The following is a 57671-nucleotide window of genomic DNA, read 5'->3' as shown; positions in this document are numbered from 1 at the left end:
GATATATTTTTTGTTTAATAATTGTTCAAAATCACCAAAAACTTCGCGCAATCTTTCGATTTGTTTTGTTGCATTCCAAACAATTGAAAATCGTTTTAGCACTACAGGATTAAAAATTCCAGCAGCAATCGCCGATGCTTTGTGAAAATGATTATCAATCACCACAAAAGATTTCTTTTCCTTCAACAATTTCATCGCCATACAACTCCCTGCAACACCTTGACCAACGATGATATATTCTACTTTTTTCAATTTCTAAAATTTGCTTACAAAGGTAAATAATGTTTCGGTTTTACTTATCTTTATTCTTAAAATCAACCATTTTATGCAAATATTCTATACCATAATTTCTTGCCTCATTATCCTTTCCGTCATTATTCCTTTCATCAAGCATACACATTGGACGGTTAGAGTTTTTGATTATCCGCGATTTCAAAAATTTGCTTTGGTAATTGCAACTTGTATTTTATTCATTTTTGTACCTAAAACTTCAGTCACAATAAGTTTATTTATTTGTTTGATTTTTACTGCGATTTATTTGCTTTGGGTCATTATTCCTTATTCACCTTTTGGTAAAAAAATGATTGAACAAGTATCCTTAAAACCAAATGAAAAACCGCTTGATTTACTTGTTTATAATGTTTTGCAAGACAATACGAAATATCAAAATTTGGTTGAATTAATTAAGAAAAGAAATCCTGATATCGTTTTTTTATTGGAAACAAACAACGAATGGATGGAACAAATAAAAGAAGCTACAAACGATTTTGAGTACAAAATAGAAGTTCCGTTAGAAAACACTTATGGATTATTGTTTTACTCTAAATTACCTATAAAATACCAAGAAATTAATTATTTAATCAGCACAGAAATCCCTTCAATTATTGCTGATATCGAATATAATAATCAAATTGTGCGTTTGTATGGTTTACATCCAACTCCGCCAGTTCCGCAAGAAAATGAAGAAAGTGCTGAACGCGATGCTGAGATTTTGATTATAGGAAAACAAGCGAAAGAATATAGAAAAGCGTGCATTGTTTTTGGAGATTTGAATGATGTTGCGTGGAGCAGAACAACACGTTTATTTTTGAAAACTTCGCAACTTTTAGATCCTCGTCGTGGTCGTGGAATGTTCAATACTTTTCATGCGCATCATTGGTTCTTACGTTGGCCTTTGGATCATTATTTTTTGAGTTCGCAGTTTCGATTAATTGATATGATACGAGAGCCAAATATTGGTTCGGATCATTTTCCTATCAGTATTCAAGTTGTTTTACGTAGTGATGATGATTCGGGAGAAATGAAATTGGACCATGAAGAGAAGATAGAAGTTGAAGAAAAAATAGAGGAAGGAATTGAAAAAGGAGATGTGAATTAGATTTTAGATTTTAGATTTTAGATTTTAGATTTTAGATTTTAGATTTTAGATTTTAGAAAGTTAAATTCTTATAAATACATAAACAAGAAAATCCAGTCGATGACTGGATTTTTTCTATTTTAATTCTATCATAACCATTCCAAATAATTCGCCTCTTCTTCCGTAAAGAGCTTCGATTGTTTTATCTTTTTTATACTCAAAAGATTTTAGTTGATCTACAGAAATATCATTCAAATCTTTCAATTTCATCGATTCAAATTTACCTGAGTTTCTTTTCACTTGTACACTAAGTTCATCAGTGTTTATCAATAGTTTCTCTCCTTCAAAAGTATTTAATGAATTAATGTAAATGCTCTCTACAAACTCTTTTAAAGTTTTTCCATCTGAGCTTTCATCTAATTTTGTTGTTATTTTTTTAATAGAGTTCCTTAAAACTTTTTGTTGTCCAAAACTATTAATTGATATTATAAATAATGATAATAATAAAATATTTTTCATGGTTTTTATTTAATTTGAACTAAAGTTATAACAAAAAATCCAGTCAAATGACTGGATTTTTTGTATTGTATTCTGATTAGTAATTCCACATATCAGCTTCTGACTGAATGATAGAATTTCTAATTTTGTGATGTTCTTCTAATTGACCTTTCGCATCATTTGGAATGTAATCATCAATCATTTTCGTTCCATACATTGTTTGAGCTTTATAAATAACAGAACTAAATCTGCGTGCATTTAACATCTCATCGTATGTAATTGCCGAATTTGAATTACTTGGATTAAATACTGTTGCATTCACCAAAACATTACGAGCATCAGGATACCAAATCCAAAATAAATCTACGTAAGCTCCGTCAGCAAATTCTGTTCCTAACGATTGCGCATCAGGCCCCATAATTGCTAAACCTAACAAACGATATTTTAATTCTCCTAAACGACGGTCGATATACCAAAGACCTTTCGTTTTTACCATTTTGATATCGTCAGATTTAATTTTATAATTAAAAATAGCAGCTTCGTCAGGAGTTTCTCCAGCAGCTTTCATATCGTAGTAATACTGCTGTGTATCTTTCTTCTCATTACGAGCCATAATTTGCTCATAACTCATTTTAGTTTGAAAGTACTCATCATCGTAAACTTCTCTAATCTTTTTGCTACGAACTCCGTCAACCAATACATCGTATAATGATTTAGAATTTTGCACTAACTCATCACCAGATCTATAATAAGGTTGATTTAGACGCTCATTCAAATCAATTACTTCCCATACAACTTTCGACCATAAAACATCTTTATCTTCGATAAAACCATATTTCATAGGATCTTGAGCCGTACTTACTGTATCTCCAGCTTCATCAACTCTTGTTTTATTTTCGCGGTCTTTTCTTAACTGTTCTGGCGAAACAGCGTTAAGAACATTTTGCGCCATTGTAAGAGTTGAGAAAAAACTCATTAAACCAAACAAAAGATACTTCATATTTTAAATTTTTACTTTTTAAATTATTGTACTTGAATTGCGATAGATGATGCTTCTCCAGTTGCTCCTGAATTTGTACGATATTTAATATCGAAAACACCAATAATATCACCTTTTTTCGCTTTCGAAATAACTCCAGCTGCTCCTGACATTTTATTTCCAGAAACACGAGCCGTTGCCTGACCAGGAACTTTAACATTGAAAGATGTTACTTCACCTGAAATTGGGAATAAGAAATCTGGCCAATCTACACGAATTGTTTGCGCTGCAATTCCATTATCTGGAATAGCTGGACTTGTATTTCCAAAAATAACACCACGTGCTGGTGGAACTGGTTTGATACGGAATGTTTCACGAACTGATAATGTTTTACCAGAACTTGCTCTTGCAGATGCCGTAAACACCACTTCGTTTCCTCCTCCAGGCGTATAATTCCATTTGTTAGCTCCCGCTCCAGAAGGACTTCCAGAAGAAGCACTTAAACTAACAGGTCCGTTTGCACCGTTAATTGTTGCTGAAATTGGATTAGATACTCCACGATAAACTACACGTAAATTATCTGCAACAATAGAACCTCCTGTTGGATCTTTTTCAATAATCTCAGCAGCTTTTTTATCTAATGTTTGTGCAACAACTTGATAAGTTGAAGGTGCTATGGCTACCGTTTTCGTTTTTCCATTCGATACGTATGTAATGTTACCTGTTAATTGATGCATACCAACTGCAGATGTATTCAGCTTAATAGATGCTTTACCATCAACAACAGTAGCAGAACCAACACTTGTAGAAACAGAACCTTTGATTGAATTATCGTAAGCTCCTAAAACTACATTAAGAACAGCTTCATCTCCGACTTTAACAACACCTGGAGATAAGAATAAACCTTGGAAAGCATCCAATTCGATTTTTTCTTCTAATTTACCAGATAATAATGCTCTCACTAAGTTACCTTCTTCTGTACGAGCATCCATTTGCATTTTCGATAAATTCGTTAAAGAAGCAACCATTGGTTGATCATAGAATTTTTCTTGCATCCAACTTTGTTTCTTCGATTTTGGAGTTGTTCCAAAAAATTCGTTGATACGAGCTTCCGCATTTTTAGCATCAGGACTTTGTTTTGCAAAAGTCATTAAGAAATTTCTGAAACCATCAATTTTGTTTGTAAACTCTTGTGCTTTCTCATTTCCTTTGTCACCTCCTTTTCCTTTAAAGAATAAAGATACAACAGGCTCTGTATTAGACAATGCATTGTAATCTGTATCTTCTGATCCAGAAATAAAATCAGCACCAGCTAATTCTTTTTTCAATCCATCGATATAAGCAACAAAATCATTTGTTTGCTTTTTAACTTCTGCAGCCTCAGCTTGAGTTTTTGCATAAGTTGGATCATCCTTCGCTTTTAGATCAATTTGACCATAGAAGGTATCGTTATTTGTTTTCGTTAAAGTCGTTGTTGACTCTAAAGAAGTATTTATCGTTTCGAAAGATCTCAACACCTCACGATCCACGTTCAAAGCCATCATTGCAATGAACACGAGATACATCAGGTTGATCATCTTCTGACGTCCGGTTAGTCTACCACCTCCTGCCATAATAATTTATAGAATTAATGAATAATTAGTTTAATTTATCGTACAATGATTAGTTGTTTTTCATTGCAGAAAGCATACCTCCGTATACTTTGTTTAATGCATTAATGTTAGCAGAAAGCTCTTGCATTTCTTTCAAGAATTGCTCTGAACTACCTGAAGATTTTTGCATTTCTTCGATAAATTGTTTATTTAATTCTACTTGTTTTTGGCTATTTACGATTTGCTCAGCATATACAGCGTTTAATTGGCTGATGTTTGTTGATGCTTTTGCAATTTCGTTACTATATTGTTCTGTTGAAGCGACAGCAGATGTTGTTGTGTTTAATTCGTTAACAGCTGAACCAAATTTGTCTAAAGAACCACGTAATCTTTCGAAAACTTCTTTGTCTAATTTAGCATCTGCTAATACTTTGTCTAATTCTGCAGTTAAATTGTTTCCTGCAGTTGCAACAGCAGCAGTTTTTCTTTGTACTGGCTCTCCACTTAATAATTCTGGATAAGCTTTTTCCCATTCGTAGCTTCCTTCTGGTTTATCGAAGAATGCTGAATATAAGAAGACGATTGCTTCAGCTACTAAACCTACTGTTAAGATTAAATTGGCTGATATTGGTCCTATATTCGTATGTGTAATTTTACATAATGCCCCGATAATTACTACTGCGGCAAAGAAATTATACAAAAAATTTGTAAGACGTTCTTGTTTTGAAGCTTGTACTGCCATAAGAGTGCTTTTTATTAAATTGTTTTATTAATTAGGTTATTTGGTTTTTCTAAAATTTACTTTTGATCCTTCTGGGAAAGATTGAACTGTACGGAATCCGATGAAACTTCTTGCAGAATCTTTGTGTTCCCAATCTCTTGCTGAAGTCATTAATAAATATCCAACATCTTTCCAAGATCCTCCTCTTACACTTCTATTTACTTCTCCAGACATTGTAATTGACGGATTAAGTGATGAAGACATTGTATAAGATGATCTGTTATACGGAGAACTTGTCCATTCAGCTACGTTACCAGCCATGTCATAAAGACCATATCCATTCGCACGGAATGTTTTTATAGGAGCCGTATACATGTAACCAGTTTTCTTGCCATCGTTGATTTCTAAATAATCTCCACGTTTTGGTTTGAAGTTCGCTAGATAACAACCTCTATCATCTGTTAAATAAGGACCTCCCCAAGGATAAGGTGCATTTTCTAAACCACCTTTCGCTGCGTATTCCCACTCAATTTCTGTTGGTAAACGGTAACTAATAACTTTTACTTGACTTCCTCTTTTCTTTTTATTATTCAATGCTGTGTTATGATATCTTGTGCGGAAATCACAAAAAGCTGTTGCTTGATTCCAGTTAACACCTACAACAGGATAATTTGCATAAGCTTTATGCCAAAAATAGTCTTGGTGCATTGGATCATTGTACGAATAGTTGAAATCTCTTACCCAAACTGTTGTATCAGGATAAATGTTTAAACTAAATTCTTTACGAAAATCTACACGGAAAGTACCACGTTTTTTTGCTGCAGCAGTTTGATCAACTGTCACATAAGAATAGTTTAATTTACGCGTATCAATACGTCTTTCTCCATTCATACGCTCTTCTGGAGGATAATATAATCCTTCCATAACCTCAGCATAATCTACATCTGGATATTTGTATTTATCCCACTCCAAACGCTGTTTCCAATTTAATTTCTTACCATCTAAAGATTGACCATCACGACCTGTATTACTGTTTTTAATATATTCATCATATGGCGTCCCTTGTCCATCTTGTGAACCAGAAATATATGCATAATCACCAATACCTCCTGCTCCATTATTTGGATTCATAGGGTCAAAACCTAAAGTTTCTGCCTTGTTTGCCAAAGCAGTACGAGCGATAGAATCTTTTACATAATTTACAAAATACTGATACTCAGAGTTTGTAATCTCTGTATCATCCATAAAGAAACCTGTAACAGTAACCGTTTTTACTGGAGCATCATTTGTTTTTGTAAAATCGTAATCGGTTTGTCCTAAAACAAACGATCCACTCGGAATCGGAACCATTCCTTTTGGACGAACTGGCGTCCAAGCCGAAGATGTTTTCGAAACTATTTGTCCATCATTTCTATCACTACTCCCTCTGTTCTTCAACATTTTACATGATGATAAAGAAAGAGATAGCAACAATGCACTTACCAAAATTCTATTCATTCTGTTATAGATTTATTTTTATACAGGTTTTATACTTTTAGTTCTCAATTAATAAGGCTACAAATTAAGGCAATTTATTAATTGATTTTTAAAATTGTTCTTTATTTTTTAATAAAATTTTTTGAAATATTTCCACCACCTATTCGGTATTTCTCCATTCAAGGCTTGCTCATAATCTTTTTCTGAACACGGAATAATTTCAAATTTTCGCTCTCCATCAACAGTGTTATCAACTTCTATCCACAATTGATTGGTTAATATATTTCGGTAAAAAATATAATTGTATCCTTCTGTAGGAACAAAAATTTTCTCAAAATATTGTGTATCCTCAAAACTTTTTATCTCTGGACGGTGATTTTTTCCATCAATAAAATACCAAATCATCTGCGAAATTAATAGATGATCTAATTTTTTATAATTTTCGATATAATCACAAACGTAAAGTGAAGTCAATTTATTGCTGAAACCTAAATATCTTGTTAACGCACAAATTTCTCGTGAAGTAAATCCATTTGGCGTCATATTTTTTGAAGAAGAGAAATCCGAACCTTGTAAACTCGATAAATTAAGCAAAGCCGCATTTGCATCTCTCGAATAAGGTTCTATTTCTTTTACATTTTCAGAAATCACACCCAAACGAACAGCATCAAAATTTAACTGATCTAACAAATCTAATTTTTCTTGAGCAACAAAATACGTTTGAAAACCGATATTCGTATAATCCAATAAATTGAAAGGCTCATTCGAAATAATTTTTGTTAAATAATTATTTTCTGTTGTTTGTGCTTCATCTTTTCCTAATCGTAATTTATGATCGATTGTTAAGTAATAAACTTTATCAACAATTTCGTCATAAGCACGATATTGTTGATAACCTAAACTTGGGTTTCCACCCAAAATAACAACAACATATCCATCACGAATTAATCCGTTGGTAACTTCTCTAAAAACTTTTTCGGTTTCGGCTTTATCATCATAATAAACAACATCGCCAAAATCGTACAAATCTATCGACCAATTTCCCATTTGCAATTCGTACAATTGTGTACGAACAAGGCTAAAATCTACATCTTCGATCAAATCTTTTTGTTTCGAACGAGATTCTGTCACACCAATAATCGCAATTTTATCGTTCGATTTTTCATCGCTTTCGATAACATCTTCGCGAAATTTTATAGCTTGTCCTAACGCAAAAGAATTACAAGATTTAGCAAAATCTTGTAATTCTTCAGAAACGGGTTTTAAAAAGTCGTTGTACATTATTACTTTTTAGTCGTTGTTTTTTTAGTTGTCGTTTTCTTCGCAGTTGTCTTTTTTGCGGGCGCTTTTTTAGTCACTGCTTTCTTTTTAGGTTTCGCAGCTTCTATTAATTTTTCAACCTCAGCCAAAGTCAACGCTTCTGGATTCGTCTCTTTCGATAACTCAACTTTTATTTTTCCTTGAATCAAATTATAACGTCCCCAACGCGCTTTCTCTAATCGAATTTCCTGTTCTGACCATTCGCGAACAACACGTTCAGATTCTTTACGTTTTTTATCTTCAATCAATTCGATAATATCAGCTTGAGATAAATGATCGAAATCGTATTTTTTCGGAACATTAATAAACCATTCATTCCATTTGATAAATGGTCCAAAACGTCCTTTTCCTTTTGTTACATCATACCCTTCGTATTGTGCAATCGGTGCATCAGCTTTTAATTTTTCTTCGATTAATTCTACTGCACGATCAAATGATAAATCCATTGGATCTTCCTCTTTCGGAATCGAAATATATTTATCATCAAATTTCACATAAGGTCCAAAACGTCCAATATTCACTTCTACTTCGTGCGCTTTATACTCACCTAAAGTTTTTGGTAATTCGAACAATTTCATTGCCTCTTCTAAGGTAATATTATGAATAGATTGATGTTTTTGAAGACTTGCAAAGCGAGGTTTTTCTTCATCTTCTGCTTCACCAATCTGAATCATTGGCCCAAAACGTCCAATACGTGCATGCACTTTTTTACCCGATACAGGATCAATTCCTAATTCGCGTTCTCCAGTTGCACGATCAGCATTTTCTTGAACATCTTCTACAACATGATGAAATTTCGTATAAAATTCATCAATCATTTTTGTCCAATTCAATTTACCTTCCGCAATATCATCAAAACTATTTTCGACACGCGCTGTAAAATCGTAATCCATCACATTCGTAAAATAATCAACCAAGAAATCATTTACCACAATTCCGATATCAGTTGGCATTAATTTGCGACGATCAGCTCCAAAAATTTCTTTTTGTTGAACTTTTTTGATTTGATTATCGATTAGCGTTAAGGTATTATATTTTCGTTCTTGACCATCCAATTCCCCAACTTCCACATAGCCTCTATTCTGGATTGTAGAAATCGTTGGTGCATAAGTTGATGGACGACCTATTCCTAATTCTTCTAATTTTTTTACCAAAGATGCTTCTGTATAACGAGCCGAAGGACGAGAAAAACGTTCAGTACCGTTTATTTCATCTGCTTTCAATTGCTCATTTACTTTTACACTTGGTAATAATACTTTATCATCATCAGCATCTTCGTCGTCAAACGATTCTTGATATACTTTTAAGAAACCATCAAACACAATTACTTCTCCTTTCGCTTGGAAAATAAAGTTGTTTTTGTTGTTATCAATATCAATAATAGTTCGTTCCAATTCTGCATTTGCCATTTGAGAAGCAACTGTACGTTTCCAAATTAATTCGTACAATTTTCGCATAGAATCGTCTGCATTTATTGAATGATTTTCGAAATGCGTTGGACGAATCGCTTCGTGCGCTTCTTGTGCAGATGAATTTTTGTTTTTATATTTTCTTATCTCAACATATTTGTTTCCGTAAGCAGATTCTATCTCAGCTTTTACTGCTGTTAATGCATCATCAGACAAATTCACACTATCTGTTCTCATATATGTGATATGTCCAGATTCGTATAATTGTTGTGCGACACGCATCGTTCTTGAAACTGAAAAACCTAATTTACGAGATGCTTCTTGTTGCAAAGTTGATGTTGTAAATGGTGCTGAAGGTGTACGCTTTGCTGGTTTCTTTTGTAAATCATTTACTTTAAAATCTGCTCCAACACATGTTTCTAAGAAATCTTCGGCTTCTTTTAACGTAGAAAATTCTTTTGTTAAAACTGCTTTTAATGTTCTTCCCTCATTTGTTTCGAAAATTGCAATGAATTTATATGACGAAACTGGAACAAAATTTTGAATTTCTTTTTCACGTTCAACAATTAATCGAACAGAAACTGATTGAACACGACCTGCAGATAAGCCTGGTTTGATTTTTTTCCATAAAATTGGCGACATTTCGAAACCAACTAATCTGTCCAAAACACGACGAGCTTGTTGTGCATCAACCAAATTCTCATCAATTTGACGTGGATTTTCTACCGCACGTTGAATCGCTTTTTTTGTAATTTCATTAAAAACAATACGTTTTGTATCTTTCTTTTCTAATCCAAGAACGTGATACAAATGCCAAGAAATTGCTTCTCCTTCGCGGTCCTCATCGGATGCTAACCAAATTGTTTGGGCTTTCGAAGACAATTTTTTCAGTTTACTTACAACCTCCTTTTTATCAGGTGTTACTTCGTATATTGGCTTATAATGATTCTCGATTTCGATTCCCATTCCTTTCTTTGGTAAATCGACCACGTGACCAAAACTTGATTCCACGATAAAATCATCACCTAAAAAACCTTGAATGGTTTTAGCTTTTGCTGGGGACTCAACAATAACGAGATTTTTAGACATATTGTTTTCTTAAAAAATTTCTGCAAAATTAATAACAAAAAAATGAAGCAGCCAAAAATGATTTTCAACTGCTTCATAATTTTGTCTATTTCATGTAAGGATTATCCTTGTAAATATCTGTTCCTATTTGGTCTATTTCTGATTGTTCATTGTCTTCTGTTCCTATAACTGTTTCATATAAAACATATGTAGCAATATAAATTAGAGGCATTGCTACTAATAATCCAACTCCACAAGCAAGTACGCCTAAAATTGCAACTCCAAAACAAGCCAAACAAAAAACAAATGCTGATCCGAAGTTTTTAAATAAAATACTTACACTTGATTTTATAGCTTCCGTTGTAGTAAAACTTGTAAACAATACAAAAGGAATTGCTAGTATTGATGTAACATAGAAAATAAATCCAGGTACAATACATAATAAAATACCTATGAATCCTAAAAATTGAACAGCTAAATATGTTGTAAAAATCACACCAAATTTTCCATCTTTATAATGAACAAACAAATCTGAAAAATCAGGATTTTGATGTTTATTAAATTTTTTAGCCATTGTCAAAATACTTACTGTAATCGGTGCTAAAGCTGCTGCAACTACAATACTAACAATATTACTCACCCACGCTAAAGGAGATGATGCTTCTGCAAACACTTCATTTAAATCAGATGGATCATTAATAACCATAGTTGGTGCTGAAATGATTAATCCTAAGAAGAAATTAATCATGAAACTAATTGCGAATGTTATTACAATTGCAAGAATTGCATATAAAGCGATTCCTGAAAAAATTTCCCATGATTTTGAAAAAATATCGCCAACGTTTATATTTACTCCTCGTTGTTTAATTTCTTCTATTCTTTGTCTAATTCTATCATCCATAGTTTTATATTTTTTTAGATTTCCTCAAATCTACAAAATGTTAATAAAATGCAAAAGAAAATTTTACTGCCAATATGTCACATAGATTTATTATTTTTGCACGATAAAATATCCATTTTAGAATGCATACAGAAGAAAAACATATAGATGAAGCAAGACAAGGAGAGGCTTTGATGACTGCTCCTACTCGTAATGCAACAAAGAAATTATTCTTAGAAAGTTACGGATGTCAAATGAATTTCTCGGATAGTGAAATTGTTGCATCTATTCTAAATAACGAAGGTTATCAAACCACTCAAAAAGTTGACGAAGCAGATTTAATTCTTTTAAACACTTGTTCTATTCGTGAAAAAGCGGAACAAACAGTTCGTAAACGTTTAGGAACTTTAAACGCAATCAAAAAACAAAATCCAAGTCTTAAAATTGGCGTTTTAGGTTGTATGGCGGAACGTTTGAAACATAAATTCTTAGAAGAAGAACATTTAGTAGATATCGTTGTAGGACCAGATGCTTACCGCGATTTACCAAACTTAATCAACGATGTAGAAGATGGTCGTGATGCGGTAAACGTACAATTATCAAAAGAAGAAACATATGCCGAAATTTCTCCTGTTCGTTTAGGTGGAAATGGCGTTACAGCCTTTGTTACGATTACTCGTGGCTGTGATAACATGTGTACATTCTGTGTTGTTCCTTTTACGCGTGGTCGTGAGCGTTCTCGTGATCCACATTCTATCTTGAATGAGTGTAAAGAATTAGCAGAATCTGGTTACAAAGAAATTACACTTTTAGGTCAAAATGTCGATTCATATTTATGGTATGGTGGAGGACCAAAAAAAGATTTCAAAAATGCAACTGATATTCAGAAAGCGACTGCTGTAGATTTTGCTCAATTATTAGACATGGTTGCTACGCAGTTTCCTAACATTCGTTTACGTTTTTCAACTTCTAATCCACAAGATATGGAAGAAGGCGTATTGCAAATGATGGCGAAACACAAAAATATTTGTAAATACATTCACTTACCTGTTCAATCGGGTTCTACCACTGTCTTAGCACGTATGAATCGTCAACATACTCGTGAAGAATATTTCGAATTAATTGATAAAATTCGTCGTATCGTTCCAGATTGTGCTTTATCTCACGATATGATTGCAGGTTTCTGTGGCGAAACAGAAGAAGAACATCAAGATACATTATCGTTAATGGAATATGTGAAATATGATTTCGGTTATATGTTCGCTTATTCTGAGCGTCCAGGAACGCCAGCGCACAAAAAAATGCCTGATGATGTTTTACCAGAAGATAAAAAACGTCGTTTACAAGAAATCATCGAAATGCAACAAAAACACTCTGCAGAGCGTATGAATAGTTATGTTGGAAAAACTCATGAAGTTTTGATTGAAGGAAACTCTAAACGTGACGAAAATTTCTGGTACGGACGTAATACACAAAACGCGGTTTTAGTTTTCCCTAAAGTAGAAGGAACTAAAATAGGAGATTTTGTAAACGTAAAAGCAAATAGCTGTACAACGGCTACTTTGATTGGTGAAATGATAGAAGGATAAACAATCAATCCGTCAATTGTATACTAAAAATAAAATTCGTCAATTCGATTGATTTTTATAAATGAAATGATTAAAAATTGTATCGAGAATAGAATTTTAATAGTTTAAAACCTTATTTTCGATACAAACTCTAAAAAATTTTACTCGAAATGACGGTTTTAATAAGACAATAATTGAAATTTGATAGATCATTTTTCAAAAACCTAAAAAATAAAAAAATGGATTCTTTACAAACTATCAAACAACGTTTTGGAATCATTGGAAATAATATAGCCTTGAATCGTGCTTTAGAAAAGGCGATTCAGGTTGCACCTACAGACATTTCTGTTCTTGTTATCGGAGAAAGTGGTGTAGGTAAAGAATTTATTCCGAAAATTATTCACAATCAATCTGCACGCAAACACAACAATTATATTGCAGTGAACTGTGGTGCGATTCCAGAAGGAACAATCGATTCTGAATTATTTGGACACGAAAAAGGTGCTTTTACAGGCGCTACACAAACACGTAAAGGTTATTTTGAAGTAGCAGATGGTGGAACTATTTTCTTAGATGAAGTTGGTGAATTGCCTTTAGCTACACAAGTGCGTTTATTGCGTATTTTAGAGTCGGGTGAATTTATGAAAGTTGGTTCTTCGGAACTTCAAAAAACAAATGTTCGTGTTGTTGCTGCAACGAATGTAAAATTGAAAGAAGCTGTTGAAAAAGGTAAATTTCGTGAAGATTTATATTATCGATTAAATACAGTTCAAATTGATATTCCTGCTTTGCGCGAGCGTAAGGAAGATATTAATTTATTGTTCCGAAAATTTGCTTCAGATTTTGCAAATAAATACAGAATGCCGCATATTGAGCTTTCTCCAGAAGCCCAAAATTATATTGCGAATTATCCTTGGCCGGGAAATGTGCGTCAATTAAGAAATTTTGCTGAACAAGTTTCTGTTGTGGAAAAAGACCGTGTGATTTCGTTAGAAAAAATCATGGAATTATTACCCAATAATTCAACAATGTTGACGGTAACAAATAAATCGAAAGATGGAAGTTCTTCTGATTTTATGGAACGTGAATTATTGTTCAAAGTTTTATTGGACATGAAAAAAGATTTGAACGATTTACGTGCTTTAACATTAGATTTAATCAAACACAAAGATGTTGAAGATTTTAATGGCAATACACAAGAATTGATTCAGCGCGTTTATCAAGATCAAAACGAACCAGAAGAAGATTTTGTGCCAAGTCAATATAATTTGGTTCCAACGAAATCTGCTCCAATTACACCAAATTATCAACAATCGCAATACGATTATTCGAACGATGTATATGATGTAAGTCCAATCGAAGAACCAGAATCTCTTTCGTTGCAAGATAATGAAAAGGAAATGATAAAATTGGCGTTGGAAAAACACAAAGGAAAACGTAAAATGGCGGCTGACGAATTGGGAATTTCTGAGCGAACATTGTACCGAAAAATCAAACAATATCATTTGTAATATGAACAAAATAAAACTATTCATCCTTAGTATTTTTGCTATTTTTAGTTTAACAGGATGTATAAAATATTCACTTTCGGGAGCTGCAATTCAACCAGATTGGAACACAATTTATGTGGCAACTTTCCCGAATTACGCACCTCAACAAAATCCTACTTTGAGTCAAGATTTAACGATTGCCATTCAAGATATTTTTAGAAGTAGAACGAAGTTGAAGTTAAACTCAAACGAAAATTCTGACTTAATTATCGAAGGTGAAATTACGGGATACGATGTTGTTCCAGAAGCAATTCAATCGAATGATATTGCAGCAAAAAACCGTTTGACAATTTATGTAAAAGTTCGATATATCAACAATAAAGACGAATCAAAAAGTTATGACAGAACATTTTCTGCTTTCCAATTATATGACGGAAATGCGATGTTAAGCGCTGTAGAATCGTCAATTGTTCCTTTAATTATTGATGATATTCGCGACCAAGTTTTTGCGTCTATTGCGATGGATTGGTAAAAAAATAACCTTATATTTGAGCAATGACCAGAATTGAATATTTAGTAGCACATCCGTACGAAGTCGAGAAATCGGACATTCCACTTCTTAAAAAAGAGGTAGAAAAATACCCGTATTTCTACACATTGCGCGCTTTGTTACTTTATGGTTTAAAAAAGGAAAATCATCCTTCTTTTGAGGATTATTTGAACAAAACTTCAATTCACAGCAGCAATCGTGTCGATTTGTATCATTACATCAATTCGGAAACAATTCAGAAAGAAATTCAAACAAAAACTGAAACTATTTCTCCTGAAATGGTAGAAGAAAAAGTGGAAGAATTAGCTGAAAACAAAATTATTTCTGAACCTATTTTAGAAAATTCTACTTCTGAAATCATCGAAAACAATAACGAAACAATTGAAGTTATTGATGAGATAATAGAAGAAGAATTAAACCAAGAAATTGAAGTTATTTCTGAAACTAATTCAGAAGAAATCAATGGAGATATTGTAGACGGAATGATCGAAAATGATACAGAAGAATCTGAATTGAGAACGGATCATGTTGTTGATATTATTTCGGATGAAGAATTGAACGAAGTTGCTAAAATCACGAATAAAGTTGTGGTAGAAAATAATTCGAAAGAAGAAAATTTAACTTCTGAGAATGATATCGAAAATGCTGTTCAACAAACTTCTGGAATTGAAATTATTGAATCTGAACCTCAGCAGGTAATTGAAACAATTGAAGATAATCAGGAAGAAGAAATTATAGAAGGATTGTCTGAAAATGCGGAGGTAATTGAAGAATCTGAACCTGAAACGATTGAAGAAAAAGTAGAAATCATTGAAAATAATTCGGATGATTCGACGTTCTCTTTTTCGGATTGGTTGAAGAAAGTTCCTTCTCAATCAAAAACTCAACAAGAGATTGAGGAAGAGCAAGAAACTGCAGAAAGAGAAATAAAATATAAGTTGATTGATGACTTTTTGGAAAAAAATCCGAAAATCGTTCCGATGAAAAAAACGGATATTACACCAGTCAGCACACCTTCAAATTTCGTTCAGAATACGGAAGAATATTCGGATTTGATGACCGAAACTTTGGCTCAGATTTATACTGAGCAAAAAAAATATGATAAGGCAATTAAAGCTTATAAGATATTAATTTTGAAATATCCAGAAAAAAATAGTTTATTTGCAAATCGAATTAAAGAAATTGAAAATTTAAAAAACTCTAAATAATAAAATGGGACTATTTCAGTTTTTCATGATTATTATCATGATTTTATGTGTATTATTAGTACTAATCGTATTATCTCAAAACCCTAAAGGAGGAGGATTATCTTCTACTTTTGGAGGTGGCGGAGGAAGCCAAATGTTTGGAGTTCAAAGAACGAATAAATTCTTAGACAACACAACTTGGGGATTATTTATCGCTGTAATCGTATTGATTATTGGAGCAAGTGCTTCGCATGAAAATCCAAATGCGATAAAACCAATTAAGCCAAATGTTACGGCACCGGCTAATAATTTACCAACGCAACCTGCTGCAAACGGAGCAAGTCAAAATCAATTACCAGCTCAACCAGCGAAGTAATTTTGATAAGAAAATATACAAGCCTCACAAATTGTGAGGCTTTTTTTGTTCATTGATTAATATAATCTTTAAATTTATCAAAACCTAAATTATGAAAACATTCGTTTCATTTATAATCATCCTACTTACTTTTATAAGCTGTGTTGGTCAAAAAGTGTATCAGAAAATTCCAAAAGAAAATTATCAATTGCTCACAACTTTTTCTGCGCAATATGAATTATCAGGAACACATTTCTTCAAAAATGAAACTGAATTAAATAACATGTATGCTACGTTACCAAAAGATTACAAGAAATCATTACCTCGTTTCGTTATCGATTATGAACAAAATCAAATAATTTTGATTCCTCACAAACATATTAATTCATATAATATTGAATCTATTACTGGTAATGAAAAGATTTATAATTTACATTTAACACCTATAAAAGGAATTAATCAAATACAAGACTCTTCAAATTTATTGATGATGATTGTACCTAAATCAGTGAAGAAAATTTTAGTAAAAACTAAATAAAAATGGAAAAATCTATATCTAAATATTTACTTTTTTGTCTTGCATTTAGCACAAACTTATTTGCTCAACAAAACTTTTGGAAAACTACCAATGCGAAAGGAACTATTTCTAAAGAGCAATTAAATACAAGAGCGCATATACCAACTAAATCAGTTAAATTAGACTTAGCTTATGATAATTTGGTCAACTATTTAAACAATACGAATCAACAAAATTTTTTATTAAAATTTCCAACTGAAAACGGAAAGTTTAATACATATCGTATTGTAGAAACCTCAAATTTATCTCCTGAATTACAAACTAAATACCCAGATATAAAATCTTTTTCTGGATACAATACAAATGATTTGACAGAGAAAATCAATTTTAGTTTATCTCCTCAATTTGGTTTGTATGGTTTAGTTTCAAACGGCAATAAAACAGTGTTAATAGACGCTTACACCAAAAATAAAGCGTCATATATTGTGTATGATAAAAAAGATTTAGTTAATACAAATTCTTTCAAATGTGCTACAGAACCTTCTGAAAGTGCTCTTGGGATAGATAATTTGAATTTTGAAACTATTAAACAATCTTCTCGAACAGCAACTCAAAATGGAAGTTTAAGAAAATTTAGATTAGCCATTACAACAACGACTGAGTATTCAGATTTTGTAATCAAACAAGCTAATTTATCATCTGGTACAGAAGCTCAAAAGAAAGCGTCAATATTAGCTGCAGTCAATTTATCACTCACACGAATTAATGGCGTTTTAAAAAATGATGTTGGTGTTTTTTTAGAATTAATTCCAAATACTGATCAATTATTTTTTATTGATTCTGATTCTTTCCAAGACCCTAATATTAATTCTAATTCTGCAGCAAATTACAATCTTGAGGAAAATATTACTGTTACAAATAATGTTATTGGAGTTGCTAACTACGATATTGGTCATTTATTTTTTCAAGTGAATGATGATAATAATTCAAATGGATTAGCCAATACGCCAGCAGTTTGTAATGATAGAGCAAAAGCAGGAGGAGTGACTGGTACAATAGTTCCTATTGGGGATGCTTTTGATATTGATTATACTGCCCACGAAATTGGTCATCAATTAGGTGCCTACCATACACAAAACAACAATTGTAATCGTACACTTAACAGTTCTGTTGAACCTGGAAGTGGTTCTACAATTATGGCTTACACTGGTATCTGTTCACCAAACGTACAAAATCAAAGTGATGCATATTTCCATACAAAAAGTTTAGAAGAAATGGCAAAAGTGCTAAATTATGTGAATTGTGGACAATTCGTTACAACAACTAATGCTGCACCTATTATAGCTTCTAACTTGAAAACAAAATATAACATTCCAATTTCAACTGCATTTGCTTTAGAAACATTAGCCACTGACTCAAATAATGATCAATTAACATATTCTTGGGAGCAGATGAATCCTGAAGTTTCTGAAACTTCTATTAAATCACTTCCTCCTATTTCCTCTAATTCTCAAGGCCCAAATTTCAGATCATTCTCTCCACAAAAAGTTGGAATTCGCTATTTTCCTCGTTTAGAAAAAATTATTTCAAATGAATTAGTATTTCAAACAAATCTATATCTGTCAAACGTTTCAAATTACGATAAAAACAATTGGGAAGTCATTCCTTCAGTTCCTCGTACAATGAATTTCTCTGTAACAGTTCGTGACAATAATTCTGAAGTTGGATTAACCGCTCGACAAAATGTTCAGTTAAACTTTCTAAATTTTGGTCCATTCAAAGTGACTTCGCAATCAATTGCAGAAAATTGGAAACAAGATAACACTGCTACAATTACTTGGAATGTTGCAGGAACTGATGCAAACGGTATTGACACACAAAATGTAAAAATTTTATTATCGGTTGATGGAGGAAAAACATTTGATTATGTTTTAGCTGAATCAGTTCCGAACAACGGTTCTTATACATTCACAGTTCCTGCAGGATTAGGAATTACTAATAAAGCGAGAATTATGATTAAAGCTATTGATAACGTTTTCTTAGCTGTTAACTCTACTGATTTTTCTATAGAAAGTTCTTTAACTACAAATGATATAAAAGGAAAAGATTTAGGTACGATTTCTCCAAATCCTTCAAATGGAATAATCAATTTAGATTTTACAAACTCATTTACAACAGGTAAAATTACGGTGACAGATTTAGCAGGAAGAACAGTTTACTCAAACAAATTGAATTCTTCGAAATCTCAACAAGTTAATTTATCTAGTTTATCAAATGGTGTTTACATTGTTTCGGTTGAAGCAGGTAACGAACAATTCACGAAAAAAGTGATTATCAAAAAATAATTATTCATAAAAATCACTTTAAATGCCAAGTTGTCATACAACTTGGCATTTTTGTTTTAAGGAGTGAAATTAACTTATCCATAATGGCAGAAATTGTGTGTTGGCACGTTTTTCGTTTATTTAAAACCATCAATTATTAAAATAAAAATACAAATATGTCACAATTAAACATTAAACCATTAGCAGATCGAGTGGTTATTGAGCCTGCTCCTGCAGAAACTAAAACAGCATCAGGAATTATTATCCCAGATTCAGCAAAAGAGAAACCTCAAGAAGGAATCGTTGTAGCAGTTGGTAATGGTAAAAAAGATGAACCAATAACTGTTGCAATTGGAGACAAAGTTCTTTACGGAAAATATTCAGGAACTGAATTAAAATTAGAAGGAAAGGACTATTTAATCATGCGTGAAGCTGATATTTTGGCAATCATCTAAATTTAGTTGTAATTAGTAAAATGTATTAAGTACAAAGTAACTTATTTTTTTATTTTTAATTATATTCGACTTAAGACTTAAGACAACAAAACTTATAAAAAAAATGGCAAAAGATATTAAATTCGACATTGAATCAAGAGACGCTTTAAAAAGAGGTGTTGATGCATTAGCAAATGCAGTTAAAGTAACATTAGGACCAAAAGGTCGTAACGTAGTTTTAGAAAAATCTTTCGGTGCTCCACATGTAACAAAAGACGGAGTTTCTGTAGCAAAAGAAATCGAATTGGAAGATCCAATCGAAAACTTAGGTGCTCAAATGGTAAAAGAAGTTGCTTCTAAAACAAACGACGTTGCAGGTGATGGTACTACAACTGCTACAGTTTTAGCTCAAGCTATCGTTCGCGAAGGTTTGAAAAACGTTGCTGCAGGTGCGAACCCAATGGACTTAAAACGTGGTATTGATAAAGCTGTTTCTGGAATCGTTGCTAACTTAAGAGAGCAATCTCAAGAAGTTGGTGATTCATCAGAAAAAATTAAACAAGTTGCTTCTATCTCTGCAAATAACGATGATACTATTGGATCATTAATCGCAGAAGCTTTTTCTAAAGTTGGAAAAGAAGGAGTAATTACTGTTGAAGAAGCAAAAGGAACAGAAACTTACGTTGACGTTGTAGAGGGAATGCAATTCGATCGTGGATATCAATCTCCTTACTTCGTTACAAACGCAGATAAAATGATTGCTGAATTAGAGAATCCTTACATCTTATTATGTGAGAAAAAAATCTCTAACTTACAAGAAATCTTACCTTTATTAGAACCAGTTGCTCAATCAGGACGTCCATTCTTAATTATTTCTGAAGAAGTTGAAGGTCAAGCTTTAGCTACTTTAGTAGTGAACCGTTTAAGAGGTTCTTTAAAAATTGCTGCTGTTAAAGCACCAGGATTTGGAGATCGTAGAAAAGCGATGTTACAAGATATAGCAATCTTAACAGGAGGTACAGTTATTTCTGAAGAGCAAGGAATTACGTTAGAAACTGCTACTTTAGAAATGTTAGGTACTGCTGAAAGAGTAGTTATCGACAAAGACAATACAACTATTGTTAATGGTGCTGGTGATGCAGAGCAAATCAAATCTCGTGTTAACCAAATTAAAGCACAAGTAGAAACAACTACTTCTGACTATGACCGCGAAAAATTACAAGAGCGTTTAGCTAAATTAGCTGGAGGTGTTGCTGTATTATACGTTGGTGCTGCTTCAGAGGTTGAAATGAAAGAAATTAAAGACCGTGTTGATGATGCTTTACACGCAACTCGTGCTGCTGTAGAAGAAGGTATCGTTGCTGGTGGTGGTGTTGCTTTTGTTAGAGCTTTATCTAACTTAACAATCGATACTACAAATGCTGACGAAGCTACAGGTGTTAAAATAGTAACGCGTGCAGTTGAAGAACCATTACGCCAAATCGTTCACAACGCTGGTGGTGAAGGTTCTGTAGTTGTTGCAAAAGTAAAAGAAGGAAATGGAGATTTCGGATACAATGCAAAAACTGACGAATATGTAAACATGATCGAGGCTGGAGTTATTGATCCAACTAAAGTCGCTCGTGTTGCATTAGAAAACGCTGCTTCTGTTGCAGGTATGTTAATTACTACTGAGGCGGTTGTTACAGAAATTAAAAAAGATGAGCCAGCTATGCCACCAATGGGAGGTGGAATGCCAGGAATGATGTAATCATCAACTCATAAAAATATACAATAGAAAAAGCCATTCAGAACTCTGAATGGCTTTTTCATTAAGTCATAAATAATAAAAACTATATAATCGTCGATTTCCCCATCAATACATTTTCAAAATTAAAATATGAATGATGATCATGATCGCTCAATAATATCTTCGCAATATAATTTGCTACAACAGACGTCGAATAATCGCTCGTTTCATCTAAATCTGAAGTTACAATCAAATTATTAATCGCATTTCCCACCGCATTTTCTATTGCTTTTGCTCCTTCTTCCAATCCCAAATAACGCAACATCATTGCGGCACTCAAAATAGAAGCCATCGGATTTGCAATTCCTTTTCCTTTTGCTTGTGGATACGAACCATGAATAGGCTCGAACAATGCATTTTCTGTACCAATAGAAGCCGAAGGCAACAAACCTATACTTCCTCCAATTACACTTCCTTCGTCCGAAATAATATCACCAAACATATTCTCTGTCAAAATCACATCAAATTGTTTTGGATTGATAATTAATTGCATCGCTGCGTTATCAACAAACAAGAAATCTAATTCAACTTCAGGATATTTTTGGCTAATATCCATCGCAACTTTTCGCCATAAACGAGAGGTATCCAACACATTTGCCTTGTCTACCAACGTTACTTTTTTGCGACGCTTCATTGCTTCCTGAAAAGCTAAATGTGTAATTTGCTCAATGTCTTTTCTGTTGTACGAACACGTATCATACGCATGAGAACCATCTTGTGCTGTAAATTTTTCTCCGAAATAAATTCCATTAATCAATTCACGAAAAATAACCATATCTGTTCCTTCGATGTGCGAACGTTTCAATGGACTTTTCCCCAACAAAGATTCGTAAGCCTTGATTGGACGGATATTTGCAAATAAACCAAGTTCCTTTCTTAGCTTTAACAAACCTTGTTCGGGACGAACTTTAGCGTTCGGATTATTGTCATATTTTGGATCACCAATAGAACCAAACAAAACCGCATCTGCATCTTTACATAATTGCAATGTCGCATCAGGCAAAGGATTTCCCGTTTCGTCAATCGCAATTGCACCAATCAAAGCTTCCTCAAATTCGAAATTATATTTAAAAATTTGTTCAACGACTTTCAGAACTTTTATTGTTTCCGAAACGACTTCTGGTCCTATTCCATCGCCAGAAAGTACTGCAATTTTATGCGTTTTCATGTTGTAAAGATTTATGGTTTTGTTCGTAAGTTTCTATTTTATCTTTTTGACTGATTAAAAAATCAATGTCATCATATCCATTTAATAAACAGATTTTTTTATAAGAATCAACATCAAAGTTGATGGTTTGATCTTGAATTTTTAAGGTTTGATTTTCTAAATTAACTTCAAATTCTGTTGAAGGATTTTGATCGATGATCTCAAAGATTTGATTTAAAATTTCATCTGAAACAACGATTGGTAAAATTCCGTTATTCAATGCATTTCCTTTGAAAATATCTGCAAAATAACTACTAATTACCACATCAAATCCGTAATCTTTGATTGCCCAAGCAGCGTGTTCTCGGCTACTTCCACAACCAAAATTTTTACCTGCAACTAATATTTTTCCAGCATATTTTGAATCATTCAGCGGGAAATTATCAATTGATTGATTATCTTGATTAAATCGCCAATCTCTGAATAAATTATCTCCAAAACCTTCTCTACTAATCGCTTTCAAAAAACGAGCTGGAATAATTTGATCGGTATCTATATTTTCTATTTTAATCGGAACAGCCGATGATTTTAATTGATTGATTGAATCCATTTTGAGTAAATTTTAATTGATATCAACAATTTTTCCGTGAATTGCAGCAGCAGCAGCAATCAAAGGACTTGCTAATAATGTACGAGAATTTGGACCTTGACGTCCTTCAAAATTTCTATTCGAAGTCGAAACACAATATTTTCCTTCTGGAACTTTATCGTCGTTCATCGCCAAACAAGCCGAACAACCTGGTTCGCGCAATCTGAATCCAGAGGCTTCAAAAATTTTGTCCAAACCTTCTTCTATCGCTTGCTTTTCTACTTGTTTCGATCCCGGAACAATCCACGCAGTTACATTTTCATTGCGCTGTTTTCCTTTCACATAATTTGCTACTTCACGCAAATCTTCGATTCTTGCATTTGTACAACTTCCGATAAACACATAATCAATTGGATGATTGATGATTGATTGATTATCTTGGAATCCCATATATTTCAACGCTTTTTCAAACGATTCTTTTTCATTATCGCTTAACGAATCTTTAGAAGGAATACTGTCTTTCACCGAAATTCCCATTCCTGGATTCGTACCAAACGTAATCATTGGATAAATATCCGCAGCGTCAAATTCTATTTCTTCATCAAAAATTGCATCAGCATCACTTGGTAAAGTTTTCCAATATGCTACTTTTTGCTCCCAATCTTCTCCTTTCGGTGCAAATGGTTTATCTTTTAAATAAGCAAAAGTTGTTTCATCTGGTGCAATCATTCCGCCACGAGCGCCCATTTCTATCGACATATTACAAACTGTCATTCGACCTTCCATCGACATATTCTCGAAAACATCTCCTGCATATTCACAGAAAAAACCTGTTCCTGCATTTGTTCCAACTTTAGAAATGATATACAAAATCACATCTTTTGGTTGAACATTTGGATTCAGTTTTCCATTAACTGTAATTCGCATCGATTTTGGTTTATTCATCAACAAACATTGACTAGCAAAAACCTGTGCAACTTGACTTGTTCCAATTCCGAAAGCAATTGCTCCAAAAGCTCCATGCGTAGATGTGTGACTATCGCCACAAACCATGCTCATTCCTGGTTGCGTAACACCCAATTCTGGCGCAATAATGTGAACAATTCCTTGATACGGATGACCTAAACCATAAAAAGTAATATTATTTTTTTCGCAATTAATCGCTAATTGCTCTAATTGTTGTTTTGATAATGGATCTCGAACTGGCTTATCTTGATTAATCGTTGGTACATTGTGATCCGCAGTTGCAACAATTTGATTTGGTCGAAAAATTGGAATATTTCTCGCTTCTAATTCTGCAAAAGCTTGTGGACTTGTTACTTCGTGAATTAAATGTTTATCAATATAAATCACTTGTGGTCCATTTTCTACTTGGCTGACAACATGGGCATCCCACACTTTATCGAATAATGTTCTCATGCGAATTTTCTCTGTGATGTTTGATTAAACTGATGCATTAATCCAAGTAAATCTTCACGAACAACTTCTTTCTTCAAATCTGCAATTTCTAAAAATTGTTCATATAAAATATCTAATTCATTTTTAGATGTATCGAAACCGATATCTTTTAGACGATAAGCTAACGCCGAACGCCCGCTACGAGCTGTCAAAATAATAGAGGATTCATTAACTCCAACATCTGCTGGATTGATAATTTCGTATGTTTCACAGTTTTTAATCACACCATCTTGATGAATTCCAGAACTGTGCGCAAAAGCATTCGATCCTACAATTGCTTTGTTTGGTTGAACCATCATTCCCATTGTTTCAGAAGTTAATTGACTTAATTCTGTTAACATTTGAGCATTGATATCTGTATAAAAATTCAATTCTTTGTGTTGTCTAAAAATCATCACGATTTCTTCCAAGGCCGTATTACCAGCACGCTCACCAATTCCATTAATTGTACATTCTATTTGGCGTGCTCCATTTATAGCTCCTGCAACTGCATTCGCTGTCGCTAAACCTAAATCGTTATGATTGTGGCAAGAAATAATCACATTATCAATTCCTTGAACATGATCTTTTAAATATTTAATTTTATTTCCATACTCAAAAGGCAAACAATAACCCGTTGTGTCTGGAATATTAAGAACCGTCGCACCAGCTTTTATCACTTCTTCACAAACTTGAGCAAGAAAAGCATTATCCGTTCTTCCTGCATCTTCAGCATAAAACTCAACATCATCTACAAATGTTTTTGCATATGCAACCGCTTCAACTGCACGTTCGATAATCGCTTCACGATTCGAATTAAATTTGTGAATAATATGAGAATCCGAAGTTCCAATTCCGGTATGAATTCTTGGTTTTACGGCATATTGTAAAGCTTTAGCTGCAGATTCTATATCTTTTTTGTTTGCACGAGTTAAACCACAAACTGTGGCATTTTTCACTAATTTTGAAATTGCATTTACGGCTTCGAAATCTCCAGGACTTGAAATTGGAAAACCAGCCTCGATAATATCAACGCCTAATTCGTCCAATCGAGCCGCAATTTCTAACTTCTGTTTTTTGTTTAACTTACACCCCGGCACTTGCTCTCCATCTCTCAGTGTCGTATCAAAAATTTGAATCTTCTCAGCACTCATTGCAATTAGTTTTGTTTGTTATTGTGATGTAAAATTAAAATTGTACTAACTTTAAATTTTCAAATTGAAAAGTGTTTTACAATTCTTAAAGCTAAAATATTTATCATAATCATTTTATTTTCAATACATTATATATAATTTAATTACAATGTCAAATCATAACAAAGACGCACTATTTAGTTTAATAAAGTCACTTAATCGTTCCGAAAAACGTCAATTCAAACTTTATGTAAATCGTCTGCAAATTAATGCAGATGCAAAATTTTTGTTATTATTTGAAGCATTGGATAAGTTGGAAGAATATGATGAAACGGCTATTTTGAAGAAAAAAATTACCACGAAACAACAATTATCTAATCTAAAAGCGCATTTGTACAAACAAATTTTGTTTAGCTTGAGAATGAATCCTTCGCAACAAAATTCGCGTATGCAAATACGTGAACAGTTTGATTTTGCTACGATTTTGTATCAAAAAGGCTTACACAAACAAAGTCTAAAAATGTTGGACAAAGCCAAAACTCAAGCCTTAGATTTTGACGAAAAAGCCATTGCTTATGATATTTTAGAACTCGAAAAAATTATCGAATCACAATTCATTACACGAAGTATTTCTGGTCGTGCAGATCAGTTGATTGAACAATCGGAGGAATTGAGTTTACAGAATTTACAAGCAAGTAAATTGTCTAATTTATCGCTAAAATTGTATAGTATTTTGCTCGAGAATGGATACGCAAAAGATGATGATGAAATTCAAAAAATTCAGAATTTCTTTGATTCGGAAACAAAAAATATCGATTTTAAGAAATTAAAATTCAAAGAGAAACTGTGGTTTTACAAAGCAAATGTTTGGTTGTCGATGTTAACGCAAAACCTACACTCTGCCTATGAATTTTCGAAAAAATGGGTTGAATTATTTTACGAGAAAAAAGAACGAATTCTTAGTCATCCAGTTTGGTTTATTAAAGGAAATAGCTATTTATTAAAGATCTTATACCTGAAAAAAAATTCTGAAGAATTTAAATTTTGGTTTGATAAATTAGAATCTGTTTACGAGATTTTGCCTCAAAATGATAATGTGGAAGCGCTTTGGTTTATCAATAAATTTAATAGCAAACTGAATTATTTTTTCATTAATCCGAAAGAAAATATTAGTCCATTTTTGATTAAAGATATTTTACGCGAAATTAAATCGCATCATCATAAAATCGATAATCATCATATTTTGGTGCTTTATCTAAAAATTGCTGCCTATTATTTCTTAAACAAAGATTGGGATAATTCGTTCGAGTATTGTCAAAAAATAATCAATAGTGAAGCGTCAATTCAAGAAGATTTACATTTTTACACCTTGGTTTTGATTATGATGAATTTGTATGATTCTGGGAATGATCAAGAATTGGATACATATTCGTACAAAACGCATCAATTCTGCAAAAAGATGAAAAATAGTAATATTATTACACGAAAAATTAGTTTATTTTTTATTGAATTGAATGATTTGTACCCACATGAAAAAGTAAAAGCTTTCAGAGAATTAGATGATTTTTTGAAAGATTCGGACAATCAAAATTTGTTGCGAAGAAATACCAATTACATTAATCTTAGACGTTGGATGGAGGATAAAATTTAGACTTAAATTATCTGCATAAAATAATTTTAAAAATTTAGTGTTTATCATATATTTACATCTAAATTAACACATAAACACTATGTACCAAGATTACAAAGTTGGCGAACATAAAGCGAACAAAGGATTGCGCTTTTTAAATTTTATTATAGATTATGTATCAATCATTTTATTGACGATGCTATTTTTCGGTTTTATAGCAATTGTTATTGTGATCATTAATCCAGAAAGCGACATTATTTATCAATTAGAAAATATAAATCCTTTGATTGATAGAGTTATCACAGCCTTTTTTTATGTTTTACTAATTTTTTTATCAGAGTTTTTAACCAAAGGACGTTCATTAGGTAAATTTATTACAGGAACAAAAGTTGTGATGATTGACGGTTCTACACCTACAACGAAAGATTATTTTACAAGAAGTATTTGTAGAATAATTCCATTTGATGTTCTTACTTTTTTAGGAGAAAATGGTTGGCACGATAAAATTTCAAAAACTACAATTGTGAACAAAAAAGCTTTTGAAGCAGATTTATCACAAGCAGACAACATCGAAAGTATTGGAAAAACTGAGTTTGAATAATTTTCTATAAAATAAAATCTATTCAAATTATCTCAAAACAATAATTTATGTAAAAAATCATTGTTTTTTCTGCGTATTATTTCGCAAAAAAGGCTATTTATTAATACCTTTGCAACGTAAATATATTTTTGAGAAATGGAAAAACAACCTCAAGAGGTAGTGTTAGTTGGTGCTGGTATCATGAGTGCTACTTTAAGCATACTTCTTAAAAAAATAAATCCGGCTATTAAGATTTCTGTTTTCGAAAAATTAGATAAGATTGGATTTGAAAGCTCTGATGCTTTCAATAATGCAGGTACTGGTCACTCTGCTTTTTGTGAATTGAATTATACACCAATGGACAAAAATGGAGTGGTTAATATTGATAAAGCAATTAATATTGCAAAACAATTTGAAACTTCGAAAGAGTTTTGGTCTTACTTAGTCGAAAATAATTACGTTTCTTCTCCAGAAAAATTCTTACGTCCTACTCCACATATGTCTTTTGTTTGGGGCGATGACGATGTAAATTTCTTGAAAAAACGTTACGAAAAATTATCTCAGCATCCTTTATTTAAGGATATGGAATATTCGGATGATGTTTCTAAAATCAGAGAATGGGCTCCATTAATTGTTGACGGTAGAAAAGGTAATGAAAAAGTTGCGGCAACGCATATGAACTTGGGAACTGATGTGAATTTTGGTGAATTAACGCGTCAAATTTTCAAAGGTTTACAAGACAAAAAAGAAATCACGTTAGAAACTGAACACGAAGTAAAAGACTTAACTCGTCTTAGCAACGGAAAATGGGCAGTTAAAGTAAAAGATTTAAAATCTGGAAATAACAAAGCACTTAATGCTGATTTCGTATTTATTGGTGCAGGTGGAGGAGCAATTTTATTGTTACAAAAATCTGGAATTCCAGAATCGAAAAAATTTGGTGGCTTCCCAGTTGGTGGACAATGGTTAATTTGTCAAAACGAAGAAGTAATCAAAAAACATCATGCAAAAGTATATGGAAAAGCAAAAATTGGTGCACCACCAATGTCTGTTCCTCACTTAGATACACGTGTTATTGATGGAAAACAATCTCTATTATTTGGTCCATTTGCAACATTCTCAACAAAATTCTTAAAATACGGATCTAATTGCGATTTATTCAAATCTGTAAACTTAGGAAACGTAGGATTTTTGATGAATTGTGGATTAAACAATATCGATTTAACAAAATACCTGGTAGAACAAGTGATGTTATCTAAAGCGAAAAAAGTAGAAGAATTACAAGAATATTTTCCTGAAGCTAAACTAGAAGATTGGTTCGAACAAACTGCAGGACAACGTGTTCAAGTAATCGAAAAACAAGATGGAAAAGGAGTTTTAAAATTTGGTACAGAAATCGTAACATCTCAAGATGGAACAATGTCTGCCTTATTAGGAGCTTCTCCAGGAGCATCTACATCTGTTAGTGCAATGTTGAACTTAATGAAACAATGTTTCCCAGACTTGATGAAAAACAACTGGAACGAAGCAATCAAAGAAATGATCCCTTCTTACGGTGAAGATTTAGCACAAGCTGAATTAGTTGAAGCATCAAGAGCCCGTACAACTAAAGTGCTTAAAATTTTAGATTAAGATTTTCTTACATCATATAATTATAAATCCTGATATTCATTTGTCAGGATTTTTTTTGCACGAAACTTAAGAGCATAAAAAAAGGTTTGAGAATAAATTCTCAAACCTTTTAATTTTTTCTGAACATCTTAGTCTTTCTTGTCTTCGCTTTTGATAATTTCGTATTCAACTTGCATCACTCCTGTATTGGTGTGACCAATTTCGCTGAATGCAGCTTGACTTAAGTCTAAAACTCTAGATTTAGCGTATGGACCTCTGTCGTTGATTTCTACAACTACAGATTTACCATTTCTGATATTCGTAACTTTTACTTTCGTACCAAATGGTAAAGACTTATGGGCAGCTGTTAGTTCGTGTTTGTCATACGTTTCACCACTAGCTGTCTTGCGTCCGTGGAATTTGTCTCCATACCAAGAAACAACTCCTGTCGAGATTTTTCGAGCACTATTCTCGATAAGTTCTCCAACCAACTTTTCATCTTCAACTGATAATGTATCTTTTTTGATGGTATCATTATCAATATCGTTACTAAATCTTTTCTCAGAAGCTGGCATAATAATTGTGTCATTATTACCAGAATCCTTAAAAATTTTACCATCAGCATTTGCTATTGGAAAAATCATTAACATTGCTATAAACGCTGTAATGCTTTTCGTCATCCTTTAGATTTTTCTGATTTACTTTGCAAATTTAAGGGTATAAACAGCTTCTTATTTAGAATTATTCTAATCAATTGATTTTTAATTCTAAAATCTCTTGTGCTTTGCGAATTTAGATGCTTACAGCGATTTGTTAATTTAATGTTAAAATAAAACTATAATCCTAATTTTTTTGGGAATTATTTATTTAAATCGGATATACTATTGATTATCAATAAATAATAATTTTATATAATTTGAAGAAATTTATCTAATAAAGAAATAAAAAAGGTAAAGTGTTATAAACTTTACCTTTTCTTAATTTTTAAAGATTTAAAAATCAATTATAAACTAGCTAAAATATCTTTTACTTTAGCTGAAATTAATTTTCCTTCCGCTTTACCAGCTAATTTAGATGAAGCAGCTCCCATTACTTTTCCCATATCTTTTGGAGAAGTAGCGCCAACCTCTGCAACAATTTCTGTAATTGCAGCTGTTAATTCTTCGTCTGATAATTGAGCAGGTAAAAATTGTTGAATAACTTCTGCTTGTGCCAATTCTTTTTCAGCTAATTCAGCACGTCCATTTGCTTCGAATTGTTCAGCAGCTTCTTTACGTTGTTTTACTAATTTTTGTAATAAAGCAATTTCTTGATCTTCTGATAATTCTCCGTTAGCACCTGATGTTTTTGCTAATAATAATTCAGATTTTACAGCTCTTAAAGCTTCTAAAGCAACAGTATTTTTAGCTTTCATCGCTTCTTTTAACTGTGCCATTATTTGAGTTTCTAAATTCATTTGTTTTGCTTTTAGACTACAAATTTAAGACAAAAAAAGGCTCATCGCAAAAGCAATGAACCTTTTCTATAATAAGAATATTTTTTACGAGTGATCGTTTATTAATCTACGTTATCATGTAGAAAATTGTTTGGACGAATTTGCGTTTCGTTGTTACGATTAGTTCCTACAGAAAAATCAGAAGATTGATTATCATTACGATCAGATAAATTCAATCCTTGACGTTTATAAGCAGGAATTGCTTCGTATTCGTCTACTTGAGAATTTGTCATCGTGTTGTTGAATTTAAAATTAAATTGTTTCAAACGATTTCTTCTTTCTTCAATCATACTATTCAATTCAGGATCATTTGATTGCTCAATTGGTTGACTAAATGGATCTATAGCAACTTGTACTTCTTCAGCTTGTGGAGCAACAGAATGAGCTACATTAGATTGAACTGGCTCTACATTTCCATATCCTTCGTTCTTTGGAGCTTGATATCCAGCATAATTATTTTGAGGATAATTTGACTGTTCTGAAGCTACAGGATTAGAATATGAATTATATGTTTGATTATTATTTACATTATTCGTTGGTTCTTGCGGACGATTAAAATCTGATTTCAAACGTGGTTCGAAATCATCATAAGAACGTCTCTCTTGCACTGGCTCATCATCAATATCATCTAAAACATAACGCTTTGGAGAATTATTTTCTTCGAAAGATTCTTCTGGCGTATTGTGATAAGTTTGTTGTTGAAAACTTTGGTTAATATCTGCTTGACGATAATTATTTTGAGGAGCCTCTGGCGTTTGATTTTGTTGAGGCGTTTGTGGTGCTTGCTGAGAAGCATTAGAACGACCAAAATCTAACGTCATTGGTTTTACACGATTCACAAAAGGTTGCTCAACTGATAACGTTTTATTAATTGGTTGTTCTTCCTCTAATGTATGTACAATTTTTTGTTCCTCTTTTCCTGTATACGCCTGATCTTCTGTAGGAAAACCAGTTGCTACAACAGTTACAGAGATAGAATCTCCTAAATCTAAGTCTTCACCAATACCCATGATAATATTTGCACTATTACCAGCTTCTTGTTGAATGTAATCATTGATGATACCGATTTCATCCATTGTAATTTCGTTATTACCAGACAAAATCAATAACAATACGTTACGTGCACCCGTAATTTTGTTGTTGTTTAACAATGGAGAATCTAAAGCAGAAGAAATTGCGTCTTTCGCTTTGTTTTCACCAGAACCTTGCGCAGATCCCATGATTGCTGTACCAGAATTTTTAAGTACTGTACGCGCATCACGTAAATCGATGTTCATTGCATAGTGTTGAGTAATAACTTCTGCAATTCCTTTAGCTGCTGTTGTTAAAACCTCATCAGCTTTCGAGAAACCATTTTTGAAACCTAAGTTTCCGTATAATTCACGTAATTTATCATTGTTGATAACAATTAATGAATCGACATTTTGTCTTAATTTTTCGATACCTTTTTCGGCTTGTTCCAACCTCATTCTTCCTTCGAAAAAGAATGGCGCTGTAACAATCCCAACTGTTAAGATATCCATTTCTTTTGCAATACCAGCAATTACTGGTGCTGCTCCGGTTCCTGTACCACCACCCATTCCGGCAGTAATAAATACCATTTTAGTACCCTCGTCTAAAACAGCTTTTACATCATCCATACTTTCGATAGCAGATTGCTCTCCTACCTCAGGATTTGCTCCAGCTCCTAAACCTTCTGTTATTGCTTGTCCTAATTGAATTCTTGTTGGTACTGGACTATTTGCTAATGCTTGAGAGTCCGTATTACAAATTACAAATTCTACACCTGCAATTCCTTGTTCAAACATGTAGTTTACGGCATTACTACCTCCACCACCTACTCCGATTACTTTGATAGCTTGAGATCGGCTCTTTGGTAAGTTGAACACAATATCTCCTGTTAACATATCACTCATATTCTTCTTATTAAATTGATTCGTAATTTATTCTAGTTTATTCTTATTATTCAGTTTCGTTGATCATTTGGATAAATTTATCCGTCCATTTCGAAAAGAAATTTTTCTTTTCTGGTTTAGATTTAGCTTCTTTCTTTTCACCAATTTCTTGATCCAAGAATTCGTCTACTACTTCTTCTCTTTTTGGTTTTTGGATAATTTCTTCCTCAACAACAATTTCAGCTTTCACAGTCTTAGTTTGTTGTGTTGGTTGAATTCCAATTTCTAATTCTTCTTGGTTATTTAAATTATTAATAACTGGTTTTTCATAAATTTCGTGCTGATAATTCGCCGCTAATTCTTCTAAACCTTTCATTAATAATCCAACAGATGTTGCATATTCTGGTCCGCTAATTTCCTCAGCTTTTGCACCAACAATATGTTCGTTAGAGTATCCAATTCTTACATCCATTCCTGTTACATATTCTGTAAGTTGACGAATGTGTTTCAATTTAGATCCACCACCTGTTAAAACGATTCCTGCAATCAATTTTTTGTTTTGATCTTCGCAACCGTAGTTTTTCAATTCCAAATATACTTGTTCCAAAATTTCCTGCACACGTGCATGAATAATTTGTGACAATCTTTTTAATGATATTTCTTTTGCTTCGCGTCCTTTTAAACCAGGAATCGATACAATTTCAGTTTCTTTATTTTCTCCTGGCCAAGCAGAACCAAATTTTTCTTTTAAAGCTTCGGCTTGCTTTCCAATAATAGAACATCCAACTTTAATGTCTTCTGTAATCACATTTCCTCCAAACGGAATAACAGATGTGTGACGAATAATATTATCCTTAAAAATTGCAATATCCGTTGTTCCACCACCTATATCAATCAATGCAACACCAGCTTCTTTCTCTTCTTCGCTAAGCGCAGCACTAGATGATGCAATTGGTTCTAAAGTAATACTTGCCAAACGTAAACCAGCAGCTTTTACACAACGTGCAATATTTCGGATGGATGAAACTTGTCCTACAACCACATGGAAATTAGCCTCTAAACGGCTTCCGTACATACCGATTGGTTCGCGGATTTCACCTTCGTTATCAACCTTAAATTCTTGAGGAAGAACATGGATAATTTCTTCTCCAGGTAACATGACCAATTTGTAAACTTGATTTGTTAATAACTTTAAATCATTATCATCAATCACGTCTTCTGAATTGGTACGAGTAATGTAATCGCTATGTTGTAAACTACGAATATGTTGTCCGGCAATACCAACAGTAACATCAGTAATTTTGACACCAGATGATCTTTCAGCCTTATCAATTGCCTCTTTTATCGAGTTAATGGTTTGTGTAATATTATTTACAACACCTCTGTGTACACCTAAGCTTTTTGCTTGTCCGTGTCCAAGAATTTCGATTTTTCCGTTCTCATTTTTTCGTCCGACAAGCGCTACAATCTTTGTAGTCCCTATGTCTAAGCCAACTGCAATCTTACTATTGTTCTCCATTTTTTATTCGTTTGGTTGCTACAACTTGGTTTACAAATTTCAAGCTCAATTTTTCATAATCTTCAGTTCCTATAAAATCAATGTATTGATTATAGAATAATTTTAGATTATGTAACTTCTGTTCAAAGTTGTTTAAAGTTCCTAATTCTATATAATAGTTTCCTGTGTTTACAATTAAATTAAAAGAACGTTGTCCCACTTTTTGAATGGCTATGATGTGATTTTTTAATAAATCGTCAGCTTTCAAAGCTTGAACAAATTTACTCAAATCTTCATATTCATTCGGTTTTACATCACCAGAAACTAAAATTACATCCGCTGAATTTAATTTAGATAAAGGCATTTTTCCGCCTTTTGTTGTCAAATAAAATTCATTTTTCAGCGTCTTTATTCTTGCTACTGCTGAGTTTGCTTTTATGTCAAGTCGTAAATGTCCGTTGATATCTTTACTGACTTGTACAGAATCCACAAAAGGACTCTCACTTACTTTTTGTTCGATTTCTTTTACATTCACCTCTCGTAGAGATTGTTTCAGAATGTCTTTTCCATCTTTGTTGATAATTTCTCTTATCGATTCATCATTAATAAAATAATTATCAACTGGCTGAACAAACGCCACGTCAATTTTTTTCACAGTACGCGAAGCATTCTTAATTACCGTAAAACTAATCAAACCGATTAGCAAGGCAACTCCAAAAATCACTTTTATGATTTTCAATTTACGCTTCACTTAACCACTCTTTTATTGGTTTAACAATTGTATCAATATTTCCTGCTCCAACAGTCAATAATACATCAAAATCTTGTTTTTTGATGTTTGCTAAACTATCTTCTAATGAAGATACTATTTTTTCATTTAAATTCACCTTTTCTAGCAACCAATTTGAAGTAATTCCTTCGATTGGTAACTCTCTGGCAGGATAAATGTCTAATAAAATCAAACTATCTAACTGCGATAAACTTTGTCCAAACTCTTCTGCGAAATCTCTTGTACGTGTAAATAAGTGAGGCTGAAATACTCCCAACACTTTTTTACCCGGATAAAGTTCACGAACTGAACGAATTGCTGCATTCAATTCTGTTGGATGATGTGCATAATCGTCGATGTAAATTTTTCCATTTGCTTCGAAACGATTAAAACGTCTTTTAACTCCAACAAAAGTTGATAAAGCTTCTTTAATTTTATCATGAGGAACACCCATATAATCTGCAACAGCCAAAGCCGCAACCGCATTTTCCATATTGTGATGGCCTGGTAATAAAATTCCAACGTCTGTCAATGAACCGTTTGGCGTTTTTACATCAAACACATAATGTCCATCAATAATTCTTACATTGTGTCCATCATAATCTGCGTCCAAATCTACTCCATACGTAAAAGCTCCTTCGAAAGGCAAACCTTTGTGAACAAATAATTTTTCTTCCACAATTGCCGCAAATTCTTGAAACGATTTTTTCACTTCATCACGCTCACCATAAATATCCAAATGATCTGCATCATCACTTGTGATAATCGCTAATTTTGGAGAAAGACGTAAGAAAGAACGGTCAAACTCATCGGCTTCTGCAACTGTATATTTAGATCCATTTAAGATGATATTCGAATCGTAATTTTCTGCAATACCACCTAAAAAAGCTGTACATTCTACATTCGCAACTTTTAGGATATGTCCTAAAATAGATGAAGTCGTTGTTTTTCCATGTGTTCCCGCAACACCAATATTGTATGTATGTTTGGTAATTTCACCTAACACTTCTGAACGTTTCATGACTTTAAAATCATTCACTAAAAAATAATTTAGTTCTGAATGATCTTTTGGTACTGCTGGCGTATAAATTACCAACGTATTTTTTGGATTAATTCCTGCTGGAATTAACTCGATGTTATCTTCAAAATGAATATCAATTCCTTCAGCAATCAATTCAGTTGTTAACTCGGTTTGTGTTTTGTCATAACCTACAACTTCTTTTCCGATTGACTTGAAGAAACGTTCCAAAGCACTCATTCCGATTCCTCCTGCACCGATGAAATAATAATATGTTTTATCTAAAATATTCATTATAATAAATTCAATAATATATCTACAATCTTTTTTGTTGCGTACGGTTTCCCTAATTGCTTAATGTTTTGAGATAATTTATTTTTTAATTCTTCATTATTCGCCAAAGCAATTACTTCTTTGACTAAAATTTGTTTTGCATCTGCATCTTTCACCATGATCGCTGCATCCTTTTCAACCAATGCTTGTGCATTTTTGGTTTGATGATCTTCTGCCGCTGTTGGCAATGGAAGCAAAATAGTTGCTTTTCCTACAATACACAATTCCGAAATCGCCATTGCTCCTGCACGAGAAACAATCATATCCGAAGCTGCATAAGCATCTTTCATGTTGAAAATAAATTCGGTTACATGAATCGTTGGATATTTATCGCCAACCAAATTTTTGATTTTTTGATAATCTAACTTTCCTGTTTGCCAAATCAATTGAACGCCACTTGCAACAAATTCGTCAAGGTTTTCTAACCAAGCATTGTTCATTGCTCTTGATCCTTGTGAACCACCAACTGATAAAATAGTTGGTTTTTCTGGATCTAATCCAAAAGCTGAAATTGCTTCTGCTTTTGAAGGTAAATTTTGAAAAATTTCGGCACGAATAGGATTTCCTGTGTAATGCACTTTTTCTTGCGGAAACTGAGAAATTCCTTCGTAAGCTGTACAAATAGCACTAGCTTTATTTTTCAAAATTTTGTTGGTAACTCCTGGAAACGAATTCTGTTCTTGTAATAAAATCGGAACATTTTTACTTCCCGCTACCCACAACATTGGTCCACTTGCATAACCTCCTGTACCAACAGCTAAATCTGGCTGAAAATCTTTGTAGATTTTCTTTGCAAGATTTAAACTTTTTATCAATTTGAAAGGGAACTTTAAATTCGCTTTCATGTTACTTCTATCAAATCCAGAAATTGGTAAACCTTTTATGTCATACCCAACTTTTGGCACTTTTTCCATTTCCATTCTTCCTTCTGCTCCAACGAACAAAATTTGTGCATCTGGCAAACGACGTTTTATTTCGTCTGCAATTGCAATGGCTGGATAAATATGTCCACCTGTTCCTCCGCCGCTTATTAAAACTTTAGGCGATGTCTTCGATGTATTCTTCACTTAATACTTTTCTATCTTGTTCTAATTCTTCTTGCGATTTAATCTGAGTACTTACACTCAAAATTATTCCGAACGAAATACATGTCATCCAAATGGATGTTCCTCCGTAACTAATCATTGGCAATGGTTGCCCTGTTACAGGAATTAAATTAACCGCTACCGCCATGTTTACCATCGCTTGTATAATAATTGGTAAGCCCACTGCAAATACAAGTAGCGTACCAAAAACGGTATGAATTTTAGATGCGATGATACAAATCCGTATTAAAATCAGAAGGAAAATTCCGATTAATAGAATTGCACCAATTGCACCATATTCTTCTACAATAATCGCGAAGATAAAATCGGATGATGACTGCGGTAAAGTTTGTTTGAAAACACTTTTTCCTGGTCCAGCCATTTCATTCAATCCTCTCGCAATTGCAGCTTTTGCGTGTAAAACTTGATAACTTTCTAATCCAGAATCGTCATTAAATTTCTCGATACGTGACATCCATGTGTGCACACGAGAATTTGTTACTAAATCTGGTCGAGATAAAGCCATCCACACGAATCCGCCACCGAGTATTAAACCTACTCCGGCAATTGTAAATAAATATTTGAATGGAAATCCACCAATAATCAACAATATTCCGCACATTCCAGCTAACATCAACGCTGTTGAACCATTAGAAGGAAAGATTAATCCTACAATTACAATAATTGGTAAGAATAATGGAACTGCTGTATTTTTCCATGTATATTCTTTGTCTCTATTTTTTGTTAAATAACGAGCTATATAAATCAACAACGCTTGCGAAGCAATCATCGAAGGCTGAATACCAATTCCAGTCCCTGGAATAGTTAACCAACGCGCAGCATTTGCACCTCCAATGGTTTGTCCTTGTACGAGTGTTATTGCCAAAACTCCAGAAAGTATAACAACCGCTGTTAAAGCAAACAAACCAAACCAACGATAATCAATACGTTGTAATCCATAAATGATAAATAAACCAATTAATAAAATCACAGCGTGCTTACCTAAATGCCCAAAAATAGTTCCCGATCCTACCGTATACACCAAGTTAGAACTTGCAGAATAAACAGGTAAGAACGAAAATAGTGCTAACAATAAAATGAAAGCCCAAAGCGGTTTATCGCCTTTAAAATATTTTTGTACGATGTTAGACATTGGTTGGTTATGTTATTATAATTTGCGTACGTTTTCTTTAAATTGATCTCCACGATCTTCGTAACCTTTGAACAAATCGAAACTTGCACAAGCTGGTGACAGAAGAACCGTTTCTCCTTTTGTTGCTAATTTATATGATTGTTCTACACAATCTTTCATTGTATTTGTTTCAACAATTGTATCGATATATGGACTGAAAAAATCAACAATTTTTGCGTTATCAACACCTAAACAAACAATTGCTTTCACTTTCTTTTTCACGAAAGGTAAAACTTCGTTGTAATCGTTTCCTTTATCAGTTCCTCCAACAATCCAAACAACTGGTTTCGTCATACTTTCCAAAGCAAAATATGTTGCATTCACATTTGTTGCTTTAGAATCGTTGATAAAATCTATTCCTCCAATTGTCAAAACAGGCTCTAAACGATGTTCAACCGATTTAAAATCAGACAAACTCTTTTTTAGTTCCTCATTATTGATATCAATAATTTTTGCAGCTACAGCCGCAGCCAATGAATTAGAAACATTGTGTTTACCAATTAATCCTAAATCATTCACTAACATTGTAAAATCACCATTCGAATCGTTCACACGGAACAATTCATTGTTTGCGTATGCTTCATTTGTTGCATCCATCATTGTGAACGGTTTGCGATGAGCTCGAATATCAATCTTATCAATCATCTCCATTGTTTTTGGATCATCCAAATTGTAGATAAAATAATCGTTTTCATCTTGGTTTTCAGTAATTCTGAATTTAGCCTTTGCATACAAATCAAACTGATAATTGTATTGGTCTAAATGATCTGGTGTAATGTTCAGTAAAATTGCAACATACGGTTTGAAATCTATTTTGATATCATCTAACTGAAAACTACTTACTTCTAGTACATAATAATCGAAGTTATCTTCAGCTACAGATTTTGCAAAACTTTTTCCGATGTTGCCACCTAATCCTACATTTAATCCAGCTTGCTTTAGGATATGGAACATCAAACTTGTTGTTGTTGTTTTTCCATTAGATCCTGTAATCGCAATAATTTTTGCATCTGTATAACGAGACGCAAATTCAATTTCAGAAATAATTGAAATTCCTTTCGCTTCTAATTTCTGAATTAGCGCTGATTTTTTTGGAATACCTGGACTTTTCATTACTTCATCGGCATTCAGAATTAATTCTTCTGTGTGCTGACCTTCTTCATAAGCAATTCCGTGCTCCTCCAAAAGTTGTTTATACTTGTCTTTTATTTGTCCCATGTCCGAAAGAAAAACATCAAAGTTTTCTTTCTTCGCTAGAATAGCTGTTCCTACGCCACTTTCTCCTCCTCCTAAAACGACAAATCTTTTCATTTTTTATCTAATCTTTAAGGTAATAATACTAATTACCGCTAAAATGATTCCGATGATAATTGCACGCACCACGATTTTACTTTCGTGATAACCTAACTTCTGAAAATGGTGATGTAGAGGAGACATCAAAAAGATTCTACGACCTTCACCAAATTTCTTTTTCGTGTACTTGAAATAAGACACCTGTAACATTACTGATAAACTTTCTGCGAAAAATATTCCACACAAAATTGGTAATAATAATTCTTTACGAACGATAATTGCTAAAACAGCAATAATTCCTCCGATTGTTAAACTTCCTGTATCTCCCATGAACACTTGAGCTGGATAGGTATTATACCAAATAAATCCTATCAAACCTCCAAGGAAAGCTCCACAGAAAATCAAGACTTCTTCTGAACGCGGAATAAACATAATGTTCAAATAATCGGCGAACATTAAATTTCCGGAAACGAAAACAAACATCGAGATTGCCGCCATAATCACAGCCGAACTACCTGCTGCTAAACCGTCGATTCCATCTGTTAAATTTGCTCCATTCGAAACTGCTGTAATGATAAAAATTACTGCAAAAATAAAAATCGCTGCAACCGCCCATGTTGGTCGATCTTGCGCATCCATCCAAAATAAAATATCAGAATAGTTAAATTCATTTCCTTTCACGAAAGGCATTGTTGTTTCTAACGTTTTTTCTTCTGAACCAAATTTTATTTGTCGGCTGTATTCTGTTTGTTCTGTTCCTACAGGCGTTTTTACTCTATTTTCTTGATGTTTTACAGTAACTGTTGGACTGAAATAAAGCATTAATCCAACTACAACTCCAAGACCAACTTGTCCTAAAATTTTAAATTTACCTTGTAAACCTTCTTTGTTTTTTCTAAAAACTTTGATGTAATCGTCTAAAAAACCAATCACACCTAACCAAATTGTTGAAACCAACAAAATAATAATGTAAATATTATCTAATCTCGCAAAAAGTAAAGTCGGAATTAATGTCGCCAAAATGATGATTAAACCACCCATTGTTGGCGTTCCTGCTTTTTCGATTTGTCCTTTTAAACCTAAATCACGAACAATTTCGCCCATTTGTTCTTTACGTAAATAACTGATGATTCGTTTTCCGTAAAACAAACTGATGAACATTGCCAATAAAATTGCCATTCCCGCGCGGAAAGACGTGTATTGAAACATACGCGCTCCTGGAAAATGGATACCTTCTAAATAATCAAATAAATAGTATAACATTCTTTATTTGTTCAATATTTTACTCAATTCTGATGCAACTTCTACATCAGAAAAATGTGTTCTTACTCCGTTAATTTCTTGATACGTCTCGTGACCTTTTCCCGCTATTAAAATAATATCTTTTGGTTCGGCCATTTTAAGTGCTGTTTTTATAGCTTCTTTTCGATCTGTAATCTTCAAGGTGCGATTATAAAATTGTGCTTTTACACCAACTTCCATCTCACGAAGAATTTCTTCTGGATCTTCTGTTCTTGGATTATCTGATGTAAAAATGGCAAGATTAGATTTTTCGCTCGCGATATCCGCCATTTCAGGACGTTTTGTTTTATCACGATCTCCACCGCAACCTACAACTGTTATTAATTTTTCATTTTTGGTACGAATTCCTTCTATTGTATCCAATACATTTTCTAACGCATCAGGCGTATGTGCATAATCTACGATTACGATAATTCCTGATTCTGTTTTGAATGTTTGAAAACGACCATCAACATTTCCAAGTGTGCTCAACGCTTTTAGAACTTCTAATTCATCTTGTCCTAAAATTGACGCTACACCAAAAACTAATAATAAATTATATGCATTGAATTGACCAATTAATGATGTCCAGAATTCTTTTCCATTGAATTCTAATTGCATTCCATCAAATTGGTGTTCAATAATTTTTCCTTTAAAATCTGCATCAGTTTTTAGCGCATACAATTTTTTCGTAGCAACTGTATTCTGAAGCATTACTTTTCCGTTTTTATCATCTGCATTCGAAATTGCCGTAGACGTTTTTGGCAAATCGTCGAAGAATTTCTTTTTTGCTGCAAGATAATTTGCAAACGTTTTGTGATAATCTAAATGATCGTGTGTGATATTCGTAAATCCAGCCACTTCAAAATGCAAACCAGCAATTCTATTTTGATGAATTCCGTGCGAAGAAACTTCCATAAAAGCAAATTCGCATCCTCTATCTACCGCTTCGCGAAACATTTTGTTCAATGTCAAAATATCTGGCGTTGTATGGGTAGACGGAATCACTTCACCATCAATCACAATTTTAATCGTCGAAATTAATGCACAAGCATAACCTAATTTTGTAAACAATTCGTACAACAAAGTTGTCGTTGTTGTTTTTCCATTCGTACCTGTAACTCCAACAAGTTTTAAATCTTTTGTTGGATTTCCATAAAAGTTAGAAGCTAAAATTCCTAATGCAATCGTTGAATTTTCAACTTTCACATACGTTATTCCATCAACTAAATTTTCTGGCAAAACTTCGCAAACAATTGCTTTAGCACCTAAACCAATCGCTTTTTCTATATACTGATGACCGTCAACTGTAACTCCATTTACAGCAACAAAAACATCATCGTTTGATACTTTTCTTGAATCAAATTGAATATTATTGACTTCAACTTTTGTTGAACCAATCGTTTCTGAGATGGAAACTTTATATAATACATCAACTAAATTTCTCATCCTTCCAACATTAAATAAATTGTCTCACCCTTCTTAAATCTTGTTCCCGCAGGAATGGATTGATTTGTTACTTTTCCAAACCCTGAATATTGTACATCTAACCCTAAATTTTCTAATACCGGAATTGCTTTAGATCCTGTATGACCAGTCACATTTGGCACTATATTTTTAGAATTACTAACATTAATATCATCTCCTTTTTTAAACTCTTTCACCGCGTTCTTTTTTACTAAATCGCGTGGCAAAGGTATGGGAGTTTTTGAATATACCCAATCGGCAATTTTCTTAAAAACCGGAGCAGTTACACTACCTCCATAAAACCCTTTGGCTGTATTTGGCTTGTGCACAACAACAATACAAGAATACTTTGGTTTTTCTGCTGGAAAATATCCTGCGAATGATGCACGATATTGCATTCCTTTACCGTCTCGCTTCCAATAATCAACACGAGCAGTACCTGTTTTACCAGCAATATCGTAATTACTATTACTAATAATACGTCCCGTTCCTTGTTCTACTGCTCCTCGAAGCATTTCTTGCATTTGTTTTACATTTTCCAAAGAAGTTAATTGATCAACCAAAACAACTGGTTCGAAAATTTTATCAGGTTCACCTTTACGTGTGATTTTATCCATAAATAATGGTTTCAACATTTTACCATTATTTGCCACTGCGTTGTAGAAAGTCACAATTTGAATTGGAGTTAACTGTAAACCATATCCATAACCCATTACAGGTAACGTAATATTACTCCAAGATTTACTATCTGGACGGTGCATAATTGGACTTCCTTCTCCAAGAATATCAACTCCAAGAGGCGAAGTCATATGCCATTTATCCATTTTTTTGAAGAAAGCTTTTGGATTTTCTCCGTAATATTTATTTATAATTTTAGCTGTACCAATGTTAGACGATTTTTTCATCACGCCATCTACAGTCAATGTTCCGTATCCGTGTGTATCTGTAATCGTACGACCATAGAATTTATAACTTCCACCTCCCGTTTCTACTGTCGAGTTTTTATTAATAAAACCATCATCCATTGCTGCAAGCAACGAAACTGTTTTGAAAGTAGATCCTGGTTCTGCAGCTTCACCAACCGCATAATTATAATCGTCTATATATGTTCCATCTTTTTTACGAGATAAATTCACAATTGCACGAACTTTCCCTGTCTGAACTTCCATCACGACTACACTTCCGTGTTGCGCCTCAAATTCAGAAAGTTGTTTGTACAAAGCATCGTAAGCAACCATTTGTAAATCGGCATCTATTGTTGTGTAAACTGATGAACCCGCTTGGGGCTCTTGCTCCCAACTTTTCATTGGTTTCCATTTTCCACGTCCCATAAATTGCTCCCAACGACGACCTTCAATACCGCTTAATAAGTCAGAATAAGCTCCTTCTAACCCAACTTTTCCGCGTTGATCATCGTAACCAATTGTACGAACACCAATGTCTTGAACAATTAATTCTCGTTTTGACTCAGTTTCATGAATAAATCCACCTTTGTTTTGACCTTTGTTGAAGATTGGAAATTTTTTGATGCGTTGATATTGCTCATAATCCAAATCTTTTACTAACATCATGTAGCGATTCTTCTTTTTACGTTCTGTCGAAAATTTGTCGTAAAAATAAGAAGGTGATTTTGTAAACATCTTACCTAAAGAATCGGCAAGATTGTGCATTTCTGTTTTAAATAATTCATCTTTGATCACCGTCAAATCCACATAAACATTGTGTTTTGTAACAGTTGTAGCCATTAATGCGCCATTAGAAGCATATAAATTACCACGCTCCGCCGTAACGGTATCTAATCTAAAATTATTCTTTTCAGCAAAACGCTCTAATTCAACCCCTTCTACAATATTAATTCGAAACATAAAAACAATAATAAAGATGGCCCAAATCGCTAGCGCGCCGGCAAATACCCATCCTTTGATGACAATATTGTTTTTATTTTTCGCTGACTTCGTCATAAACTTTGTCTACTATATAATAAGGTTGTTTATCTGGAATTTTCAAACCATACACTGCTGTACGCTCCAAAATTTCCGTTTCTAATTGCATACGCATCAAATCGCGATGCTTATCTGTATATTGAGATTTTAAATCTTCTACTTTATCTTGTAATTCAGCGATTCGAACCACTTTACGATCAACTAAATGCGAACTCGAAATACTCAAAAAAGCCAAACCTACCAGATACAACATGAACTTCCAGTTTTGTTCTGAGCCAGTTTTGATTAAAAACTCACCTCTCAACAAACCTGTAAAAGTTTTTTTCTCTGGTAATATTTTTTTCTTTTTTGCCATTCCTATTTCTTAATCCTCATTACGAACCGCAATACGCATTTTCGCACTACGCGCTCTTGGATTTTCATTAATTTCTTCTTGCGTTGGCACAATCACCTTTGATTGTAAAGGTTTGAAAGGTGCCGACCAATTTCCAAAAACATCACGTTCAGGTTCACCTTCAAACATTCCGTTTTTCATGTAGCGTTTTGTTAAACGATCTTCTAACGAATGATACGAAATAATCACCAAACGACCACCTGGTTTTATCACTTCTCCACATTGCGTTAACATCTCTTTCAATGCAGCCATTTCATCATTTGCTTCGATTCGTAATGCCTGAAACATTTGAGCGAAAAATTTATTTTCTTTCATTTTTGGAATGAATGAAAAAATTTGCTTCAACTCATCAATTGTATTAATTTGTTTATCTGCTCTTGCTTTCACAACTTCTCTCGCCAAACGATACGAACCTTGCAATTCTCCAAAATCATAAAAAACACGAGCAAGATCTTCTTCTTCGTATTCATTAATAATTGTTTTGGCAGAAAGTTTTGCATTCTGATTCATTCGCATATCCAATTCTCCATCAAAGCGAGTTGAAAAACCACGTTCTGGCGTATCAAACTGATGAGAAGAAACTCCCAAATCACCCAAAACACCATCCACTTGTTTTATTCCACGAAATCTTAAATTATTTTTCAAGAATCTAAAATTTTGCTCAACTAACTCAAATCGATTATCATCAATTTTATTGCGAACCGCATCCACATCTTGATCAAATGAAAATAATTTTCCATTTTGATCCAAACGACTTAATATTTCACGTGAGTGACCTCCACCCCCGAACGTACAATCTACATATATACCTGATTCGTTAATAATTAACGCATCAACACTATCTTTTAATAATACTGGATTATGATATTCACTCATCTTCTCCTAAATTTCCCATTACATCTTCTGCCAAAGAAGCAAAATCTAAATCATCTACATTAATCGACTCTTCATATTTGTCTTTATCCCAAATCTCGATCATGTTTACAGAAGAATTAAGAACTACTTCTTTATTAATTTCTGCAAATTTCACTAAATCTTTTGAAATCTGTAGCCTTCCATTCGCATCAACTTCGACAATTTTTAATCCAGCCGTAAAAATTCTAATAAAATCATTGTTTTTCTTCACAAATCGATTCAATTTATTCAAATCATTCATCACTTTTTCCCATTCTTTCATAGGGTGCAGTTCTAAACAATTTTGAAACACAGATCTTTTCAACACAAAGCCATCTTCCAAACATTCAGCAAGTTGTTTCTTCAAACCCGCTGGTATTGGGAGCCTACCCTTTGTATCTACCTTACACTCATATGTTCCAATTAATGAATTCATGATAGAATTTTTCCAAAAATAAATAAAATATTACCACAAATTACCATTTTTTACCACTTTTATTGAAATAGTTATCAACAATTTAAAATTTAGTATCAGATAGTTATGTTTTTTCTAACGCTAACCCCATGTATAAAATGAGAAATAATGTTTATATAGACCTTGTTTTGATAAGTGATTAATATGGATTGTTAAAGTTTTTCATATAAACCACGAAAAAAAAAATATAATTAATTAAATTTGTCGACTTAATATCGAGTAAATGTTTTTTAGCTTAAAGAAAAAAGATAAGTTCTCTTACATAGAAGAAGGAGAAGGACAACCAATTGTTTTGCTTCATGGATTAATGGGTGAACTTAGCAATTTCAGCTCACTTACAAATTATTATGCACAAAGAGGATATAAGGTTTTCGCACCAGAATTGCCATTATATTCTTTATCTGTCATCAATACTAATATCAAAAATATTGCAAAACATGTTGCAAATTTTATTGAAGAAGTCGTTAAAGAACCAGCTATTTTAGTTGGAAATTCTTTAGGAGGACATATTGGTTTGATGGTTTGTCACAGACATCCAGAATATGTAAAAGCACTTTGTTTAACAGGAAGTTCTGGTTTGTACGAAAAATCTTTTGGAGAAACTTATCCAAAACGTGGTAATTACGAATATGTAGAACGTAAAACGCGCGAAGTTTTTTACGATCCTGCTATCGCGACAAAAGAAATTGTAGATGATGTTTTTGACACTGTAAATGACAGAAATAAAGCTATCAAAACTTTATATATCGCAAGAGACGCGATCAAATCTAACATGAAAGATGATTTAAAAGACATCAAAATGCCTGTTTGTTTGATTTGGGGAAAACAAGATAATGTAACTCCACCAGAAGTTGCAATAGAATTTGAAGAAGAATTACCAGACGCTTCTTTATTTTGGATTGATAAATGTGGGCACGCTCCAATGATGGAACACCCTGAATTATTCAACGAAATTTTATACAAATGGCTAATCGAAAAACAATTAGATCCAGCCACTAAAGCATAATTATGATTAAAAAAGCTGAATTCGTAAAAAGTTCGCAAAAATATACAGATTGTCCAGATCCTTTCAAACCAGAATACGCATTTATTGGGCGTTCTAATGTTGGAAAATCATCATTAATCAATATGTTAGCAGATAAAAAAGCATTAGCTAAAACTTCTGCAACTCCAGGTAAAACTCAATTGATTAATACATTCGAAATGGACGATACTTGGTATTTAGCCGATTTACCAGGTTATGGTTTTGCTAAAGCACCAAAAGGTGTTCGTGGTGGTTTCAATAAAATGATTTATGATTACATTGAGTTTCGTAAAAACTTGGTCAATGTTTTTTTATTGATTGATTCTCGACACACGCCTCAAAAAATAGATTTACAGTTTATGGAATGGTTAGGAAACAAACAAATTCCGTTTGCGATTGTGTTTACAAAATTAGACAAACTAACGAGTACACAAATGCAAAAAAACTTGAATCACTACAAAAACGAGTTATTAAAAACTTGGGAAGAATTACCAAAAATATTTACAAGTTCGGCTTCGAGTAAAATTGGTAAATTAGAAATCTTAGGCTACATTGATAGTTTGAACGAACATCTTGTAGACGAGTTTAAGAAAGAACAATACAAAAAAGAATATTAAAAAAGTCGGAACATAGTTCCGACTTTTTTGTTTATTACTCTCCTAATTCAGCAGATTTTGTTTTCAAATCATTGATACAAGGTTCTATTAATTTCATTAATCGTTCTTGTAATTCAGGTGTTGGATTATTCATTTGCATCATTTCTGTATATGTAAATTCATCCATCATTTTATCTGTCGAACAGTCACAATATTTTGTAATCAGCTCTTTTTTAGCCGCAGATATCCCTGGTGTTATTGCCGCTTGTTCACAAGCCGTCATTGCCTGAGCTTTTTGCTCTGTATTGTTTTTATCAGCTTTCAAATTACAGCTAATAATGGTTAATCCAAAGATTAATCCTAAAATAATTTTATCCATAGGTAATAGATTTTAATCTTGTTAAGATAATGATTATTAATTATTTCACAAAATTATTCACAGCTTCAACATAACCTGGTAAACCTTTTCCTGAAATAATTTTTAGACAACTTTCACCTGTTACACTATTTTTTCTGAAATCTTCGCGCGCATAAATATCCGAAATATGAACTTCTATCACTTTAGTCGTAATCGCTTTTATCGCATCTGCAATCGCATACGAATAATGCGTATACGCACCAGCATTCAAGATAATTCCGTCATATTTAAAACCAATTTCGTGCAATTTATCAATAATATCTCCTTCGTGATTTGATTGAAAATAATGCAACGAAACTTCTGGAAATTGCTTTCTCAATTCATGTTCAAAAAAATCTTCGAAAGTTTGTGTTCCATAAATCTCTGGTTCGCGAACGCCAAGTAAATTTAAATTAGGTCCGTTTATAATTTGTATTTGTTTCATTTTCTTTATTTTATAAATATAAATTCCTTTTTTAAATCGAAAAACTTTAATTTTTTCTTTTTTTTAATCAATTTTTTACTTTTTATTAAGTTTTGGCACAAACCTTGTATATATACAATCACCAACCTATTATCATATAAAACCAATCTAAACCAAAAAAATCAACCAAACCTTAAAATCTCAGTTAAACTTGATTAACTGAGATTTTTATTTTTAGTATCCATACTTACCTTTCCACTTTTGATTCAGCGATTGTTTATCCACTTGTTCTCGCTTATTATTTCCTGGCTCATAAAAAGTCGTCCCCGAAATTTCATTTGGTAAAAATTCTTGTTCAGCAAAATTTCCTGGAAAATCGTGCGAATATTTATATTCTTTTCCATAATCCAAATCTTTCATCAACTTAGTTGGTGCATTTCGTAAATGCAACGGAACAGGTAAATCCCCTGTTTGTTTCACAACTTGTTGCGCTTTACCAATCGCTAAATAAGTTGCATTACTTTTTGGAGAATTTGCTAAATAAACCGCACATTGACTCAATAAAATACGAGATTCTGGATAACCAATCACCGAAACAGCTTGAAATGTATTATTCGCCAAAATCATCGCTGTTGGATTTGCATTTCCCACATCTTCGGAAGCTGAAATCAACATTCTTCGCGCAATAAATTTCAAATCTTCACCACCTTCAATCATTCGAGCTAACCAATAAACCGCTCCATTTGGATCTGAACCACGAATCGATTTGATAAAAGCTGAAATAATATCATAATGTTGTTCACCCGTTTTATCATAACGCGCTAAATTTTGCTGAATACGTTCATGCACAATTTCATCGTTGATGATGATTTTATCAGTTGGAGAAAAACTATTAATTACCAACTCCAAACCATTCAATAATTTTCTTGCATCACCTCCCGAATATCTTAATAATGCATTTGTTTCAACTAATTCAATATTTAATTTAGATAAAACTGTATCTTTTTTTGTAGCTCGTTCAATCAAATCGACTAAATCTTCTTTTTCGAGATGTTTCAACACATAAACTTGCGCACGTGAAAGCAAAGCTGGCACAACTTCGAAACTTGGATTTTCGGTTGTCGCTCCAATCAAAGTCACCAAACCAGTTTCTACCGCTCCCAACAAACTGTCTTGCTGTGATTTATTGAAACGATGAATTTCATCTATAAATAAAATCGGATTTTTCGTTCCCGAAAACAAATTTTGATTCTTTGCTTTTTCAATTACTTCACGCACTTCTTTCACACCAGAATTTATGGCGCTCAACGTATAAAATGGTCGATCAGTTAATTCGGAAATCAATTGAGCTAGTGTCGTTTTTCCTGTCCCTGGCGGTCCCCAAAAAATCATCGAAGCAATCATATCATGTTGCAACATCATTTTTATTGGTCCGTTTTCGCCCACCAAATGCTTTTGATTAATGTATTCTTCAAGCGTTTTTGGACGCATTCTTTCAGCTAAAGGCGCATTCATAAAATCTTGTTTAGATTTCAAAGTTAGGGAATGTTTTGTCAAAATGAATGATTTTTTGGGCGACATATTTTGGCATTTAGATTTATTTTCTTTGTGTTAGAATAAAAATTAAAATGATGAAGAAAGCGTTAGAATGTGCTTTAATTTTAACAAGAAAGCACCAACTTTTGGGTGATAAAATTGCTTTATCAACTGATTATTTGAAAAAGATTGAACTAAAAGATAAACAATCAGAAATCAATAAACAAATGATTGAGTTTTTGGTCGAATTGCAAGAATTTGTAGAATTTATCAGAGTAAATCAAGAACTTAGATTGATGTATGTTGAATTGGTGAATTATTATTTCACACAAATTCATCATCAAATTAATTTTTATGAAATAGAATTGGACCGTTTAGAATTTGAATCAAAATTCTCAATCAATATGATTAATCAATTTAATCAAAACGAAAAAAATAATGAAATAAATTCTGTTCAAGAAAAACTAAATTTATACTACACGATTATTAATTCGTAGAAAAACGTTTTCGGCATAATTTTTTATTGTAAATTCGACTTAATATTTAGAATTTGAAATGAAAAAATTAACTATGTTTTTTAGCTTAATGATTTTATCATTAAGTTTTGCATTTGGTCAACAAACTGAAAAACCAAAAATTTATAGCGAAGAAGCAAATCCGAAAGTAGATATTGCGAATGCGGTACAAAAAGCTTCTGCAGAAAAGAAACACGTTTTATTGCAAATTGGTGGTAATTGGTGCGCTTGGTGTGTGATGTTTGATAAATTGATAAAAGAAAATCAAGAAGTAAAAGATTATATTGCGAATAATTATGAAGTGGTTCATGTAAATTATTCTCAAAAAAATAAAAACGAAGAAACATTAGCTGCATTGAAACATCCAGAGCGTTTTGGATTTCCTGTTTTTGTAATTTTAGATGAGAAAGGAAATTTAATTCACACACAAAACTCAGCTTATCTTGAAAGCAAAGAAGTGAAAGGACATGATCCGAAAGTTGTGTTAGAGTTTTTACAAAACTGGTCTTACAAAGCATTAGATCCAGCGAGTTATACTAAAAAATAATATGCGTTAAGCACGTATCGTATAGAGAATCAATCAGCAAAAGCATAAACTTTTTAGATTGATTCTTTTTTATTTCGGTTATTGATTAACTTTGTGAGATGAACAAAATTTTGGTTACACCATTTATTCTGTTGGTAAGATTTTATCAATTAGCGATTTCTCCTTGGATGGGAAGCAATTGTAGATATCAACCAACTTGCTCTTCTTATATGATAGAGGCGCTAAAAGAACATGGTTTGCTAAAAGGTTTGTGGCTCGGAACAAAAAGAATTGGTCGCTGTCATCCTTGGGGAGGACATGGATACGACCCTGTACCTAAAAAGAAAAATTAATGATTAACTTAATTTCGTTTATCGATTGGAATCCAAAACCTTATTTATTTGAAATAGCAGGATTCAAAGTACATATTTACAGTTTATGTTGGATAGTTGCCTTTGTAGTAGGCTGGTATTTGATGTCAAATATTTTCAAGAAAGAAAATCAGAAAAAAGAATTACTTGACCCTTTATTCCTTTACACATTTATTGGAGCAATTGTAGGTGCAAGACTCGGAGAATATATTTTTTATGATCCTGCTGCGTTTATTGAACGACCAATCGAAGTTTTCTTACCTGTACAACACTCACCAGGACAAAGTGCTTTCTTTGGATTATTACAAGATTACGAATTTGTAGGATTTAGTGGACTTGCAAGTCACGGAGCTGCATTAGGTGTAATTTTAACTTCCTATTTATTTAGTAGAAAATATTTGCATCGTAATGTATTGTGGTTGTTAGACCGTATTGCTGTTGTTGTTCCTTTTGGTGGAGCTGCGGTTCGAATTGGAAATTTTTACAACTCAGAAATTGTAGGAAAAGCATCAGAATTACCTTGGGCAGTAAAATTTCATCAACAAAGTTTGGGATATGGAGAAGTAATTCCTCGTCATCCAGCTCAAATTTATGAAGCGATTGGATATGTTATCTTAGGAATTATTATGCTTTATATGTACAACAAAACAGATAAGACAAAATATTTGGGAGCTTTGTTAGGCATATTCTTATTTTTATTATTTTTAATACGATTTGTTGTTGAGTTCTATAAAGAAAATCAAGGAGAAGAAGCAGTTGCTCAAATGTTGAATATAGGATTAAACAATGGTCAAATCTTAAGTATTCCTTTTATGTTAATCGGTTTATACTTATTTATCTCTTCTAAAAATAGATTAGATATCAATCAACCTTAGAATTATTATAAACTTAGAAATAAATTATAGACTTATGGGATTTTTTAAAGAATTTAAAGAGTTTGCAGTAAAAGGTAACGTAGTAGATTTAGCTGTCGGTGTAGTTATCGGTGGTGCCTTTGGTAAAATTGTTACTTCTTTAGTTGAAGATATCATTACGCCAGCCATTTTAAATCCAGCCTTGAAAGCTATTGACGCTGAAAATTTAGCTGCATTAGTAATTCCAGGAACAGCCATTAAATATGGTAGCTTTTTAGCTGCTGCTATTTCTTTTATAGTTGTTGCATTTGCTTTATTCGTAATGATTAAAGGAATTAACAAATTGAAAAAAGAAGCTCCTGCTGAAGAAGCTGCTCCTGCTGGACCAACACAAGAAGAATTATTGGCTGAAATTCGTGATTTGTTAAAAAACAAATAATTCGTTTTCATTCAAAATGATAAAAAAATGGATCGCAATTGCGATCCATTTTTTTATCGATTATTTTCAAACTCTTAAGAAGCTGCTTGCATTTGCATTTCTTCTCCACCTCCCATTTCTTCTCCATCTGGGCGTTGTTCTTTATTCTTTTCTCTTTCGTTTGTTTTCTTAAAACGATATGTAAACGATAAGTTAATTGAACGTTTCATCCAACGCATACTTTCGTAATTAGTGTAATCTGCTCCATAAGTAGTAGACTCTCTTTTTCTTGAGTTGAACACGTCACGAATATTTAAAGATAATGTAGCTTGTTTCTTGAACAAATCTTTTGATAAAGAGAAATCCATTGACAAATTATCTTCAATTTTTTGTTGAGCGGTTTTCATGCTTCCCATATAATTTCCAGCAACCTGAATTTTGAAATCTGCAGGTAATATAAAGTTAGAAGACAAACGTCCACGAGAACTAAATCCGTCTCCAGAGAAATCTTGCGTATCTACTTTTGTACTTTCTACTCCTGTTACAGGATCTTTTACAACGTTTGTTTCTTCGTAGAAACCTGTTCTATTGTATCCAAATAAATTTACATTGAACATCAAACTCCACCATTTAGCTGGTTTGTAAGTCGCTGTTAAATCTAAACCATAACGATCTTCATCACCAATGTTGATTGGTTTTGTAATAAATACTTCATCTCCGTTATCGTTATAATTTTTACGTTGAAACTGATTAATCATATCAGTTGTTCTTTGGTAAAATAAACTTGGCGTTACCATCAACTTTCCTACAGTTGTGATATAAGCTAACTCGTATGAATTTGTATAAGTAGGATTAAGATCTGGATTACCATTTCTTACATTTCTATCATCTGTTGCAGAAAAGAAAGGCATTAACATGAATCCCATTGGACGACGAACACGACGAGAATAACTTAATTGTAATTCGTTTTTCTCAGTAAACTTATAATTCAACGTTAATGTTGGGAATAAATCTGTATATTTTTTTGAAATATTTTCTCCGCTTGTGTAGTTTTTGATTTTCATATCAGAACTCTCTAAACGTAAACCTGCGAAGTATTGAAATTTTTCTCCAATCGCATTTCCATATTGTGCATAAGCCGCAAATACATTTTGTTGATTATCTACATTTGCAAAGAATCTACTATCTTCTTCATAATCTCCAGCGTCAGTTAAAAAGAATGTTTTGTTATTAGTTTTCGTATCACTAAAATCTGCACGAGCACCTAATTCAAATTTTCCTTTTTCACCAATCGGACGAACATAATCTGCTGTCAACACTACATTTTTCTGATCTTCTAAATTATCAGTAATACGATTTGTAATTTCATCTACATAGTTACCTGTAGTTTTGTCTAATACTTTTGTCAAACCATTAACAAAACCATCTTCGTCTTCTTTTTGAGACGAAAAACGTCCTGTGAATGCAAATTCATGACCTTTTTTATCAAACTCGTGTTTATAATTAAAATCTAAATCAAAGTTATTTTCGATTTCTTTCTCTTTCTGAAGATTATATTCATTCTTCAAGAAAGTCATTGCATTATCAAAGTAATTATAATCAACTAAAGCATTGTTATTTCCATTATTGTAACGATAACCTGCAGATAAACCTATTGTATTTTTATCATCTAAATAATATTCTCCACCCAAACGAATGTTGTAATTTCTACGAATTCTATTATTATCTCGGTTTGTAGATCTATATTGTTTTACAACATCTGTTCCTTCATTATAACTTGTCATAAAAGCAGAACCTTCACCTTCTCTATCCATATAACGAGAACCTAAAGTTGTAAAAATGTTATATTTTTTTGTTTTATAATTCAAGTTTACATTTCCTCCAACCATTTTAGGAATTCCTCCATTCAAGGTTACAGAACCATTAAAACCTGTATTAGAACCTTTTTTCAATACAATATTGATGATCCCCGCAGAACCTGAAGCTTCGTAACGAGCAGAAGGGTTTGTTACCAATTCAATACGTTCTACATTTTCGGCTGGAATATTTTTTAAAGCTTCCGCTACATCAGAAACACCCAACATTCCCGAAGGTTTTCCATCAATCAAGAATTTTACATTATCATTTCCTCTCAACGAAACATTTCCTTCTGCATCAACAGAAACCGATGGTACATTTGCTAAAGCATCAGACAATGTTTGACCTTGCGACATTGGATCATTCGCCATATCATACACTTTTTTGTCCAATTCTACTTTATAAATTGGCTTTTCCGCTGTTACAACTGCTGCTCCTAACGAAACTGTTTGCGTCGTTTTTACAGTAAAAGTACCTAGATCTAATGCAGATTCTAAATTAATCTGTTTTTCTATTACATCGTATCCCAATGGCTCAATCACAAGAACATATTGCCCAGCCTTTGCTTCTACTGTAAATTCTCCTTTTGCATCCGTTGCCGCTTCTGCCACAACTCCATCTTCCGAGCTTTCAAGCGATATTGTAGTGTATTCTACAGGTTTGTTTTCACTTGATAAGACTTTCCCTTTAATTTTTAAAAGCTCTTGCGCATTCAATCCTGCACAAACACAAATAAAAATCAAAGCAAATAAACTTCTTAACCTCATTTGTTTAATTTTTCGTTTTGTAGTTTTATAATTTTACAACTTGTTTGACAATCCTTTTTGGAAAAGGTTTAATCGATTTCAAAAATAATTTAAAAAAATATTGGTCGATTATTCATCACAAATGTTACATCTTTTAAAAGATTTCATCATAACCGAAAAATTTTAACATTTATCGTTTTAAACCTTTTTAATTTTTTGAAGTCTTAAGAATAAATAAAACAAAAAAAGTTGATAATTATGAGAACAGCATTTTATAAATATGTAGGATTAGGATTAATTGCTTTCACTTTAACAACTGCTTCAGCGCAAGACAGAAATGAAGGATCGAGAGAGCAGAAATTACAACAATTAAAAAAAGATTTGAACTTGACAGATGCGCAAGTCATCAAAATCAAACAAATTGAGGACAGCTACAAAGACGAAAAAATTGAATTGAAAAAGAAAATGAAAGAAGTTCGTCAAAAGGAGTTTAATGAAATCAATGCTGTTTTTACGCCAGAACAAAAAGCAACATTGAAGGAATTGCACGCCAAAAAACATCAAAATAAAAAAGGAGCTAATTAATAGCTCCTTTTTTATTTAATACAATTATTACAACTTAATACGTTTATCTTTTTTACAAAGCAACTAGGCAATCGTCACAACACCTGAGTTACAAAAACCTTTTACATACATTCTACTGCCACTATGTTGCCTTCATCTTGCCTTGATGTTGGGAGTATCCTGCTACTGTCCCGTCCTAATGACCCGTCCTAAAATAACTATACATGTTTTTAAATAAATCCTGTTATAGTTATACACCAATTGATCTTAATCCTAAATTTACTATACAAGGGAGTTTTGATTATTAAAACTTCTATTATAATTTTTCCATCTTTTCTTTTTAATCGTCTTTGTTCAAATTGAATTTCAATTGTTTTATATATTCATAAGGACGTAACGAAGTCACTTGAAAAAAAAACATCAGAAAAGTGACGTACAGAGGAAAAGCCTCCTAACTCAGCTAAGTCTTTTACAGAATATTTATGGTATGTACTATTTATTTGGTTGATAAATGAAGTAGAGGAGATGCTTGCTTCTCAAATCTACAAAAATCAAATCAATGTTTCTTGTTTTTAATGTATGCTATAATAAGTTATAATGTTTTTTTAATTAATGATTCCCGCTTCGCGGTAATTTTCGCGAGTCCTTAACCACAAAGTATCCGCTGTTGCTTTGCTTAAATCAGCAAACCATCACCGTTTAATCATTTGTTGTAGTAAAAATCAAAACATTTGTATAAAATATTTTAACCATGACTTTTTGTATAAAAAACAACTAAACTAGCATCACAACACCTGAACTACAAAAATCTTTTATATACATTCTACTGCCACTATGTTGCCTTTATCTATTCAAGTATACACTCAAACACTCTTAGTATATGTTGTTTACATTTAGTGAGTGTTCGTAATCAACCTCACCTTATGGGTGTACAATCACCCTCAAAAATTATAATTTATGCTATAATAAGCTCAATTCCTGCTTTCTCTGCTTTGTATTTTATTTTAGTCATCAGTTCATAATAACTCCAATTCCTCAGTACAAATTCTTCTTCTTTAGCTAGCTCGATTTTTTCTTCTTGATCCAATAAAATAAGTGTTCCTGCTTTATATTTGATACAAAAATCAATTAACATTTTACTATAGACATGTGGATATCCTAACGAAAGTT

Annotated in this window: 54 protein-coding genes and 1 pseudogene (1 of these 55 running past the window's edge); 21 read left to right on the top strand and 34 right to left on the bottom strand. The window is 32.8% G+C overall.

From position 1 onward, the window contains the following. Positions 1-252: the start of an NAD(P)/FAD-dependent oxidoreductase gene (locus B3I31_RS09215; protein ID WP_038332941.1), read on the bottom strand. Its footprint begins 807 nt before the window's first position; only the first 252 of its 1059 coding nucleotides appear in the window; its start codon is at positions 250-252; its stop codon lies beyond the left edge, outside the window. Positions 253-292: 40 nt separating this feature from the next. Beyond that, on the bottom strand, positions 293-436 hold the full coding sequence (locus B3I31_RS09210) for a hypothetical protein (protein WP_236688181.1): 144 nt from the start codon (positions 434-436) through the stop codon (positions 293-295). 144 nt (positions 437-580) lie between these two features. Here B3I31_RS09210 and B3I31_RS09205 point away from each other — a divergent pair, with 144 nt between their 5' ends. After that, entirely contained in the window at positions 581-1378 is a 798-nt protein-coding gene (locus B3I31_RS09205; protein ID WP_291087947.1) for an endonuclease/exonuclease/phosphatase family protein, read from the top strand. 114 nt (positions 1379-1492) lie between these two features. On the opposite strand, the gene B3I31_RS09200 is transcribed toward B3I31_RS09205, so the two are convergent. The 8 genes from B3I31_RS09200 to B3I31_RS09165 all read right to left on the bottom strand — a co-directional run bounded on the left by B3I31_RS09200 (position 1493) and on the right by B3I31_RS09165 (position 11321). Next, positions 1493-1876, bottom strand: coding sequence for a hypothetical protein (locus B3I31_RS09200; RefSeq protein WP_038332936.1), 384 nt, complete (start codon positions 1874-1876; stop codon positions 1493-1495). Positions 1877-1952: 76 nt separating this feature from the next. Then, positions 1953-2855, bottom strand: coding sequence for a gliding motility protein GldN (gene gldN, locus B3I31_RS09195; protein ID WP_257468103.1), 903 nt, complete (start codon positions 2853-2855; stop codon positions 1953-1955). Between the two features lie 23 nt (positions 2856-2878). Beyond that, positions 2879-4447, bottom strand: coding sequence for a GldM family protein (locus B3I31_RS09190; protein ID WP_291060627.1), 1569 nt, complete (start codon positions 4445-4447; stop codon positions 2879-2881). 49 nt (positions 4448-4496) lie between these two features. Next, the gene (gene gldL / locus B3I31_RS09185; protein ID WP_038332928.1) at positions 4497-5168 is read right to left on the bottom strand and encodes a gliding motility protein GldL; all 672 of its coding nucleotides are present in this window, start codon (positions 5166-5168) and stop codon (positions 4497-4499) included. 36 nt (positions 5169-5204) lie between these two features. Beyond that, complete coding sequence (gldK, locus tag B3I31_RS09180) at positions 5205-6644, bottom strand: gliding motility lipoprotein GldK (protein WP_185144160.1); 1440 nt, start codon at positions 6642-6644, stop codon at positions 5205-5207. A gap of 108 nt (positions 6645-6752) precedes the next feature. Then, positions 6753-7904, bottom strand: a complete 1152-nt coding sequence (locus B3I31_RS09175; protein ID WP_125349620.1) for an arginase family protein — start codon at positions 7902-7904, stop codon at positions 6753-6755. 2 nt (positions 7905-7906) lie between these two features. Further along, positions 7907-10441, bottom strand: coding sequence for a type I DNA topoisomerase (gene topA, locus B3I31_RS09170; protein ID WP_125349621.1), 2535 nt, complete (start codon positions 10439-10441; stop codon positions 7907-7909). Positions 10442-10526: 85 nt separating this feature from the next. Then, on the bottom strand, positions 10527-11321 hold the full coding sequence (locus tag B3I31_RS09165; RefSeq protein ID WP_125349622.1) for a hypothetical protein: 795 nt from the start codon (positions 11319-11321) through the stop codon (positions 10527-10529). Positions 11322-11443: 122 nt separating this feature from the next. Between B3I31_RS09165 and miaB the strand changes: the two genes are divergently transcribed. The 9 genes from miaB to groL all read left to right on the top strand — a co-directional run bounded on the left by miaB (position 11444) and on the right by groL (position 21475). Beyond that, a complete protein-coding gene (gene miaB / locus B3I31_RS09160) occupies positions 11444-12889 on the top strand; it encodes a tRNA (N6-isopentenyl adenosine(37)-C2)-methylthiotransferase MiaB (RefSeq protein ID WP_125349623.1) in 1446 nt (481 codons plus the stop codon). Positions 12890-13107: 218 nt separating this feature from the next. Beyond that, positions 13108-14379 carry a sigma-54 interaction domain-containing protein gene (locus B3I31_RS09155; RefSeq protein ID WP_125349624.1) on the top strand — a complete coding sequence of 424 codons (1272 nt, stop codon included), beginning with the start codon at positions 13108-13110 and terminating at the stop codon, positions 14377-14379. Between the two features lies 1 nt (position 14380). After that, complete coding sequence (locus tag B3I31_RS09150; protein ID WP_115001709.1) at positions 14381-14890, top strand: LptE family protein; 510 nt, start codon at positions 14381-14383, stop codon at positions 14888-14890. Between the two features lie 23 nt (positions 14891-14913). After that, entirely contained in the window at positions 14914-16116 is a 1203-nt protein-coding gene (locus B3I31_RS09145; RefSeq protein ID WP_291072361.1) for a tetratricopeptide repeat protein, read from the top strand. Positions 16117-16120: 4 nt separating this feature from the next. After that, complete coding sequence (gene secG / locus B3I31_RS09140) at positions 16121-16471, top strand: preprotein translocase subunit SecG (RefSeq protein WP_038332909.1); 351 nt, start codon at positions 16121-16123, stop codon at positions 16469-16471. A 91-nt stretch (positions 16472-16562) separates the two neighbouring features. After that, positions 16563-16988 carry a hypothetical protein gene (locus tag B3I31_RS09135; protein ID WP_286494783.1) on the top strand — a complete coding sequence of 142 codons (426 nt, stop codon included), beginning with the start codon at positions 16563-16565 and terminating at the stop codon, positions 16986-16988. A 2-nt stretch (positions 16989-16990) separates the two neighbouring features. Then, on the top strand, positions 16991-19312 hold the full coding sequence (locus B3I31_RS09130) for a zinc-dependent metalloprotease (protein WP_291060635.1): 2322 nt from the start codon (positions 16991-16993) through the stop codon (positions 19310-19312). A gap of 155 nt (positions 19313-19467) precedes the next feature. Further along, on the top strand, positions 19468-19746 hold the full coding sequence (locus tag B3I31_RS09125; RefSeq protein ID WP_125349629.1) for a co-chaperone GroES: 279 nt from the start codon (positions 19468-19470) through the stop codon (positions 19744-19746). 103 nt (positions 19747-19849) lie between these two features. Further along, on the top strand, positions 19850-21475 hold the full coding sequence (gene groL / locus B3I31_RS09120; RefSeq protein WP_125349630.1) for a chaperonin GroEL: 1626 nt from the start codon (positions 19850-19852) through the stop codon (positions 21473-21475). Between the two features lie 82 nt (positions 21476-21557). On the opposite strand, the gene leuB is transcribed toward groL, so the two are convergent. Genes leuB through B3I31_RS09100 form a run of 4 tightly spaced genes read right to left on the bottom strand, consistent with a single transcriptional unit; the run spans position 21558 to position 25841 of the window. Continuing rightward, positions 21558-22682 carry a 3-isopropylmalate dehydrogenase gene (leuB, locus tag B3I31_RS09115; protein WP_286494786.1) on the bottom strand — a complete coding sequence of 375 codons (1125 nt, stop codon included), beginning with the start codon at positions 22680-22682 and terminating at the stop codon, positions 21558-21560. Next, positions 22669-23271, bottom strand: coding sequence for a 3-isopropylmalate dehydratase small subunit (leuD, locus tag B3I31_RS09110; RefSeq protein WP_219034380.1), 603 nt, complete (start codon positions 23269-23271; stop codon positions 22669-22671). The genes leuB and leuD overlap by 14 nt, the downstream gene beginning before the upstream one ends. Positions 23272-23283: 12 nt before the next feature. Continuing rightward, positions 23284-24669 (bottom strand): 3-isopropylmalate dehydratase large subunit, encoded by a 1386-nt coding sequence (gene leuC, locus B3I31_RS09105; RefSeq protein ID WP_221855339.1) that lies wholly within the window; start codon positions 24667-24669, stop codon positions 23284-23286. Further along, the gene (locus tag B3I31_RS09100; RefSeq protein ID WP_291087942.1) at positions 24666-25841 is read right to left on the bottom strand and encodes a 2-isopropylmalate synthase; all 1176 of its coding nucleotides are present in this window, start codon (positions 25839-25841) and stop codon (positions 24666-24668) included. The genes leuC and B3I31_RS09100 overlap by 4 nt, the downstream gene beginning before the upstream one ends. Before the next feature lie 148 nt (positions 25842-25989). Between B3I31_RS09100 and B3I31_RS09095 the strand changes: the two genes are divergently transcribed. The 3 genes from B3I31_RS09095 to mqo all read left to right on the top strand — a co-directional run bounded on the left by B3I31_RS09095 (position 25990) and on the right by mqo (position 29662). Then, positions 25990-27471 (top strand): hypothetical protein, encoded by a 1482-nt coding sequence (locus B3I31_RS09095; RefSeq protein WP_038332873.1) that lies wholly within the window; start codon positions 25990-25992, stop codon positions 27469-27471. A gap of 79 nt (positions 27472-27550) precedes the next feature. Next, positions 27551-28051 carry an RDD family protein gene (locus B3I31_RS09090; protein WP_038332867.1) on the top strand — a complete coding sequence of 167 codons (501 nt, stop codon included), beginning with the start codon at positions 27551-27553 and terminating at the stop codon, positions 28049-28051. 135 nt (positions 28052-28186) lie between these two features. Then, on the top strand, positions 28187-29662 hold the full coding sequence (gene mqo / locus B3I31_RS09085; protein ID WP_125349636.1) for a malate dehydrogenase (quinone): 1476 nt from the start codon (positions 28187-28189) through the stop codon (positions 29660-29662). Positions 29663-29790: 128 nt separating this feature from the next. On the opposite strand, the gene B3I31_RS09080 is transcribed toward mqo, so the two are convergent. From B3I31_RS09080 to mraZ, 15 genes are all read right to left on the bottom strand, one after another. Further along, positions 29791-30321, bottom strand: coding sequence for a septal ring lytic transglycosylase RlpA family protein (locus B3I31_RS09080; protein ID WP_125349637.1), 531 nt, complete (start codon positions 30319-30321; stop codon positions 29791-29793). A gap of 323 nt (positions 30322-30644) precedes the next feature. Beyond that, complete coding sequence (locus B3I31_RS09075; RefSeq protein ID WP_125349638.1) at positions 30645-31097, bottom strand: GatB/YqeY domain-containing protein; 453 nt, start codon at positions 31095-31097, stop codon at positions 30645-30647. Between the two features lie 101 nt (positions 31098-31198). Continuing rightward, the gene (gene ftsZ / locus B3I31_RS09070) at positions 31199-33043 is read right to left on the bottom strand and encodes a cell division protein FtsZ (protein WP_286494801.1); all 1845 of its coding nucleotides are present in this window, start codon (positions 33041-33043) and stop codon (positions 31199-31201) included. Positions 33044-33098: 55 nt separating this feature from the next. After that, complete coding sequence (gene ftsA, locus B3I31_RS09065; protein ID WP_291047152.1) at positions 33099-34550, bottom strand: cell division protein FtsA; 1452 nt, start codon at positions 34548-34550, stop codon at positions 33099-33101. Then, positions 34537-35268 carry a cell division protein FtsQ/DivIB gene (locus B3I31_RS09060; protein ID WP_236688178.1) on the bottom strand — a complete coding sequence of 244 codons (732 nt, stop codon included), beginning with the start codon at positions 35266-35268 and terminating at the stop codon, positions 34537-34539. The genes ftsA and B3I31_RS09060 overlap by 14 nt, the downstream gene beginning before the upstream one ends. 1 nt (position 35269) lies before the next feature. Continuing rightward, entirely contained in the window at positions 35270-36610 is a 1341-nt protein-coding gene (gene murC, locus B3I31_RS09055; protein WP_221855345.1) for a UDP-N-acetylmuramate--L-alanine ligase, read from the bottom strand. Further along, positions 36610-37716, bottom strand: a complete 1107-nt coding sequence (gene murG, locus B3I31_RS09050; protein WP_286494790.1) for an undecaprenyldiphospho-muramoylpentapeptide beta-N-acetylglucosaminyltransferase — start codon at positions 37714-37716, stop codon at positions 36610-36612. The genes murC and murG overlap by 1 nt, the downstream gene beginning before the upstream one ends. Continuing rightward, positions 37688-38887 (bottom strand): FtsW/RodA/SpoVE family cell cycle protein, encoded by a 1200-nt coding sequence (locus B3I31_RS09045; protein ID WP_180905153.1) that lies wholly within the window; start codon positions 38885-38887, stop codon positions 37688-37690. Before B3I31_RS09045 ends, murG begins: the two co-directional genes overlap by 29 nt. A gap of 15 nt (positions 38888-38902) precedes the next feature. Continuing rightward, on the bottom strand, positions 38903-40237 hold the full coding sequence (gene murD, locus B3I31_RS09040; protein WP_286494791.1) for a UDP-N-acetylmuramoyl-L-alanine--D-glutamate ligase: 1335 nt from the start codon (positions 40235-40237) through the stop codon (positions 38903-38905). A 3-nt stretch (positions 40238-40240) separates the two neighbouring features. Then, a complete protein-coding gene (mraY, locus tag B3I31_RS09035) occupies positions 40241-41482 on the bottom strand; it encodes a phospho-N-acetylmuramoyl-pentapeptide-transferase (RefSeq protein ID WP_221855353.1) in 1242 nt (413 codons plus the stop codon). Between the two features lie 3 nt (positions 41483-41485). Further along, positions 41486-42949: a UDP-N-acetylmuramoyl-L-alanyl-D-glutamate--2,6-diaminopimelate ligase gene (locus B3I31_RS09030; RefSeq protein ID WP_286494794.1), complete on the bottom strand. Its 1464-nt coding sequence runs from the start codon at positions 42947-42949 to the stop codon at positions 41486-41488. Further along, positions 42946-44928 (bottom strand): penicillin-binding protein, encoded by a 1983-nt coding sequence (locus B3I31_RS09025; protein WP_221855357.1) that lies wholly within the window; start codon positions 44926-44928, stop codon positions 42946-42948. Before B3I31_RS09025 ends, B3I31_RS09030 begins: the two co-directional genes overlap by 4 nt. Further along, the gene (locus B3I31_RS09020) at positions 44906-45265 is read right to left on the bottom strand and encodes an FtsL-like putative cell division protein (protein ID WP_052217625.1); all 360 of its coding nucleotides are present in this window, start codon (positions 45263-45265) and stop codon (positions 44906-44908) included. The genes B3I31_RS09025 and B3I31_RS09020 overlap by 23 nt, the downstream gene beginning before the upstream one ends. 9 nt (positions 45266-45274) lie before the next feature. Beyond that, entirely contained in the window at positions 45275-46180 is a 906-nt protein-coding gene (rsmH, locus tag B3I31_RS09015; protein WP_125349647.1) for a 16S rRNA (cytosine(1402)-N(4))-methyltransferase RsmH, read from the bottom strand. Further along, positions 46173-46634 (bottom strand): division/cell wall cluster transcriptional repressor MraZ, encoded by a 462-nt coding sequence (mraZ, locus tag B3I31_RS09010; protein ID WP_038332815.1) that lies wholly within the window; start codon positions 46632-46634, stop codon positions 46173-46175. The genes rsmH and mraZ overlap by 8 nt, the downstream gene beginning before the upstream one ends. Positions 46635-46896: 262 nt before the next feature. Here mraZ and B3I31_RS09005 point away from each other — a divergent pair, with 262 nt between their 5' ends. Together B3I31_RS09005 and yihA are read left to right on the top strand one after the other, a co-directional pair. Further along, positions 46897-47679: an alpha/beta fold hydrolase gene (locus B3I31_RS09005; protein WP_038332809.1), complete on the top strand. Its 783-nt coding sequence runs from the start codon at positions 46897-46899 to the stop codon at positions 47677-47679. A gap of 2 nt (positions 47680-47681) precedes the next feature. Next, a complete protein-coding gene (gene yihA, locus B3I31_RS09000; RefSeq protein WP_084106860.1) occupies positions 47682-48314 on the top strand; it encodes a ribosome biogenesis GTP-binding protein YihA/YsxC in 633 nt (210 codons plus the stop codon). 34 nt (positions 48315-48348) lie between these two features. Here yihA and B3I31_RS08995 read toward each other — a convergent pair whose 3' ends face one another. From B3I31_RS08995 to B3I31_RS08985, 3 genes are all read right to left on the bottom strand, one after another. Then, a complete protein-coding gene (locus B3I31_RS08995) occupies positions 48349-48672 on the bottom strand; it encodes a hypothetical protein (protein ID WP_286494797.1) in 324 nt (107 codons plus the stop codon). 40 nt (positions 48673-48712) lie between these two features. Further along, entirely contained in the window at positions 48713-49135 is a 423-nt protein-coding gene (locus B3I31_RS08990) for a type II 3-dehydroquinate dehydratase (RefSeq protein ID WP_115001756.1), read from the bottom strand. A gap of 213 nt (positions 49136-49348) precedes the next feature. Then, entirely contained in the window at positions 49349-50629 is a 1281-nt protein-coding gene (locus B3I31_RS08985) for a replication-associated recombination protein A (protein ID WP_221855377.1), read from the bottom strand. Positions 50630-50742: 113 nt separating this feature from the next. On the opposite strand from B3I31_RS08985, the gene B3I31_RS08980 reads away from it, so the two are divergent. The 5 genes from B3I31_RS08980 to mscL all read left to right on the top strand — a co-directional run bounded on the left by B3I31_RS08980 (position 50743) and on the right by mscL (position 53355). Then, the gene (locus B3I31_RS08980; RefSeq protein WP_115001760.1) at positions 50743-51147 is read left to right on the top strand and encodes a hypothetical protein; all 405 of its coding nucleotides are present in this window, start codon (positions 50743-50745) and stop codon (positions 51145-51147) included. Positions 51148-51205: 58 nt separating this feature from the next. Continuing rightward, positions 51206-51712, top strand: coding sequence for a thioredoxin family protein (locus B3I31_RS08975; RefSeq protein WP_115001762.1), 507 nt, complete (start codon positions 51206-51208; stop codon positions 51710-51712). A 98-nt stretch (positions 51713-51810) separates the two neighbouring features. Next, positions 51811-52044, top strand: a complete 234-nt coding sequence (gene yidD, locus B3I31_RS08970) for a membrane protein insertion efficiency factor YidD (RefSeq protein ID WP_125349653.1) — start codon at positions 51811-51813, stop codon at positions 52042-52044. Next, on the top strand, positions 52044-52937 hold the full coding sequence (gene lgt, locus B3I31_RS08965; protein ID WP_219034371.1) for a prolipoprotein diacylglyceryl transferase: 894 nt from the start codon (positions 52044-52046) through the stop codon (positions 52935-52937). Before yidD ends, lgt begins: the two co-directional genes overlap by 1 nt. A gap of 34 nt (positions 52938-52971) precedes the next feature. Then, entirely contained in the window at positions 52972-53355 is a 384-nt protein-coding gene (mscL, locus tag B3I31_RS08960; RefSeq protein ID WP_291060640.1) for a large conductance mechanosensitive channel protein MscL, read from the top strand. A gap of 74 nt (positions 53356-53429) precedes the next feature. Here the strand turns inward: mscL and B3I31_RS08955 are convergent, their stop codons facing one another. Then, a complete protein-coding gene (locus B3I31_RS08955; RefSeq protein WP_291060642.1) occupies positions 53430-55958 on the bottom strand; it encodes an outer membrane beta-barrel family protein in 2529 nt (842 codons plus the stop codon). 237 nt (positions 55959-56195) lie between these two features. On the opposite strand from B3I31_RS08955, the gene B3I31_RS08950 reads away from it, so the two are divergent. Beyond that, complete coding sequence (locus tag B3I31_RS08950) at positions 56196-56522, top strand: Spy/CpxP family protein refolding chaperone (RefSeq protein WP_038332782.1); 327 nt, start codon at positions 56196-56198, stop codon at positions 56520-56522. Positions 56523-57456: 934 nt separating this feature from the next. Here the strand turns inward: B3I31_RS08950 and B3I31_RS08945 are convergent. Continuing rightward, positions 57457-57671, bottom strand: a pseudogene (locus B3I31_RS08945) (hypothetical protein); the annotation flags it as partial.

The organism is Empedobacter sp. UBA3475 (genome assembly GCF_002378465.1).
In the GTDB taxonomy this organism is placed as follows: Bacteria; Bacteroidota; Bacteroidia; order Flavobacteriales; family Weeksellaceae; genus Empedobacter; species Empedobacter falsenii_B.
Note: the sequence above shows the minus strand (reverse complement) of the source record. Positions and strands in the feature narration are given on the sequence as shown.

Coding starts and splice junctions, on each gene's coding strand:
- B3I31_RS09205 (WP_291087947.1), top strand. CDS start 581: ATGATTGAACAAGTATCCTTAAAACCAAATGAAAAACCGCTTGATTTA.
- B3I31_RS09200 (WP_038332936.1), bottom strand. CDS start 1,876: ATGAAAAATATTTTATTATTATCATTATTTATAATATCAATTAATAGT.
- gldN (WP_257468103.1), bottom strand. CDS start 2,855: ATGAAGTATCTTTTGTTTGGTTTAATGAGTTTTTTCTCAACTCTTACA.
- B3I31_RS09190 (WP_291060627.1), bottom strand. CDS start 4,447: ATGGCAGGAGGTGGTAGACTAACCGGACGTCAGAAGATGATCAACCTG.
- gldL (WP_038332928.1), bottom strand. CDS start 5,168: ATGGCAGTACAAGCTTCAAAACAAGAACGTCTTACAAATTTTTTGTAT.
- gldK (WP_185144160.1), bottom strand. CDS start 6,644: ATGAATAGAATTTTGGTAAGTGCATTGTTGCTATCTCTTTCTTTATCA.
- B3I31_RS09175 (WP_125349620.1), bottom strand. CDS start 7,904: ATGTACAACGACTTTTTAAAACCCGTTTCTGAAGAATTACAAGATTTT.
- topA (WP_125349621.1), bottom strand. CDS start 10,441: ATGTCTAAAAATCTCGTTATTGTTGAGTCCCCAGCAAAAGCTAAAACC.
- B3I31_RS09165 (WP_125349622.1), bottom strand. CDS start 11,321: ATGGATGATAGAATTAGACAAAGAATAGAAGAAATTAAACAACGAGGA.
- miaB (WP_125349623.1), top strand. CDS start 11,444: ATGCATACAGAAGAAAAACATATAGATGAAGCAAGACAAGGAGAGGCT.
- B3I31_RS09155 (WP_125349624.1), top strand. CDS start 13,108: ATGGATTCTTTACAAACTATCAAACAACGTTTTGGAATCATTGGAAAT.
- B3I31_RS09150 (WP_115001709.1), top strand. CDS start 14,381: ATGAACAAAATAAAACTATTCATCCTTAGTATTTTTGCTATTTTTAGT.
- B3I31_RS09145 (WP_291072361.1), top strand. CDS start 14,914: ATGACCAGAATTGAATATTTAGTAGCACATCCGTACGAAGTCGAGAAA.
- secG (WP_038332909.1), top strand. CDS start 16,121: ATGGGACTATTTCAGTTTTTCATGATTATTATCATGATTTTATGTGTA.
- B3I31_RS09135 (WP_286494783.1), top strand. CDS start 16,563: ATGAAAACATTCGTTTCATTTATAATCATCCTACTTACTTTTATAAGC.
- B3I31_RS09130 (WP_291060635.1), top strand. CDS start 16,991: ATGGAAAAATCTATATCTAAATATTTACTTTTTTGTCTTGCATTTAGC.
- B3I31_RS09125 (WP_125349629.1), top strand. CDS start 19,468: ATGTCACAATTAAACATTAAACCATTAGCAGATCGAGTGGTTATTGAG.
- groL (WP_125349630.1), top strand. CDS start 19,850: ATGGCAAAAGATATTAAATTCGACATTGAATCAAGAGACGCTTTAAAA.
- leuB (WP_286494786.1), bottom strand. CDS start 22,682: ATGAAAACGCATAAAATTGCAGTACTTTCTGGCGATGGAATAGGACCA.
- leuD (WP_219034380.1), bottom strand. CDS start 23,271: ATGGATTCAATCAATCAATTAAAATCATCGGCTGTTCCGATTAAAATA.
- leuC (WP_221855339.1), bottom strand. CDS start 24,669: ATGAGAACATTATTCGATAAAGTGTGGGATGCCCATGTTGTCAGCCAA.
- B3I31_RS09100 (WP_291087942.1), bottom strand. CDS start 25,841: ATGAGTGCTGAGAAGATTCAAATTTTTGATACGACACTGAGAGATGGA.
- B3I31_RS09095 (WP_038332873.1), top strand. CDS start 25,990: ATGTCAAATCATAACAAAGACGCACTATTTAGTTTAATAAAGTCACTT.
- B3I31_RS09090 (WP_038332867.1), top strand. CDS start 27,551: ATGTACCAAGATTACAAAGTTGGCGAACATAAAGCGAACAAAGGATTG.
- mqo (WP_125349636.1), top strand. CDS start 28,187: ATGGAAAAACAACCTCAAGAGGTAGTGTTAGTTGGTGCTGGTATCATG.
- B3I31_RS09080 (WP_125349637.1), bottom strand. CDS start 30,321: ATGACGAAAAGCATTACAGCGTTTATAGCAATGTTAATGATTTTTCCA.
- B3I31_RS09075 (WP_125349638.1), bottom strand. CDS start 31,097: ATGAATTTAGAAACTCAAATAATGGCACAGTTAAAAGAAGCGATGAAA.
- ftsZ (WP_286494801.1), bottom strand. CDS start 33,043: ATGTTAACAGGAGATATTGTGTTCAACTTACCAAAGAGCCGATCTCAA.
- ftsA (WP_291047152.1), bottom strand. CDS start 34,550: ATGGAGAACAATAGTAAGATTGCAGTTGGCTTAGACATAGGGACTACA.
- murC (WP_221855345.1), bottom strand. CDS start 36,610: ATGAATATTTTAGATAAAACATATTATTATTTCATCGGTGCAGGAGGA.
- B3I31_RS09045 (WP_180905153.1), bottom strand. CDS start 38,887: ATGTCTAACATCGTACAAAAATATTTTAAAGGCGATAAACCGCTTTGG.
- murD (WP_286494791.1), bottom strand. CDS start 40,237: ATGAAAAGATTTGTCGTTTTAGGAGGAGGAGAAAGTGGCGTAGGAACA.
- mraY (WP_221855353.1), bottom strand. CDS start 41,482: ATGTTATACTATTTATTTGATTATTTAGAAGGTATCCATTTTCCAGGA.
- B3I31_RS09030 (WP_286494794.1), bottom strand. CDS start 42,949: ATGAGAAATTTAGTTGATGTATTATATAAAGTTTCCATCTCAGAAACG.
- B3I31_RS09025 (WP_221855357.1), bottom strand. CDS start 44,928: ATGACGAAGTCAGCGAAAAATAAAAACAATATTGTCATCAAAGGATGG.
- B3I31_RS09020 (WP_052217625.1), bottom strand. CDS start 45,265: ATGGCAAAAAAGAAAAAAATATTACCAGAGAAAAAAACTTTTACAGGT.
- rsmH (WP_125349647.1), bottom strand. CDS start 46,180: ATGAGTGAATATCATAATCCAGTATTATTAAAAGATAGTGTTGATGCG.
- mraZ (WP_038332815.1), bottom strand. CDS start 46,634: ATGAATTCATTAATTGGAACATATGAGTGTAAGGTAGATACAAAGGGT.
- B3I31_RS09005 (WP_038332809.1), top strand. CDS start 46,897: ATGTTTTTTAGCTTAAAGAAAAAAGATAAGTTCTCTTACATAGAAGAA.
- yihA (WP_084106860.1), top strand. CDS start 47,682: ATGATTAAAAAAGCTGAATTCGTAAAAAGTTCGCAAAAATATACAGAT.
- B3I31_RS08995 (WP_286494797.1), bottom strand. CDS start 48,672: ATGGATAAAATTATTTTAGGATTAATCTTTGGATTAACCATTATTAGC.
- B3I31_RS08990 (WP_115001756.1), bottom strand. CDS start 49,135: ATGAAACAAATACAAATTATAAACGGACCTAATTTAAATTTACTTGGC.
- B3I31_RS08985 (WP_221855377.1), bottom strand. CDS start 50,629: ATGAATGCGCCTTTAGCTGAAAGAATGCGTCCAAAAACGCTTGAAGAA.
- B3I31_RS08980 (WP_115001760.1), top strand. CDS start 50,743: ATGATGAAGAAAGCGTTAGAATGTGCTTTAATTTTAACAAGAAAGCAC.
- B3I31_RS08975 (WP_115001762.1), top strand. CDS start 51,206: ATGAAAAAATTAACTATGTTTTTTAGCTTAATGATTTTATCATTAAGT.
- yidD (WP_125349653.1), top strand. CDS start 51,811: ATGAACAAAATTTTGGTTACACCATTTATTCTGTTGGTAAGATTTTAT.
- lgt (WP_219034371.1), top strand. CDS start 52,044: ATGATTAACTTAATTTCGTTTATCGATTGGAATCCAAAACCTTATTTA.
- mscL (WP_291060640.1), top strand. CDS start 52,972: ATGGGATTTTTTAAAGAATTTAAAGAGTTTGCAGTAAAAGGTAACGTA.
- B3I31_RS08955 (WP_291060642.1), bottom strand. CDS start 55,958: ATGAGGTTAAGAAGTTTATTTGCTTTGATTTTTATTTGTGTTTGTGCA.
- B3I31_RS08950 (WP_038332782.1), top strand. CDS start 56,196: ATGAGAACAGCATTTTATAAATATGTAGGATTAGGATTAATTGCTTTC.